This is a genomic window from Faecalibacterium sp. AF10-46, from assembly GCF_003604105.1.
Taxonomy (GTDB): domain Bacteria; phylum Bacillota; class Clostridia; order Oscillospirales; family Ruminococcaceae; genus Faecalibacterium; species Faecalibacterium taiwanense.
The window spans coordinates 98,939-155,993 of sequence record NZ_QVGY01000004.1 but is presented as its reverse complement, the minus strand read 5'-3'; the positions used below and the strand labels follow the sequence as shown (position 1 = coordinate 155,993).

Sequence of the window (57,055 nt, the reverse complement as noted above, 5' to 3'; positions counted from 1 at the left end):
ATGGTACCTCCTGTATGTAAAAAGTGATAAACAGATCGTTACACTTATTATAACAAGCGGCGGCGCGGTGCGCAAGATGTGCGGTCGGCATCAGGGCAGGGCGGTGAAAGGAGTACACGAGCACACACCGACAGCTATGTGAATAAACAAACGAATGTACGAACTTCATAATTTTTTAAGATTTATTTTGTGAAAAAGTCATATTGAAAAACGAAAAGATGATTGATATACTAATACCACAATATCCAGTTGGACATGTTACTGGTAATGCAGGCAGGATCTGATGGAATGACGAATACCTTTTCTTTTGGGTGAATTGTAGCCAGATACTATGATTCCGGGAGAAATTGTACACGGAGTCATTCTGTTGGGTCTTTTTTCTTTTGTCCGCTTCGGCCGGGCGGCAGGGAAATGCCACCACACACAAGATAAAGGAGAACAAAATGAAGAACTACAAGCAGACTGCCTCCGACGTGCTGCGTCTGGTTGGCGGCGAGAAGAACGTTGTGCAGGTCGAGCACTGCTCCACCCGCCTGCGCTTCACTCTGGCAGACACCTCCAAGGTGGATGCTGCAGCCCTGAAAAAGACTGCCGGTGTTATGGGCGTTATTTCCAGCGGCCCGCAGTGTCAGGTGGTCATCGGCAACGATGTCATCGAAGTGTACGATGAGCTGCTCAAGCTGGGCACCTTCAATGCAGGTCAGGCTGCAGCTCCCGCTGCCCCCAAGGGCAAAAAAGAGATCGGCGGCATTATTCTGGACTACATGGTCGGCATCTTCCAGCCGCTGGTCCCCGCCATTGCAGGTGCAGGCGTTCTGAAGGCTCTGATGGTGCTGCTGAGCACTCTGGGCCTGATGAGCAGCGGAGATATCGCCTATAAGGTGTTTGTCGGCGTGGCAGATGCAGCTCTGTACTACCTGCCCGTCATGGTCGCCTTCACCACTGCAACCAAGTTCAACTGCAACAAGCTGGTGTCGGTAGCTCTGGCTGCTGCCATGATCCACCCCAGCGTTTCCGCTCTGCTGGCTACCGAGGGCGGTGCTTACTTCCTCGGCATCAAGCTGCAGAACATCGCTTACGGCGGACAGGTATTCCCGGCTATCCTGACCGTCATTTTCATGTCCTTTATTGAAAAGTGGGCCAACAAGTGGTGCCCCAAGGCCATCCGCGTGTTCTTTGTGCCCATGCTGTGCTTCGGCATCGGCTTTCCTGTGGCACTGGTCGTCCTCGGACCTCTGGGCTACAACATCGGTGCTCTGCTGACCACCGTGATCCTGGCTCTGTACAACACGCTGGGCTGGCTGGCCGTTGCTCTGCTGGCTGCCGTGCTGCCGTTCATGATCTCCATGGGCATGCATAAGGCTCTGGTCCCCTACGCAGTTGCTTCTATTTCTGACCCCGGCTTTGAAATGCTGTACATGCCTGCTTCTCTGGCACACAACATTTCCGAGGGCGGTGCCTGCCTAGGTGTTGCTCTGAAAACTAAGGACGAGAATCTGCGCGCTACCGCGATCTCCGCTGGCATCTCCGGCCTGTTCGGCATCACCGAGCCTGCTCTGTACGGTGTTACCCTGCAGCACAAGAAGGTCATGATGTCCGTTGTGGTCTCCAGCTTCATCGGCGGTCTGTTCGTTGGCCTGATGAAGGTCAAGGCATTCGTTGCCATGGGCCCCGGTCTGGCTGGCATGGCCATGTTCGTTGACCCGGATAACGGCAAGAACATCCTGTGGGCTGCAGTTGGTCTGGTGATCTCTGTTGTGGCCTCCTTCGCACTGTCCTTCTTCCTGTATAAGGACGAGACCCCCGCAGAGGATGAGACCGCTGCACCCGCTCCCGAGACTGCTGCAGACGCAGCAGCTGCGGATTCCACCATCAGCAGCCCCCTGCAGGGCAAGGCCATTGCTCTGGAAGAGGTCAAGGATGAAGTTTTCTCCCAGAAGATCCTGGGCGACGGCATTGCCGTGGTGCCCGAAAAGGGCGAGCTGTATGCCCCTGCAGACGGCGTGATCGAGTCCGTGTTCGGCACCAAGCACGCTGTTTCCATGAAGACCGCTGCCGGTGCCGAGCTGCTCATGCACATCGGCATGGACACCGTCAAGCGCGATGGCAAGGGCTTTGACCCGCAGGTCAAGGACGGCGAGACTGTCAAGAAGGGCCAGCTGCTGATGAAGTTTGACCTTGACGGAATCAAAGCAGACGGTTATGATGTAACTACCCCCATCGTCGTGACCAACGCCGATGAGTTCACCATCAAGACTGTGGCCGAGGGCGCTGTGGTGCCCGGTGCCGCACTGCTGAAACTGGAGGCAAATAAATGAGTTTCCCCAAAGGCTTTTTCTGGGGCGGCGCTGTTGCCGCGAACCAGGTAGAGGGCGCATGGAACGTGGATGGCAAAGGCCCCAGCGTGGCCGATGTTGCCACCTACAAGCCCAACACCGACGTGAAGGATTACAAGTCCCATGTTGCCATGGACGACGCACACATTGCTGCCGCCATGGCCGACCCGGATGATACCTATTATCCCAAGCGCCGCGGCATCGATTTCTACCATCATTACAAAGAAGACCTGAAGCTGTTTGCCGAGATGGGCTTTACCATGCTGCGCGTTTCCATTGCATGGACCCGCATCTTCCCCACCGGCGAGGAAGCAGAGCCGAACGAAAAGGGCCTGCAGTTCTACAGCGACCTGTTCGCTGAGATGCACAAGAACGGCATCGAGCCGCTGGTCACGCTGAGCCACTACGAAATGCCGCTGGCACTGGCCACCAAGTACAATGGCTGGGTGGATCGCCGCGTGATCGACTGCTTTGCAAAGTTCTGCCATGCGTGCTTTGAGCGCTACAAGGATCAGGTCAAGTACTGGCTCACCTTCAACGAGGTGGACAGCGTGATTCGTCACCCCTTCACCACCGCCGGCATCATCCCCAGCCGCGTGCCCGAGGATAAGATGCTGGAGACCTGCTATCAGGCCCTGCACCACCAGCTGGTGGCCAGCGCTATGGTAGTAAAGGACTGCCACGAGATCATCCCCGGCAGCAAGGTGGGCTGCATGCTGACCAAGCTCACCACCTATGCCCGCACCTGCGCACCCGATGATGAGCTGGCTACTCAGGCAAAGAATCTGGAAAACCTGTTCTATGCCGATGTGCATGTCTGGGGCGAGTACCCCCGCCTGATCCTCAAGATGTTCGAGCGCAAGGGCATCCACGTGGAAATGCTGCCCGAGGATGCCGCCACCCTGAAGGCAGGCTGTGTGGACTTTGTTTCCTGCAGCTACTATATGACCATGACCGAGTCTGTGGATCCGAACGCAGAGCGTACCCCCGGCAACACCGTGCTGGGTGTCAAGAACCCGTATCTGCCCTCCACCGACTGGGGCTGGCAGATCGACCCCAAGGGCCTGCGCTACAGCCTGATCGAGCTGTACGACCGTTACCGCAAGCCGCTGATGGTGGTGGAGAACGGCATGGGTGCCAAGGACGTGGTGGAGGCCGACGGCTCCATCCACGACCCCTACCGTGTAGAGTACTTCCGCCAGCACATCAGCGAAATGGGCAAGGCCATCGATGAGGGTGTTGAGATGTGGGGCTACACCACATGGGCACCCATCGACCTGATCTCTGCATCCACCAACCAGATGTCCAAACGCTATGGCTTTATCTATGTGGATCAGGATGATATGGGCAACGGTACTCTGGCCCGCAGCCGTAAGGACAGCTTCTACTGGTACAAGAAGGTCATTGCTTCCAACGGCGAAGATCTGGATTAAGCGGCAGTCTTAAGGTTTCAACGGAAGGAGGAGGGACCGATGCACATTCAGAAGGTGCTGAACAGCAGTGTTGTGCTGGTGCAGGATGACAGCGGCGAGGAATCCATCCTGCTGGGCAAGGGCATCGGCTATGGCCGCAAGGCGGGCGAGCCCATTGAACGGCAGCCCTCAGACCGCGTGTTCCTTCCATTGTCCAACCCGGACGCACAGCCTATGCTGGAGCTGTTTTCCAGCATTCCGGCATCCTATCTGGAACTGACGCAGGACATTGTGGACGACGCAGAGCAGTCGCTGGGAGTCAAGCTTTCGGCGCACATCTATCTGCTGCTGACCGACCACCTGCATTTTGCAGTGGAGCGCCAGCAAAAGGGTCTTGTGGTGACCAACCGTATCTTCTGGGAAATCAAGCATTTTTATCCCAAGGAGTACGCGGTGGGCCAGCGCGGCCTGCAGAAGGTAAAGGCAAAGCTTGGCATCGAGCTGCCGGACGAAGAGGCAGGCAACATCGCCTTCCATATCGTCAACGCCCGGCAGGACCCGCAGGCCGGCTACGATGCCATGCGGGCAGCGCAGCTGATCGGTGAGCTGTCCAACATTGTCACCTACAGTATGCACTGCCCGGTGAGCACCGAGAGCATCCACTATGCGCGGTTCGTGAGCCACCTGCAGTATTTTGCCGAGCGGTTCTTCTCCGGCAAACTGATGGACAGCGAGGACGACTTTTTGTTCCAGCAGATGCAGCAGAATTATCCGGCAGCGGTGACCTGCGCGGAAAAAATACGCACCTTTGTGCTGCGCAAGTACGGCGTGTTTTTGCCCAACGAGGAAACCGCTTATCTGGCGCTGCATGTGGAGCGGCTGACGAGCGGCAAATAAAATCAGAAAAAGGGGAGAGCTGCCTTGCGGAAGGCGGCTCTCCTTTTGGGCTTTTACAACACAAGACGGAAAAGAGGAAGAACAATGCAGATCAGCATTCTTTTGGCCCAGCAAATCGCACAGCTGTTCCTGATCCTGATCATGGGCTATGCTGTGGTCAAAGCAGGGCTGCTGAAGGCCAGCGACAGCCGGGTGCTCTCGGTGGTCATGGTGTATCTGGTCACGCCCTGCGTGATCATCAACGCATTCCAGATCGACGATACGCCGGAGATCCGCAAGGGACTTTTGTACTCCATGGCGATTGCGGCGGCTATCCATGTAGTGCTGCTGGTGCTCAGCGCCCTGTTGAGCCGCCCGCTCAAGCTGGATGCCGTGGAACAGGTGAATGTGATCTACAGCAACGCCGCTGCACTGGTGATCCCGTTGGTCAAGGCTCTGATGGGCGATGCGTATGTCATTTACTCCTGCGCATTCATCATTGTGCAGCTGGTGCTGCTGTGGACCCACGCCAGTTCCCTTTTGCAGGGCAGCAGTGCGCTGGACTGGAAAAAGGTGCTCACCAATATCAACATGATCGCCATTGCAGCCGGTGCACTGCTGTACTGGTTCCGTGTGGTGCTGCCTGCACCGCTGCAGAATACCATGAGCACAGTGGGCAACATGATGGGACCGATGGGCATGCTGCTGGCCGGTATGGCCATTGCAGAAAAGCCGCTGCGGGAGGTGTTCTGCACCCGCCGCAACTATCTGCCCACAGTGCTGCGTCTGGTGGTATGCCCGCTGGTGGTTCTGGTGCTGCTGTGGGTCTGCCATGCATCCAGCTGGGTGGCCGACGGCAAGAACATCCTGATGACGGTCTACCTTGCCGCCATCACCCCTGCCTGTGCTACTGTTACCTCCATGGCTCAGCTCTATGACCGCGATGCGGCGCATTCCAGCGCGCTGTATGTGCTGACCACTCTGCTTTCCATTGTGTCTATGCCGGTAATGATCGGCCTGTTCGATCTGCTGCTGTGATGAGTTGTGCTTATTCCCTCTGCCAAAATACAATAGAAAGGAACCAACCTCAATGAATCAACCCAGAGACAAGGGCCTGAACGGCAACGAAAAGATCGAGCAGGCGGTAGCCGCCCTGCAGCAGGAGCCCACACAGGAACAGCTGGCCCACACCCTTACCGTGATCCGGCGGCGCATAAAGGAGCATGGCCAGCTTGTCGTGGCGGTGGAGCCCAATTTGGGCAGTGAACAGATGCAGCTGCGGGCCATCCGGACGGCCGATGGCGCAAGCTGGTGGTATGCATTCACCAGCTTTGACGAGGAAATGAAGGGAGCCGAGCCGGTGCAGTCCACCTTTCTTGTGGATATGGACAAGCTGTTTGATGCAGCGCTTACGGTAAAGGAGATCAGCGGGGTCATCCTAAACCCGTGGAACCGCACCATCCAGCTGGATAAGACCCTCATCCGCATTATCAAGGGTGCATGAGTGCGCACCGCAAACCTGCGATACATGGAGGAAACAAAAATGTTCAGACCCATGAGAAGAGCCAGCCGCGCCATCCCGGAAGAAGCTGCAAAGCACCTGCTGCAGCAGTCCCGGCGGGGCGTGCTGGCAGTGAACGGTGACGACGGCTATCCCTTTGCGATCCCGGTGAATTATTACTACGATCAGGAGCACGACAAAATCTACTTCCACGGTGCAAAGTCCGGCCAGAAGGTGGACGCGCTGAAACAGAACGATAAGGTATGCTTTACCGTTTACGGCAACGAACACTTTGAGCCGGGCGACTGGGCGCCTTATGTGCAGAGCACCGTGGTGTTTGGCCGCTGCCATCTGATCGACGATGCCGCTGCTACCGAGGCCCGCGTGCGGGAGCTTGGCATGAAGTATTACCCCGGCAAGGAAGAGGTGGAAAAGGAAATTGCGCTGTACATCAAGGCCGTGCAGCTTTACGAGATCACCATTGAGCACCTCACCGGCAAACAGATCCAGGAAAAGTAAAAATAAAACAGGGGACTGTTGCAAAATAAAAATGCGATAGCAACTTGCACAAAGAAATAGCACAAAATCAAAAACCCGGAGCTTTTTTTAAGCCGTTTTGGCTGTGAAAAGGTTCCGGGTTTTGTGCATTGTTTTTTCAGAGAGCTATTTTGCAACAGTCCCGTATAGATCAGTTTGCAGGGAAAGGCCCAACAGTTATCTGTGTTCCGGGCGTTTGGGGGCCGCCTTGGTCAGCATCTGCTGGAACTTGCGGGCTGCCGTGTTCAGCGGGCGGTGATGGTCGTACACAAGGCAGATGGAGCGCTGAGGGATGATCTCCTGCAGATGCAGCTGCACGATCTCACCGCGGGCCAGTGCATCCTGCGCCATGGTCTGGGGCAGGAATGCAATGCCCAGCTCACTTTTGACAAGGGTCAGCATCTGGTCGGTGGTGGCAGCCTCGGTATCCGGCTTCAGCACCGCACCGTGATCCAGAAAGAACTGCCGGTAAAAGGCGCGGGTCATGCTTTCGTCGCTCAGGGAGATCAGCGGATAATTGTTCAGCTCCTTCAGTGAAAGGTTCTGGCTGGCAAGGGCAGTAAAGGTCCTGCCGCCCACAAGCACCTCATAAAAGGGCTTCAACTCCACCATTTTCAGGCCGCTTTCCACTTCGGCAGGGGTGGTGATGACGGCAAAATCCACCTCGCCGTTTTTCACGGCCTGCAAAGCCTGCGGCGTGGAGTGGTTGGAGATGCGCAGGCGGATGCCGGGATAGTCCGTGTGGAAGGCGCGCAGCTTTTCTGCAAGGTAGATGTTCAGCGCAGTTTCGGTAGCGCTGATGCTGATCGCACCGTGTTCCAGCGTGGCGCTGGCGCTCAGCTCTTCTTCTGCATCCTGGATCTGCACCGCCGCAGATGCAATGCGGGAGTAAAGCAGTTCACCCTCCGGGGTAAGGGTAACGCCGCGGTTGGAGCGGATGAACAGTACGCAATTCAGCTGGCTTTCCAGCCGGTTCATCGAGTGGGTGATGTTGGGCTGGTTGTTGCCCAGCACCCGCGCGGCTTTGGTGAAATTCTGATATTTCGCGACATAATAAAAGATTTTGTAATATTCCCAGTCCACATACATAGCGGCGTGCCCTCTTTCATGTCAATTTTGTATCGTGACCATGTGCAGGATACTTTTTACACATTCTCTGCTTGCTAGTATAATAACACCGCAATCAAAAATTGCAAGAGGGAATTCAAAAGTATGAAGTGGTTTGAACGGAGGCTGTTCTTATGTCTGAGATTAAAAAGGTCGTGCTGGCCTATTCCGGCGGTCTGGATACTTCCATTATCATCCCATGGCTGAAAGAGCATTACAACAACTGCGAGGTCATTGCAGTGTGCGGCAATGTGGGCCAGAAGGGCGAGCTGGAAGGTCTGGAAGAGCGCGCCAAGGCAAGCGGTGCTTCCAAGCTGTACGTAGAAGATCTGACCGATGAATTTGTGGAGGATTACGTCATCCCCACCATGCAGGCCGGGGCCGATTACGAGGGCTATCTGCTGGGCACCAGCTTTGCACGGCCCATTCTGGCAAAGCGTGTGGTGGAGATCGCCCGCGCCGAGGGTGCAGATGCCGTGTGCCACGGCAGCACCGGCAAGGGCAACGATCAGGTGCGCTTTGAACTGGCCATCATGCACTTTGCACCGGACCTGAAGATCATCACTCCGTGGCGTGAGTGGGATATCCAGAGCCGTGACGAAGAGATCGACTATGCCGAGGCACATCACATCCCGCTGAAGATCAACCGCGAGACCAACTACTCCAAGGATAAGAACCTGTGGCACCTGAGCCATGAGGGCCTTGACCTTGAGGACCCGGGCAACGAGCCGCAGTATGATAAGCCGGGCTTTTTGGAGCTGGGTGTCAGCCCCAAGACCGCACCGGACAAGTCCGAGTTCGTGGAGCTGGCATTTGAAAAGGGCGTGCCGGTGAGCCTGAACGGCGAAAAGATGAAGCCCGCCGTCCTCATTGCCAAGCTGAATGAGATCGGCGGGCGCAACGGCATCGGCCTGTACGATGTGGTGGAGAACCGTCTGGTGGGCATGAAGAGCCGCGGTGTGTACGAGACTCCCGGTGGTACCATCCTCTATAAGGCTCATGAGGTGCTGGAAACTCTGACGCTGGATAAGCTCACTGCCCACAAAAAGCGCGAGCTGTCCATCACATTTGGTGAACTGGTCTATGACGGCCAGTGGTTCAGCCCCCTGCGCAAAGCTCTGAGCGCCTTCGTCACCTCCACGCAGGAAAACGTTACCGGTAAGGTGCGTCTGGAGTTGTACAAGGGCAACATGATCAACGCCGGTGTCTGGTCTCCGTATTCCCTCTACCGTGAGGACATTGCAACTTTTGCTGCCGGCGGCGACTACAAGCAGAGTGATGCTACCGGTTTTATCAGCATCTATGGTCTGCCCACCAAGGTACAGGCTATTGTAAACAACGAAAAAGAAGGTAAATAAGAAGTTATGCTTACCGCAGTTACTGGTATCAATTGGGGCGATGAGGGCAAGGGCCGCGTCATCGATCTGTTAGCCGAACATGCCGATGTTGTTGCCCGCTATCAGGGCGGCAACAATGCCGGCCACACCGTTGTAACGGAGCAGGGCAAGTTCATCCTGAACCTGCTGCCCTCCGGCATCCTGCACCCGGATGTTGTCTGTGTACTGGGTGCGGGCATGGTGATCGACCTCGACCATCTGGCCGGAGAAATGGATGCCATTGAGGAGCGCGGCGTAAAGGTAGGCCCAGAAAACCTGAAACTTTCAGATAAGGCCACCATCTCCATGCCGTGGCACAAGGTGCAGGACGGCTTGGAAGAGGACCGCCTTGCCCAGAAGGGCGCGGCCTTTGGTTCTACCCGCCGCGGCATTGCCTACGCCTACAGCGACAAATACCGCAAAAAGACCCTGCGTCTGGGCGATCTGCTGCATCTGGACGAAAAGCGCGTGCAGGACCGCCTGCACATGATCCTGGAATCCAAGAATCTGGAGCTGGGTGGCTGCTATCATCAGGAACCCATGAGCTACGATGCTCTGCTGGAATGGTGCCGGATGCAGGCCGGACAGTTTGCACCGTATATCTGTGATGTGGGTGCATTTTTGCAGCAGGCTCACGACAGCGGCAAGTGCATCGTGCTGGAAGCCCAGCTGGGTGCCATGCGCGATATCGATTATGGTATCTTCCCGTTCACTTCCAGCTCCAACACGCTGGCAGCCTATGCGCCGCTGGGCGCAGGCATTCCGAACTGCCGTCTTGACCATGTGGTGGGCGTGCTGAAAGCCTACTCCACCTGCGTGGGTGCAGGCCCCTTTGCCGCCGAGAACGCCATGAGCGAGGACTGGAATGAACAGCTGCGCAAGGCAGGCGGCGAGTATGGTGCGGCCACCGGCCGTCCGCGCCGTGTCGGCCCCTTCGACTGTGTGGCCAGCCGCTACGGCCTTACCTGTCAGGGCGCAGACAAGATCGCCCTGACGAAGCTGGATGTGCTCAGCAGCATGAAAGAGATCCCGGTGATCACCGGTTACACATTGGATGGCGTGCAAGTCCCCAGCTTCGACCCGCTGTCCGACCTTGACCGTGTAAAGCCGGTGGTCACTATGCTGCCCGGCTGGAACAAGGATATCTCCGGCTGCAAGAGCTGGGATGAGCTGCCCAAAGAGGCCAAGGCTTACGTGGAATTTCTGGAAAAGCAGCTGGGCCATGAGATCCAGTTCGTCTCCACCGGAGCCGAGCGCGAGAAGTTCGTGCTGAAAGGAGCATGGCTGTGAGACACTTTATTGAGCCCAACAGCTTTTCTCTGGAAGAGCAGCTGGCCCTTCTGGATCTTGCCGACCGGATGGAGGCCGACCCGGCACCCTATGCCCACCTGTGCGATGGGCGCATTCTGGCCACCCTGTTCTACGAGCCTTCAACCCGCACCCGCCTTTCGTTTGAATCGGCCATGCTGCGGCTGGGCGGCAAGACACTGGGCTTTGCAGGGGCACAGCTTTCTTCCGCCAGCAAGGGCGAGACGGTGGAGGACACCGCCCGCGTGGTGAGCAACTACGCCGATGTGATCGCCATGCGCCACCCCAAAGAGGGCGCACCGCTGCGGGCATCCCTTTCTGCACGTGTGCCGGTGATCAATGCAGGCGACGGTGGGCACGCGCATCCCAGCCAGACCATGATCGACCTCATGACGATCCGCCAGCGCAAGGGGCGGCTGGATCATTTGACGATCGGCTTCTGCGGCGACCTCAAGTTTGGCCGCACGGTCCACTCCCTGACCGCTGCGCTGAGCCAGTTTGAGGGCAACCGGTTCGTGTTCATCTCGCCGGAAGATCTGCGCCTGCCGCAGTATGTGAAGAATGAATCGCTGGAGCCGACCCATCAGATCTATAAGGAAACGGCTGACCTTGAAGCTGAGCTGCCGCATCTGGATGTGCTGTACATGACTCGTATCCAGCAGGAGCGCTTTTTCAACGAGGAAGAATACCTGCGCCTGAAAGGCTGCTACCAGCTGGACGAAGCGCTGCTGCAGAAGGCACCGCAGGATATGCCGGTGCTGCATCCGCTGCCCCGCATCGACGAGATCAAAAAGGATGTGGATGACGACCCGCGTGCCGCCTACTTTGATCAAGTGCACAATGGCGTGTATATCCGCATGGCCATCATTCTGGCGTTGCTTGATATCCCTGATCCAGTTACTGGCAAAAAGGTGCTGGAAGCATGATATAAACCTCTTCCCCGAATCCTAAAAAGAAAGCCGGGCAGACCGCAGTCTGCCCGGCTTTCTGATATTACTTTAATCCACCACCGGAATGTTCAGCCCGAATTCCAGCGGGCGGAAGCGGGGGCAGACGTTCTCGGTGATGCAGATGACCGATGCGGCCAGTCGGCTGCCGATCTCGCAGGACTCGGCCAGCGTTTTGCCATAGGTCAGGCCGATGGTGGTGCCGGCAAAGAAGGCATCGCCTGCGCCGGTGGTGTCGATCACATCCACCTTCTTGGCAGGCACCACGCCGCACTCGCCGTTGGCGCGGGCATATACGGCACCCTGACCGCCCATGGTGATCACCATACTGGGAATGTTGGCGCTGTGCACATTGACGGCCAGAACCCTGCACATTTCGTCCGGAGCCAGATGACCGTAATCATCGGAGAACAGCAGCCCGGCTTCCTGCTGGTTGCACACAAAGCAATCGATCTGCTGCAAGAAATCCCGGCGCTCCATGGCAATACTCATGTTGGAAATGGCCGCAAAAACCTTTTTGTTGTACTTTTTGGCGTAGTGCAGCACCTGTTTTACAGTATCTTTTTCCAGATCCAGCTCCAGCGCAATGGCATCGCAGTCGGCAAAGATCTCGTCGCCCTTTTCCTTTAAAAGGCCGGTGAGGGGAGTGGTGTCCGGCCGCTTGGAAATGGCTGCATGCACATCGCCGTCGTTGTCAAAGATGGCCAGCCAAGTGCCCATACCGTCCGGCACGCGCTGGATGTACTTGGTGTTCACCTTGTGGTTCTCCAGCTTGTTGATCACATCCTGTCCCATGCCGGTGTCGTCCACCAGACTGACAAAGGTAGGGCGCAGCTCTACATTGGCGATATCCTCCACCACGTTGCGGCTCACTCCGCCGTGTACCTGCTCAATGCGGCCGGCATTGCGCCCGCCCGGAATATAGGCGGAAAGGGGATAGCCTTTGATATCCACAAAAACAGCACCGAGCACAACGATTCCCATAGCAAAAAACCTTTCTGAACAAGAAATATTTACGTCTATTATACCGTATTCTGACACAATGCGCCATCCCTTTTGCGCAAAAACTCCGCAAAGGTCAGGCAAGGGCTGTCTGCGCTGTGCGCACCAGATATTCCATGGCCTGCATCGGGTACTGTCCGGCAGCAGTCTCGCCGGTCAGCATGACGCTGGCGGCACCGTCCAATACGGCGTTGTAGATGTCGCTCACCTCGGCCCGGGTGGGCACGGCGCGGGTGCACATGCTGTCCAGCATCTGGGTCACCACCATAAAAGGCACACCGGCAGCCCGGCAGGCGGCGGAAAGCTGCTTCTGGCAGCGGGGCAGCTCCCACAGCGGCATGGAATTGCCAAGGTCGCCCCGGGCAATGACAATCTCATCTACAAGGTGGATGAATTCCGGCAGGGCACGCACACCGGTCATGTTTTCAATTTTGGCAAAGATACGGATATCCGCAGCCCCGGCTTCTTCCAGCGCATGGCGCAGGGCCAGAATATCTGCTTTGCCGCGCACAAAAGGCAGCATCACACCGGTAACACCGCACTGCTTTGCAATTTTCAGGTTCTGCAGGTCTTCCTCCGTCAGGGTAGGCGAGGGCACCGCAAGGCCCAGTGCAGCAATGCTTTTGCGGCTCTGCAGGGTGCCGCCGCGCACCACGGTGCACACAAGGGCTTCCGGCAATGCCTGTGTGACCTGCACCAGAAGCTTGCCGTCGTCCAGCAGAAGCTGCTGTCCGGGCGCAGCCGCCTGTACCAGAGCTGCCGGGCAAGGTACGCCGTCTGCGCCAAGGCGTACAGAGCTGCCCTCAACCAGAGCAACAGGCTCTGCCAGCGTGCCGATGCGCAGTTCCGGCCCCTGCAGGTCGATCAGCAGCTGGCGGATGCCGGCTGCGCGGATCATGGCCAGCCAGTCGGTGTGCGCCGCCAGCGGCCCGTGGGAAAGATTCATGCGGATGCCGGTCATGCCGGCTTCCACCATGTGCTGCAAGATCGCCGGCTGTGCGCAGGCCGGGCCGATGGTACCATAAAAATCCAAGGTTCATTCCCTCGATTCATTTTTTATTTCTAATGTATATTGTAACATGAACTGTCCGGGTTGAAAAGAGCCGGACGCGGGCAGAATAAGGGGATTGAAAAAATGCGGTAGCAGCCTGCGCAGGGAAATTGCGAAAAATCAAAGATCCGGAACCTTTTGGAGCCGTTTTGGCCCTGAAAAAGTTCCGGGTTTCGTACAGTATTTTTTGGATGCTTTTTATCGGCAAAGGCCGAGACGCTTTTTGAAGCCCTCCCACAGGCGCACCACCCGCTCCCGCGGCAGGAAATAGTTCACCAGCAGTGCAATGATCACACCAATGGCGGTGTCCAGAATGGAGCGCGCCCGGCAGCTGAACCTTGTGCCGGGGGATATCTTGTTCCGCAAGGTGTTCTGCTATACCCGCAAGGACGGCGATTGCTGGGTGCACTGTGTGGCATGGGTACCGGTACACCTGCCCGAATAACAAAAGAGGCTGTTGCACATCGTTTTAGCCGAAAGTTCAACAGCCTCTTTTTGTTGTGGGCAATCAGCCCTCCGATGCAAAAAATTCTTTGGTCAGCCTGACCACTGTGCCGGAAAGCAGCAGCAGCGCGAGCAGGTTCGGAATGCTCATCAGGCCGTTGAAGGTGTCGGCGATGCTCCACAGCAGGCCCAGATCCATCGTTGCGCCCAGAATGGACACAAAGGAGTAGACCAGAAAGAAGGGCTTTGCCACCTTATCGCTGCGGCACAGGAATACCAGGAACCGGGAACCATACAGGCCCCAGCCGATGATGGTGGAAAAAGCAAAGCAGCACAGGGCCACGGCGGTAAAGATGGAAGCCCAGCCGCCGTAGGTGGTGGTAAAGCCGCTGATGGTCAGCTCTGCACCGGCTGCGGTGCCGTAGTTCACGGTGGTGCCGCTGCACAGAATGACCATGGCAGTCAGGGTGCAGATGACGATGGTATCAGCAAACACTTCAAAGATGCCGAACATGCCCTGCTTGACCGGCTTTTTGGTGTCGGCGCAGGCGTGGGCAATGGAACCGGTGCCAAGGCCGGCCTCGTTGGAGAAAATGCCGCGGGACACACCCTTCTGCATACTGACGAACAGGCTGCCGATGGTGCCGCCGGTGAACGCTGCCGGGTTGAACGCACCCGCAATGATGGACTCGAACACATAGGGCAGGCGCTCAAAGTTCAGCACCATAACGCCCACGGACAGCACGATGTAGAACAGAGCCATAAAGGGCACCAGCTTTTCGCTCACGCTGCCAATGCGCTTGATGCCGCCCAGCAGCACCATGGCCACCAGCATGGCCACTGCGATGCCAACCACGAGGTTCAGGGTAGAAAGCGCACCGCCGCCCACCACGCCGTACTCCAGCAGAGCGGTATCGATAGCGGCAACGATGGTATTTACCTGTGTGGCATTGCCGGTGCCAAACACGGTCAGCACGCCAAACAGGGAATACAGCACAGCAAGAAACTGCCAATGCTTGCTCAGGCCGTTTTTAATGTAGTACATGGGGCCGCCTACCCATTCGCCCGCCTCGCTGCGCTCACGGTAGTGCACCGCCAGCGTGACCTCGGCAAACTTGGTGCACATGCCCAGCAGGGCAGAACACCACATCCAGAACACGGCACCCGGTCCGCCAATGGCGATCGCGCCTGCCACACCGGCAATGTTGCCGGTGCCCACGGTGCCGGCCAGCGCGGTGCACACCGCCTGAAAGGGGGTCATGGCACCATCGGAAGCATCCTTTTTGCGGAACATGCGTCCGATGGTGGTCTTGATGGCGTAGGGAAATTTGCGGATCTGCAAAAAGCCCGTGCGAACGCTCAGGAGCAGGCCTACGCCGATGATGCACACCATGGCGGGCACGCCCCAGATGAATTGGTTGACCGCCTGATTGACGGCCGTGATCGTCTCGATCATATTTTTCCCACATCCTCTGTTAAATTGCGATTTTCCAGCCGCAATGCCGGAAAATAAACACCTCATTTTACCGCAGTTTTTGCGCACTGTCAAATAAAATGCACAAAAAAGAGGGAGGGCTTTTGGCAAACTCTCCCTCAACTGCTTGAAACTATTTTATTTTACTTGGCCTTCGCCGTCCAGCGCTTTCAAGAAGGCTCAGCACTTTCCAACTGCCTTGCGGTACACCGGGTAAGCCACGATGGCGGACAGCACTTCGGTGATCCAGAATGCATGCCACACACCGTTGGCACCAAGGAAATGGCACAGCACAGCGGCCAGCGGCATGATGAATACGATGTAGCGGCACAGCGAGATGACTAGCGATTCTGCGCCCTTGCCAAGGCCTTCCAGTGCACCGGAAGAGGTGGTGGATACGGCAGAAACCACAAAGCCCAGACAGATGATGCGCAGGGCAGTCTGGCCGATGGCGACGGTTTCGGGGTTGGAGGTGAACAGCTGCATCAGCGGGCGGGAAGCGAACAGGCAGATGACCGTGCCCGCAGCCATGATGACAGCACTCATGATGAGGGTGAGTTCGTAGAGCTTTTTCACGCGGGCGTGCTGCTTGGCACCGTAATTGTAGCCAATGAGCGGGCGCATACCCTGCACGATGCCGTTGGCGGGCAGATACAGGAAGGTCTGCAGCTTGTAGTAAATGCCCAGCACCACCACGTAGCTCTGAGAAAAGCCCGCCAGCAGGCCGTTCAGGAAGGTGACCAGCAGAGAGGGCAGGGCCAGATTGAGGATGGCCGGCACGCCGATGGCATACAGTCTGCCGTCCAGTGCGGCATCCGGGCGCAGGCAGCTGCGGCGCAGTCGGACAGGCAGCTCAGTACGGACGTAAACGAAGAGGTAAACGCACAGGCTCAGCAGCTGGCCGATGCCGGTGGCAAGGGCCGCACCTGCAATGCCCATGGCAGGCACCGGGCCAAGGCCGAAGATCAGGATGGGGTCCAGAAGGATGTTGCACACACAGCCGAAGATCAGCGCCGCCATAGTCACCTTCATGCGGCCCACGGCCTGAAACATCTTTTCAAAGGCCAGTGCCGCCATGTTGATGGTGGCAAACAGGAATACGATGGTGGAGTAGGTGATGCCGGATGCGATCAGGCCTGCGTCGCTGGTGAACCGGCGCAAAAAGCCCGGCATGATGACAATGCTGACAATGGTGATGAGAATGCCGTGCATCAGGCTCAGCGCCATGCCGTGGGTGGCGGCAGTCTCGGCCTTTTTGTGGTCGCCTGCGCCAAGGTACAGTGCGATCATGGCATTGATGCCAATGCCAAAGCCAATGGCAATGGCGTTGGCAAAGTTCTGGATGGGATACACCAGACTGAGGGCAGTCATGGCATCCTCGCTGATACGAGCCACGAACAGGCTGTCCACGATGTTGTACAGGCTGTTCACCAGCATGGAGATAACGTTCGGCAGTGCCATGGATACCAGCAGCGGCAGCACCGATTTTTCTTTCATAAAGGTCTCGTTCATAGTGTTTGCATTGCTCCTGTAGAGAAAAGAAATGAATTACTGCAGCCGCGGAATCGTCAGGGCGAGACTGCTCGAAAACAAACGCAGACGCAAAAAAGCCACACAATGGCTTTTTTGAAGTCATTGTGTGGCGAAAAGTAGCATACTGCTGTAAAAATCCACACGAATTTTATTAACTGTAGGATAACACGGCTTCCGGCAGATGTCAAGAGGTCAAACGGATAAAGTATGACTTTTATAGACTTGACCATTTTTCACCGGGAGGCTAAAATAAAAATAGATACTTTATAAAATAAGGAGAATCCTGCCATGAAATGGATGATCGCATCCGACCTGCACGGGTCGGCGTTTTATTGCAAAAAAATGATCAAAGCGTTTGAGCGGGAGAGAGCAGACCGGCTGCTTTTGCTGGGGGATCTTTTGTATCACGGCCCCCGCAACGACCTGCCGGAGGGCTATGCCCCGAAGGAGGTCATCCCGCTCCTGAACGGGCTGAAGCCGGCGCTTTTGTGCGTGCGGGGCAACTGTGACGCTGAGGTGGATCAGATGGTGCTGGATTTTCCCATTCTGGCCGACTATGCGGTGCTGCCGGTGGGCAGGCGGCTCGTTTACGCTACCCACGGTCATGTGCACAACCTGAAAAACCTGCCGCCGCTGGCTCCGGGGGATGTCCTGCTGCATGGACACACCCACATTCCGGCGTGGACAGAGTTCGGCGAAGGCAATCTCTACCTGAACCCCGGTTCTGTGAGCATCCCGAAGGAGGGGAGTGCACATAGCTATATGACACTGGAAGGGGAGACTTTCCTTTGGAAAACGCTGGAAGGCGAAGTGTACCGGGAGCTGGAGCTGTGATGGGGGCAATGGAGCTGGAAGAGAAAACGGTTCAGATCCGGGATGATTTCGACCCGGACAAAATTCTGGAAAGCGGCCAGTGCTTTCGCCCCCGGAAGCAGGCGGAGGGCTGGTATCGGTTTGTTTCCGGGAGACAGCTGCTTTACCTCAGACCACTGCGCAGCGGAACCTACACGGTGCGGTGTGAGCCGGGCGCATGGGAAACCTTCTGGCACGGTTACTTCGACCTTGGCCGCAGCTATGCCGCCCTGCGCGGAAAGCTGGACAGCCGGGACGACTTTCTGCAGCGTGCCATGGAATATGGCCGGGGCATCCGGGTGCTGCGTCAGGATGAGTGGGAGATGCTGGTCAGCTTCATCATCTCGCAGCGAAAGAGCATCCCGGCTATCCGCAGGGCGGTAGAGCTGCTTTCGGAGCGGTTTGGCGAGCGGCTGGGCAGCGATAGCGAAGGGCCGGTGTATACGTTCCCGACAGCAGAAGCGCTCTGCTGTGCCGGGGAGCAGGCGCTGCAGGAGTGCGGTCTTGGCTACCGCACCCGCTACGTGCTGCATGCGGCGCAGCAGGCGGCAGAGGGCACACTGGACCTGAAGAAGCTGGCTTCCCTGCCCGATGAAGCACTTTTTGCCCGTTTGATGGAACTGGACGGTGTGGGCAAAAAGGTGGCAAACTGCGTGTGTCTGTTCGGCTATGGCCGTGTGGGCCGTGTGCCGGTGGATGTCTGGATCGAACGGCTCATCCGGGACGAGTTTGCCGGGCAGGACCCGTTCCCGCAGTTCGGGCTGGAAGCAGGCATCGTGCAGCAGTACCTGTTCTTTTATAAAAGAAGCGTGGGATAAGAACCGCGGAGCCGCAGGCAGGAGCGTAGGATCATCCGCTAAGCAAAAAAGGCAACGGCTTCCTCTGTTTGAGGAAAACCGCTGCCTTTTTATCATTTTACCGCCTGCTTTAATCGTTCCAGATCTTCTGCATCCGGGTGAGAAAGGGCGTTGTCAAAATTCTCGATCAGCGCATCCAGATTGGGCAGATGGATCGGCTGCTTTTTCATGCCCTCATACCGCTGGCGTACCGAAAGCGGCATCTTGCCCTGACACATATAACGGCCGAAGACTGTGTTGCTCCTGTCCAGCGAACCCTCCACCTTTTTCAGGATCTTGTTGAAATACTCCTCACTGCCGCCAAAGCCGGCGGTGCCAAAAAGGAAGATATTTTTGCCGTGCAGCTGCTTCAAAAAGTCCAAAGTGCTTTCGTCGGCGTTTCCCTTGTCTGTCCAGAAGCCCACATAGAGGGCATCCGCTTCCATGGCAGCAGGGTCCGGGGTGCCAAAATAGCAGCAGTTTTCCTGTGGCAGACAGGCGTGCAGCGTGTCTGCCAATAATTTTGTGTTGCCTGTTTTACTGCTGAATACGATCGCGTAGCTCATAATCTCTCCTTTGGTCGGTAACAACAAAAAACACCACACGTTTCCGTGCGGTGCTTTTCCTTCTGGTGGAGAATACCGGGATCGAACCGGTGACCTCTTGCATGCCATGCAAGCGCTCTCCCAGCTGAGCTAATCCCCCAGACGTTCGTGCCGTGCCTGACGACAGGAGTAATTATACCAGCGCTTTGCCGGATTGTCAACAGCTTTTTGGGATTTTCTGCAAAAAAATTCCCGCCGGGGAAATACCCTTCCCGGCGGGAAAAATGACTGCGAAAAAACTTACGCTCTTGCGTTCTGCGGGTCGAAGATCTGCGGTGCGACACGGATCAGGATCACCACAAGGACCGTGGTCAGAATGGCTTCGGGCAGCATGTAGGTGGCGTTGTACACGGCGCTGTACAGCCAGCACAGACCGTCCACGCTCATGTTGGAGATGCCGGGAAAGCCGATCTCGGTCATCCAGCTGAAAGCGTAGTCGTAGTCCTTCCAGACGATGTAACCGGACAGAAAGCTGCACAAAAAGCGCAGCAGGCACACCACAAAGGCGCTGACACCGACACCCACGGTGCGGCGGCGGAACGGCTTTGCGATCAGGCAGGCAAAGCCCAGCACCGTGAAGGCCAGAAGGTAGTCCAGCAGCACGCAGCCCACCTGTGCCGTGAGGGTCTGGCAGTATGCCAGATTGCCAAGGCCCTGCACAAGCTGGATCAGGCTGTTGACGAACGCAGTCATGATGCCCCACTTTGCGCCGTGGCGGTAGCTCATTACCAGAATGGGCACCATGCTGAACAGGGTGATGGAACCGCCGTGGGGCATGAGCGGGATCTGGATCATGCTCAAAACGGTGGACAGGGCGATCATCAGTGCGCCCTCCACCAGAATGCGGGTCTTGGAATAGGTTTTGGTCATAGGGATTCCTCTTCTCAGAACGATAGTACACAAAAACAAAATGCGCCCGCTTTCCAGCAGGCGCACGGGGTTTGTGAAAGAACGGACAGTTCTGCAAACTCCCACGCCGGCATTGTCCGGTCTGGTAAAAGGGTACTCCGCAAAACGCGGATCTCAGCCTTTCGGCGCCCCTGTTTTTATGTCCAAGCAAAAGTATAGCGCATCCGGCGCAAAAGTCAAGCCCCGGCGGAACATATCTGCCCCGGCCTGTGCATAGGCTGTACTATAAGTTCACAATGGGAGGAGTCTGGATATGAAGGGAGACCCCGAACAGAGGGCGGTACAGCTGGGCGAATATATCGCGGCCAACCGGGCCACAGTGCGTGCGGCGGCAGCGGTGTTCGGGTGCAGCAAGTCCACCGTGCACAAGGATGTTGCGGTGCGGCTGCGGACGCTGCAGCCGGAGCTGTTCCGGCAGGTGCGTGCGGTTCTGGCCTGCAATAAGGCAGAGCGGCATCTGCGCGGCGGTGCGGCCACCCGGCGCAAATACAGCCGCAGATAAAAGACGGCACACTTCCGAACAAAACGGAAGCTGTGCCGCCTTTTTTAAGGTTCAGTCCCGGGTGCGGAACTGGCTCAGTGCGCCTTTTTCCAACCGGCTGACCTGTGCCTGACTGATGCCGATCTCCTGCGCCACCTCCATCTGGGTCTTGCCCTGCAGGTAGCGCAGCTCCATGATCCGCTTTTCCCGCGGGGTCAGCCCGGCCACGGTCTGCCGGAACTGCAGCCCGCTGATCCAGCTGTCCTCGCCGTCCGGGTCCCGCACCTGATCGATCACATACATCGCATCGCCGCCATCGGTGTACACCGGCTCTTCCAGACTGATCGGCTCCATCACCGATTCCAGCGCAGCGGCCACTTCGCGCCGGGCAAGGCCCGCCGCCTGCGCGATCTCGTCCATGGTCGGCTCGCGGCCCAGCTGCTTTTCCAGCGCTTCGCGGCTCTGCATGGCCCGGTAGGCGGTATCCCGCAGGCTGCGGCTCACCCGCAGGGCATTGTTGTCCCGCAGAAAGCGCCGGATCTCCCCAATGATCATGGGCACGCCGTAGGTGGAGAAGCGCACCGGCTGGGCGGGGTCAAAATGATCGATGGCCTTGATAAGCCCGATGCACCCCACCTGAAACAGGTCGTCCAGATTTTCGCCGCGCTGGGCGAACCGCTGCACCACGCTGAGCACCAGCCGCAGGTTGCCTTCCACCATTTGTTCCCGGGCTGTCGCATCACCGGCGTGGGCGCGGGCCAGCAGTTCCCGCTTTTCGGCTTCGGTCAGCACAGGCAGCTTTGCAGTGTTCATGCCGCACAGCTCCACTTTGTTGTACATCCAAACGCCCCCGGTCTGTTTTTGTTCTCACCGGGAGTATGGCCCTGCGTGCAAAGCACTATGCACGGGAAAAACTGGGAGCCGTTATTCGTTTTCCAATTGTACTTTTAAGGTATGGATGATCCGTTTTTCCAGCCGGGAAATGTAGCTTTGGCTGATGCCCAGTGCGTCGGCGGCCTCCTTCTGGGTGCGCTCAATGCCGTCCGCCAGACCAAAGCGCAGCTCCATGATCTGACGTTCCCGCGGGGACAGGCTGTCCACGGCCCGGCGAAGAACGGCGCGCTCCGCATCCTGTTCCAGCCGCTGGCTGATCTGGTTCTCATCACTGCCCAGAATATCAGAAAGCAGCAGCTCGTTGCCGTCGCCATCCACGTTCAGCGGTTCGTCGATGCTGGCTTCCTGACGGCGGTTGGAGCTTTTGCGTAAGTACATCAGAATTTCATTGCCGATGCAGCGGCTGGCGTAAGTGGCCAGCTTGATGCTGCGCTCCGGCGTGAAGGTGTTCACCGCCTTGATCAGCCCGATGGTGCCAATGCTGATCATGTCCTCGGCAGGCACACCGCTGCTTTCGTACTTTTTGGCAAGATACACCACCAGCCGCAGGTTGTGGGTGATCAGGTCGTCCCGGGCGCAGGCGTCCCCCTCTGCCATGCGGGCCAGCAGGGCCTTTTCCTGTTCCGGGGTCAGGGGCGGGGGCAGGCTGGGCGCGCCCGCCAGAAAATGTGCGCCGCCGCAATAGCCCAGCCGTGCAAGGAGCCAACGCCAGAACCGGTGCAGAACATGAAACATGAATACCCCTCCTGTACATCTATAAGTATCGATCGCATCAAGTGCTTCTCAGCGGATGCCCAGCTGTACGGCCAATTCGCTGCCCAGCAGAGCTGTCCATGGCTGCTGTGTTTCCGGGCGGCAGAATGCGGCCAGAATGCCCGCTGCACTGCCTTTGCTGGTGCGCAGGGCCTTGGCCGGAACGGCAGGCAGCACGCAGTGCCCGGCAATGGTGGTGCAGGGCACCAGCCGCACCCGCAACTCCGGCGGCGGTGCTGTGCCGCAGGCAAAATAACTGTCCAGAAATGTGCGCAGCTCCGGCGGCAGGGCACTGCGCACGGCAGGATAACAGACCAGAACCACTGCCTGCCCGGTCAGCGGGTCCTGCACGGAGAAGCCGGTGTCACAGAAAGCCTGTACGGAGAGGACTGAGCCTTCCAGCTCCAGCACAGCGGCAAAGCAGCGGGTGCCTGCACGGCCAAAGCAGAACAGTACGCCGCGCAGCACAGCAAACACTGCACCGCAGCACAGCAGCAGCCGGCCCGGAGACAGCGGCAGATAGACGCAGAGATTTGCGCTTTGCACCCCGGGCAGCAGTACGGCTCCGCACAGCAGCAGGTTCAGCAGCAGATACCACGCACACAGCTGCACAAAATTGCGCAGGCCCGGCACGCCGTAAGCCGCAGCTACAGCAGCACAGCAGGTGAATACCTTATAAAGGAAAGCTGCAGGCCCGGGCAGCTCCGGCAGCAGAATGCCCAGCGAAGCTGCTGACGCTGCCGCACTGCCCGCCATCAGCCGCAGGCCGCTGCACTGCCGCGCGCACAAAAGCCCTGCGCCCAAAAGCAGTGCTGCTGCGGCCAGAAAGTTCGTCAGCAGCAGTTCGTCCAGATAGATCACGGTTTTCATACACGGTCCCTTTCAAATTCCAGTATCTTCCAGTTTTGCAAAAAAACATGTCGCTGTGTGCAAAAAAGCGGCTTCTGTAAGAATTTTGAGACCGGATTTTCACAGTCTATCACATTTTTCACATTTTTTTCAAAAAAGTACTTGAACATTTCTGGAAAGTGTGGTATATTATTGCCATCCTAGTAAGGGACGTAAGCCAAACAAATGGCTTGCAAATATCTTTCTAAATTTGAAGGGAGAAATTCATTATGATGATGCCTGCAAACTTCTCTGCTGTTGCAGAAAACGAAATGACCTATGTTGTCGGCGGTAGCCTGGTTGATGTCCTGGCTCCTGCTATGACCACTGCCAACTGGCAGAACGTCTCTACCAACGTGATCAAGATCGTTGGCAACGCTTTCATCGCTAACAATGCTAGCAAGGCTTTCAACACCCTGTTTGATGGCTACTATGTTCCCGGCGACATTGTTGGCGGCCTGGTCGGCTCTGTAGCATCTGCTTACAAGAAGGGCGCTTCCGCTCTGGCTGGTGAGTGGGCTATGGGCCTGGGCGTTCTGAACGCTGGCATGAGCATCCTGGGCGGCCTGTCCGCTATCTACACCCTGGGCAGCAGCCCCATCGGCCTGGAGACCAAGGGCCAGGGCCTGACCTTCAACAAGTACAAGGCAGACGGCTCTCTCGACGCCTAATTTATCTGAATAAGATAGATAGTTTGATTTGACATAGCGTTTGCTGTGTCAGATAAAAAGAGCTAGAGACCCCGCACAAGACGAGCGATCGTTTTGCGCGGGGTCTTTGTTTGCGCAAAAACTGAGCAGGCTGTGGGAAAACGGCGCAGGGATGGAGCAGGATCGGACAATCTCAAAAAATCTCCATTGGCAGACAAACTGGCGAAAAATTTTTCAAAAAATAGTTGACAACTCCCGGATGTGCTGATATAATAAACCACGTCGTCAGGCACGGCACGAACATCTGGGGGATTAGCTCAGCTGGGAGAGCGCTTGCATGGCATGCAAGAGGTCAGCGGTTCGATCCCGCTATTCTCCACCAAAAAAGCACTGTACTTCGTAGGAAGTATGGTGCTTTTCTTTTTATACAGACGCAGAAAAAGGCGGGAGCTTCCCACAAAAGGGAAAGTCACCGCCTTTGATAATCATCGGATGAGCCAGCCGTAATCCTGTCTGCAATCTACCACATGATCCGCATAAACCGTATGATCTACAATCTGGAAGATAAGCATATAGCGTTTTTCAAACAAGATGAATCGGTAAGCATTTTTAGGAATGTATTCACCTTTGAGCCATGGGCAGCGCTGCGGCATCTGCTCCAAAGACTTTGCAGCCTTTTCAAATTCGACTGTAAGCCGCTCTGCTGCCGCAGGGCTGACATGTGCCAGAAATGCGGCGTGGGACACCAGCATCTGAGCAGCCCGTGCTGACACGATCACGTGGTATTTATTTTGCTGTGCCATGCCCTGTGGCCTCCTTGACCGCACTGCGCATCATGGAAGTGACCTCGTCGATCGAATAGCCCTCGCTTCCACGCATCCGGTCCTCTTCCACGGAAAGCAGCTCTTCACGGAGCTTCAGCATTTTTTCACGGCGGTTGTAGGTTTCGATGTCCATGACGACCAAGTCACCCTCGCCGTTCTTGGTGAGAAAAATCGGCTCGGCGGTTTCTCTGCACAAATCGGCGATTTCGTTGTAGTTCTGACGAATCGCTGCAGATGGACGGATATTCATAAAAGCACCTCCTGCTCCTGAACGATCTATAATAGTAAAATTCTAATTATATTATATCCATATTGTGCAACGAAGTCAATGCGAACAGCTGTCACTTCGTTCTCCAGTTCCACCACTTTGCCAGTATTACGATCATAGCAGCCACGAAAACACACAAAAATTTCTGCCCACTGCCGCAGCCTGCGCGAAACGGGCTGTTTTGTGCGCGAATGGCAGACCACGGAAGGCGGAACTTGTGCTATAATAGAATAAAAAATAGGGAAGCAGAAGGAACGGGGGGTGCAGCGATGAACCTGCGGACGGCGATCGTGGAAGACCGCAAGCCGGATGCCGAACGGTTGGAACAGCTGCTGAAAAAGGCATTTGAAAATGAGAACATATCCTGCAGCTGTTTTGCCAGCGGAGATGAATTTTTGCGGGCCGGCTGGCGCGAAGGGTATCAGGTAGTGTTTCTGGACATCTGCATGGAGGGCACCAATGGCATTGAGACGGCGCGGCGGCTGCGTGCGGCCGACCCGGACCTGCTGATCGTGTTTGTGACATCCTCGCCGGAGTACGTGTGGGATGCCTTTCCGGTACATCCATTCGATTATCTGCTCAAGCCTTATAAGGAAGAAAAGTTTGAGCAGCTGGCAGGGGAGCTGCGGCGGGTGCTGTGCCGCCAGCAGCCAGAGCTGGAGGTGCGCATTGCCCGGCAGATCGTGCGGCTGCCGCTGACCAAGATCTACTATGCTACGGCACAGAACCATTATGTGCGTGTGGTCACGGATGACGGCGAGTGCCGGGCCACGGCAAATTTTGCACAGGTGCAGGAACAGCTTCAGACCCAGCCGGAATTTCTGGTGTGCAACCGCGGCGTGATCATCAACATGTCCAAGGTGCTGCGGTTTGAGGGCGACTGCATTGAAATGCTGGATGGGACCCATCTGCCGGTGCGGCAGAAGGACAAAAACAGCCTGCTCGCCCAATTTACGCAGTACCAGTTCCGTGGGATGCAGCGGGAATTCTGATCTGGAAAGGAGAGCGCTTGTGAATTTTGCATTGTTTGGACGTTTTTTTCTGGAATTTGCAATGATGTATCCGGCAGAATATCTCTGCCTTGCCTCGCTGCAGGAGCACTTGCGTGCACCGCGTAAAACCTATGCCATCGGTGCGTCGGCGATCACACTGATGGGTCTGGCTGGCGCAGCGGTGTGCTGCATGCTGGACATAGAAACGAACTTCCTGCTCATCCCGCTGCTCATCATCAGCTTCTGGCTGCTGCGCTGGCGCACCGACCGGGAAGTATCGATCAGCCAGACCATGTTTCTGTTCTCGGTGTCGGCAGTGATGATGTCTGTGTGCACCCTGCTTGCCGTTGTGCTGAACGCGGAAGCTGAGCTGGACAATGCACAGCCGGTGTTTCTGCCCAGCACCTCGGTCATCTGCCTGACCCTCGCGGTGATACTCAGCACCATCTTCCGCTTTACGGCAGTGCGCTGGAGCCGGTGGCTGCTGCAGGAGTACCACGGAGAAGCCTTCTGGGAGTCGGCATGGCCGCTGCCGGCACTGTACGCGGCGTTTCTGGTGTTCTGTATGCCGAAGGAGATCGGCATCATCCTGATGAACCGCATCCGCATCATCGCGGTGCTGGCAGTGAGCATCTCGCTGCTGGGCATCTTTCTGCTGCTGTACGAGATGTACCGCGTGGCAAAGGAGTATGCCCGCAGCTCCCAGCTGGACCGCGAAAACCAGCTGCTGGCCGTGGAGTCCCGCCGCTATATGGAGCTGCGCAGCTATCTGGAACAGACCCGCCACCTGCGGCACGATTTCCGCCAGCACCTGCATGTGATCTCCGGCCTGACCGAGGCCGGGCAGCTGGATGAACTGAAAAGCTACCTGAGCCAGTACGAGAGCGAACTCAGCGATGCCAGACCCACCCTGTGCGCCAACGCTGCGGTGGATGCGCTTGCCGGCCACTACGACTACGAGGCTCGGAGACAGGGCATCCAGATCGAATGGAAGCTGGAACTGCCCAAGCTCCTGCCCCTGCCGGAGGCCGACCTGTGCACCATTCTTGGCAACCTGCTGGAAAATGCGCTCCATGCCAGCCAGAAGCTGCCGCCGGAAGAACGGCAGATCAAGGTGCTGGCCCGGATGCTCAGCCCGGCCATGATGGGCCTGATGGTGGAGAACCGCTACGATGGCGTGCTGAAAAAGCAGGGCGGCGTTCTGCGCTCCACCAAGCATGACGGACAGGGCATCGGCCTTGTTTCCGTCGAAACTGCCGTGCACAGGTATCACGGCAATCTGACGGTGGAAACGGGCGGCAACGTTTTCCGGGCCAATGTGCTGCTGAACCTGTAAAATATTCCTGCCCCAAGGCACCGGCTTTTTTGCACAAGCCGGTGCCTTTTGGTTGCACTTTTCCCGGGAGATCATTATACTTATTTATAAAAGAAAAGACAGGAGGGGAGCATATGGCAGCAGAAAGCAAAACCGGCTGTTTCTTAAACTTTCCTAAGAAATCTTTTGTAGAAACTAAAACGTTCTGCTGGTATACTAAAATCGAATGACAGTACAAGGGGGAAGTGTGAATATGGCAGAACAGACGATCCTGATCGTGGAGGACGACCCGGATATCCGGGACGGTGTGCGCATCCTGCTGGCAGGCGAGGGCTACCACATTCTGGAGGCAGAGAACGGCCTGCGGGCATTGGAGCTGTTCGACCCGGAGGTGGATCTGGTCATTCTGGATATCATGATGCCGGGCATGAGCGGTCTGCGCGTGTGCGAAGAGCTGCGCAAGACCTCGGCGGTGCCCATTTTGTTCCTTACCGCAAAATCGCAGGAGTCGGACAAGCTGCTGGGCCTGACGGCGGGAGGCGACGACTATCTGGCAAAGCCGTTCTCCTTTGCGGAGCTGAGCGCGCGGGTCAAGGCGCTGCTGCGCCGGTACTGCGTGTATCAGGGCAAGGATCAGGTGCATCACAAGCCGCACAACACCACGCTGGAGCTGCACGGTGTGCGCCTTGCACTGGACTGCAACCGTGTGTGGGTGGACGAGCGGGAAGTGGATCTGACCGAGACGGAATACAAAATTCTGCGGCTGCTCATGCAGAACCCGCAGCGCATCTTTTCCATTCAGGTCATTTATGAGACGGTGTGGAACGAGCCGTACTACTATGTTTCCAACGGCACAGTGATGGTGCATATCCGCAACCTGCGTATGAAGGTGGAGGACGACCCGCAGAAGCCCACCCGCATCTGCACTGTGTGGGGCAAGGGCTACCGCTTTGTTTCCGGAGAGGAAGGCGGTCTATGAAAAAGCAGAACGGCCTTGCAAAGCAGTTTATGGGCATGATCGCACTGGCGGCGCTGGAAAGCGTGCTGCTGCTGACAGTATCGCAGGTGGTGCTTGCCAAGGGACTGCGCTTCTGGTTCAGCCGCACGGAGGTGCAGCAGCATGCCACCCAGAAACAGGTGCAGGAGCTGCAGAGCTATGTGACGGAACATCATCTTGCCAGCACGGATGTAAAGGAACTGACGGATTGGAGCCATAAGCGGCGTTATACCCTGCTGGAACTCTACCGGGGCCAGACGATGATCTACTCTTCGTTTGCACCCAAAGACGGGATGATCTCGTTTTTGCCGCAGAACGGCACATCGGATCAGAACCCGGGGGTCCTGGTGGATAAGACCGGCGTTTACGATTGGCTGCCCTGCTACACGCTCACCTTTGCAGACGGTGAGGTGAGCGCGATGCTCTACTACAACGGCTTCAATACCTATTACGGCACCGGGTGCGAAATTTTGCTTTCCCTGTGCATTTTATGGTGGTTTCCGGGCTTTTTCCTTCTGAACAGCCGTAAGATCGTGCGGTACGTGGTGCAGCTCAGTGAGGAGATCCAGGCCATGGAGGGCGGCGACCTCGACCACCCCATTACCATCCGCGGCAGCGATGAGATCACCACGCTGGCCTCCTGTCTGGACTCCATGCGGGTGACTTTGCGCCAGCAGCAGGAAGAGGAAGCACAGGCCGCTGCCAAGGTAAAGAATCTCATCACCGAGATGTCGCACGATCTGCGCACGCCGCTGACCACTCTGCTGCTGTATACAGAGATCTTGCAGTATCATAAGTACGAGACACCGGAACAGGCCGACAATTACCTGAACAAGATCGACGCGAAGGCCCGGCAGATCAAGCAGCTTTCGGATAACCTGTTTGAATATGCCCTTGTCACGCGGGATACGGTGGCCGTGCTGGACCCGCCGGCACATTTTTCCACTGTGTTTGAAGAGCCACTCACGGAAATGGTGGAAACGCTGCAGCAGCGCGGGTTTGCCTGCGCACTGGAACTGGGCGAGGAGGACGTGCTGCTCTCGGTCAGCGGGCAGTACGTGCGCCGCATTCTGGATAACATCACCTCGAATCTGGTCAAGTATGCCGACCCCTGCAGTGATATCCTTGTGCGCTTTGTGCAGGAAGAAGACAGGGCGGGCCTGTGCTTTGAGAACCGCGTCCTGCCGGTGCCCGCCTCCTCGGAGAGCACCAAGGTGGGACTGCCCAGCATTGAAACAATGATGGAAAAGATGCAGGGCATCTGTCGTATTGAACAGCCTGAAGGCATTTTCCGCATGACACTGCTGTTCCAGACCGTCAAAGAATGAAAAAGCAGAGAAGGCTTCCCGCTGAGGGAGGCTTTCTCTGCTTTTTCACACATTGTTGACTTCTCTTAAGTCATCTTAAGACTTTTTTGCCCAAAATCCTAAGAATCATCCTGTATACTTCCAGATATTGGCGGAGAAGATCCCGCCGCATGCAATACAGGAGGGGCGATACGATGCTGCGAAAGAAAAACAGCGAACCGGCACAGCAGCCGGATGCCCAGCAGGAACTGCTGGACTTTGAGGACCCGGCGGTGCAGCCGGGCAAAAAAGACCCGAAACAGTTTTTGAAGCGCAACTGGAAAAAGATCACTGCGGTGGTCTGCGTGGCGGCGGTGGCCGCTGCGGTGCTGCTGCCCAAAAACAGCAAAAAGGCTGTGCAGGCCAGCACCCAGTACATGGAGACCGCACTGGAACGGCGGGACATCACCAACACCTTCAGCGGTTCCGGAACCATTTCCGCAGCTAACACCTATACGGTCAAGTCGCTGGTGAAGGGCACTGTGCTCACCGCAGATTTTGAGGTGGGCGATACCATCAAGAAAGGTACCGTGCTGTACACCATCGACAGTTCAGACGTTGCCACCAGTGTGGAAAAGGCCCAGCTTGCGCTGGAGCAGGCACAGCGCAGCTACGACGATACAGCCGATGCCCAGTACATCCGCAGCGTCATTGGCGGCACAGTGGCTTCCATCAAAGTCAAGGCCGGTGACTACGTGACCGCCGGGCAGGAGATCGCCACCGTGCGGGACGATTCCAGCCTGCTGCTCACGCTGGAATTCCCGGCAGCGGATGCTTCGGGGTTTGCCGTGGGTCAGGCTGCGGAGGTCATACTCAACGGTACCTTTGAGACCCTTTCCGGCACGGTGCAGGCCGTGGCCGGCACCGATACCATCAGCAGCGGCAATCTGCTGGTGCGCACCGTGACCATTGCCGTGAAGAATAATGGCAGCCTGACCACCGCACAGGCCGCATCCGCCACCATCAACGGTGTCAGCGCGCTGGCTTCGGCCCGGTTCGATTATCAGCACCAGCAGACCGTCACAGCCACCACCAGCGGCACGGTGGCTGCTGTGTGCGTCAAGGAAGGCACTGCCATTGAGGCCAACACGGCCATCGTGCAGCTTTCCGGCACCGAGCTGAGCAGGCAGGTACAGTCCGCTGCCGATAGCCTGCTCAACGCGCAGCTTTCCATGAGCGATACCCAAAAGCAGATGGAAAACTACACCATTACCTCGCCCATCAGCGGCACCGTGATCCAGAAGAATGTCAAGGCTGGTGACACTGTGGGCACCGATACTACAGCCAGCGAGACGCTGTGCACCATCTACGACCTGAGCTATCTGGAAATGACGCTGAATGTGGACGAACTGGAAATCCTCTCCATCAAGGAGGGTCAGACCGTCACCATTACGGCAGATGCCATCCCGGACCGCACCTTTACCGGCGTGGTCACCAGTGTTTCCGCTGCAGGAACCACCACCGGCGGCACCACGACCTACCCGGTGACCATCCGCATCGATGACACCGGCGACCTGCTGCCCGGCATGAACGCCACGGCCGAGATCGAGGTGAGCAGTGCGTCCAACGCCCTTGCCGTTCCCAACGGTTCCGTGGTGCGCGGCAATTATGTGCTGGTCACCAAGGATTCGCCCAGTGCTGCCAATGCCGTGCAGGATATGACCGCACCGGACGGCTATGTGTACGTCAAGATCACCACCGGCACCAGCGATGATGATTACATTGAGGTGGCCAGCGGCCTGCAGGAGGGCGACACCATCGCCTACGATGCCGACGCGGCTGAAAAGCAGAACGCCAGCGACAGTATGGAATTCATGGTGGGCCCGGGCGGCACCATCGCCTACGATGCCGACGCTGCTGAAAAACAGAACGCCAGCGGCAGCGGCGGGCACGGCGGAGGGAACGGAGGCCCCGGCGGCGGAGGCCCGGGAGGTGGCTTCTGATGAGTGCCCTTATTGAATTTGATCATGTGTGCAAGTATTACCAGATGGGCGATACCCTTGTAAAGGCTGCAGATCACATTTCGATGCAGATCAACAAGGGCGAGTTCGTGGCCATCGTGGGCCAGTCCGGTTCCGGCAAGTCTACCTGCATGAACATCATCGGCTGTCTGGATGTGCCTACGGCGGGTACCTATAAACTCAATGGCCGTGACGTGGGCAGGATGAGCCGCGACGAACTGGCCGAGATCCGCAACGAGCTGCTGGGCTTCATCTTTCAGCAGTACAACCTGCTGCCCAAGCTCAGCCTGATCGAAAACGTGGGGGTCCCGCTGGTGTATGCCGGAGTGCCGCGCGGAGAGCGCCGCCGCCGTGCCGCCGCCGCACTGGAGCGGGTGGGCCTTGGCGATAAGCTCCGGAATAAGCCCAACCAGCTTTCCGGCGGTCAGCAGCAGCGTGTTTCCATCGCGCGGGCACTGGCAGGCCGTCCGGCTGTCATTCTGGCCGACGAGCCTACCGGCGCACTGGACAGCCACACCGGCCGTGAAGTGCTGGGCATGCTGCAGGACCTGCACCGGCAGGGCAACACCGTGGTGCTTATCACCCACGACAACTCCATTGCCGTGCAGGCCCAGCGCATCATCCGGCTGGAGGACGGCCATGTGGTGTACGACGGCGATGCCCACGCACCCGAAGCCGTGGTGCAGCCCAATTATGTACCCAAGGCAGAACAGGAGGAGAGTGCATCATGATCTATGAGACCTTCCGTGAAGCCATCCAGAACATCTGGAGCAATAAGTTCCGCACCTTCCTCACCATGCTGGGCATTATCATCGGCGTGACGGCGGTCATCGTTATCGTGGGCCTTGGCAACGGCATGACCCAGAGCATCCAGTCCAGCTTTTCAGATCTCGGCACCAACATCATCAGCGTGCAGGTCATGGGTTACGGTTCCCGCTCTGTGAAAGTGGAGGATGTTTACAGCCTCGTGGATGCCCACCCGGATCTGTTCGAGGCGGTGTCGCCTACGGCCAGCATCAACGGAACCGTGAAGGTGGGTACCACCAGCTACAGCAACACCAGCGTCAAGGGCGTGAGCGAGAGCTATCTTGGAATGAGCGGCTGCACCGTCCGCGTCGGGCGCGGCATCAACTACGTGGATCTGACTGACAACAAGAAGATCTGCGTAGTGGGCGATTACATCAGCCGTGTGGCCTATGGCGGCAATGCCGTGGGCCAGACCATCAAAATCGGAGCGGAGAAGTATACCATTGTGGGCGTACTGGAAGCCAAGGTGACAGACACCTCGAATCAGGAGGGCAGCAGCGATGATATCGTTCTGCTGCCCTACACCACGGCGCTGCGTGTTTCACAAACCGGCACCGCCAGCTCCTACGCCGTCACTGTGACCAGTGAGGACAACATTTCCGAAGCGAAGACCGCACTGGAAAACGGCCTGCAGGAGCTGCTCAGCTCCGATAAGGGCTACATGGTCACCAGCATGAGCGAAATGCTGGATATGATGACCTCCATGGTGAACATGGTCGTCACTATCCTCACAGCTATTGCGGCCATCTCGCTGCTGGTGGGCGGCATCGGCATCATGAACATCATGATGGTGTCCGTCACCGAGCGCACCCGCGAGATCGGCATTCGCAAGGCGCTGGGTGCCAAGGAACGGGTCATTCTGGGCCTGTTCGTCACCGAAGCTGCCACCACCTCGGCGCTGGGCGGCATACTGGGCATCGGTCTTGGCTATCTGCTCTCGGCACTGGCAAACAAGATCCTGCCGCTGGTCATGTCCGATATGGAAATGACCGTGGCACCGTCTCTCAGCTCGGTGGCCGTGGCCTTTGGCATCTCGGTGGGCATCGGCGTGCTGTTCGGCTACCTGCCCGCAAAGCGCGCGGCACGGCTCAACCCCATCGAAGCGCTGCGTTACGATTAAGGAGGCAACTATGAAAAAACGATTCCTCGCACTGCTGCTGTCGGTGTGCATCGGCGTGTCCATGCTGGTGCTGCCCGCATCGGCAGCTGGCGCCAACACGGCGGTGCAGACGGCGGTAACGCTGGGCGCTTTCTCCACCGAGGAAGCTGCCGGGCTGAGCACGCCGCTCACCCGTGGGCAGCTGGCAAAGCTGCTGGTGGCCTTTTCCGCCTACCACGATAACGCCAATACGCAGGGCAGCATCGGCACTCTGTATACTGATGTGAACGGCAGCAGCGCTTATGCGCCCTATATCCGCATTGCAGTGCAGCAGGGCTGGATGAGCGGCTATACCGATGGCTCCTTCCGCCCGAATCAAACCGTGACGCTGGAAGAAGCCTGCACCGCCGCTCTGACCCTGCTGGGCTATGATGTGACGACCCTGACCGGCGGCTTCCCCGCAGCACAGCTGAACAAGGCAAACGCCATCGGACTGCGTGCAAATCTGAGCCGCACCCAGGGTCAGGCCATGACCATGGAAGACGGAGCCATCCTGCTGTACAACGCCCTCACCGCAAACACGGCCAGCGGCAGTGTGTACGGTACCACCCTTGGCTTTACGGTGACGAATGGTCAGGTGGATGTTTCGTCCATCCTGCTCAGCAATCTGGAAGGCCCCTTTGTGGCATCGGAAGGCGAAAGCCTGCCCTTTGAGCCGGAGGCCGTTTACTGCAACGACAGCGTGAGCACCAACGCCCAGCTGTCCGCTTATGATGTGTACTATTATAATGCCAGTGCAAAGACCGTGTGGGTCTACACCCGCAAGGCGGCAGGCCGCATCACGGCGGTGTCGCCCAGCGCCAGCGCACCCACATCTGTTACCGTGGCTGGCACCAGCTACACCATTGCAAGCTCCTCGGCAGCAGCCCAGCTGTCCAGCCTGAACGGCGGCGGCGTGGGTCAGGTAGTCACCCTGCTGCTGGGCATGAACAACGAAGCCGTTGCCGTGCTGACCGGTGATGCCGCAGACGAAGTGTTCTACGGCGTAGTGCAGACGGCCACCCGCAGCCTTGTGGAAGAAAACGGCGCGGACGTGCAGCAGAAGGTGGAAGTGAAGTGCACCGACGGCATCACCCGCACAGTGAGCGTGGCCAAGGACCTGAACTACCCGGCCGGCTGGATGGTGAAAATCACCGTGAACGCCGACGGCGAGCAGGTGGATGCCATTGGTAAAAAGGGCACTTCCGGTACGATCAATGCAGACGGTACCGCTCTGGGCGAAACAGCCCTTGCGGACGGCGTGGAAATTCTGGATACGACTTCGGAGGGTGTGGCTGGGACGGTAAGTCCCAGCCGCCTATCGGGGGTAACACTTTCGGATGCTGATGTGCGCTACTATACCACCAATGAGAACGGTCAGATCGATCGCCTGATCCTGAACGATGTCACGGGTGATCTGTGGACTTACGGCGTGCTGGACGACGTGAAAAACCTCATCAACAATGTCACCTCTTCCAGTAGCACCACATCCACCGGAACGACGACCGGTACCACCACAAGCACCTCTTCCAGCACCGATGCAGCTTCCATCGCAGGCGATGTGGCCGAGATCGTGCTGCCCAGCACCGGCGACCTTTTGTGGGGCCTTGTGGACGGAAGCATCGGCAGCAGTGTGTGGGAAAGCGTGACCGGCAGCACCGACAAGCTGGCAAGCTATCTGCTCAAGTTGGGCGCAGCTAACACCAGCGGCGGTCTGAGCACTGTGCTCAACTATCTGGGAAGCGGTGCAGATTACGTGTGCTACGTGAACGGCAAGCAGACGACCTACAAGACCAGCACCAAGTACCCGGTGCTGGCGGGCGGCATTGCTGTGGGCATCAGCACTTCCGGCAAGGTCAAGTCCATGCGGCAGCTGATGCCTGCCGTGATCGACAAGGTGGGCGCGGCCTCGGTGATGAGCGGCGGCAAGAAGTACGAGACTGCCGACGATATGCAGGTGTATCTGTGGTATAAGGGTACCTACTATCCCACCACCCTTTCGCAGGTGAACGGCGAGGACTACACCCTCATTGGCTGGTTTGATAATGACGGCCGCGCAGCAGGCAGCAAGATCCGCGTGCTGATCGCGGTCAGGAAAAACTGAATCCGGCCCGGCCCTCCCCCGACGGGAGGGCTTTTTGCTGTCCGCACGACGCATACGGTCAAGTTGAAAAATGAATAAAATTTGTACATGGAATGATACGTTTTTAGGCTGAATGAGCAAAGAATCGAAAGAAGCCCCATAATCATATTGACATAATGGGTAATGGGGTGTAAACTACGTGCATCGGGTCGAGCAAATCTGAAAATTGAGATCATTCAGGGAGGAAACGGCTATGATGTGTTGTTGCGCAATGTGTTGTTGTACCGCAAACGCTTCCCGGACCGGCCGCCCTGCAGTATGGTATGCCGTGTGAGCATATCTGCATATTCTGTGTGGGAACACGCAGAAGGATCTGTCGCTGATCGCCTGGGAGCTTACTTGAAGAGGGAGCTTCCGGGCGTTTTGTTTTGACCCGCAAATCAGGATACAAGGGAGGAATCCGGCAATGGACTGGAATGCGATCCAGCAATATTTGCCGCTCTACCAGAAAGCCGCTGTACTTACCGTGCGGCTGGGCGTTGCAGGCATCATTTTTGCCATCATCATTGGCCTTGCCTGCGCAGTGATCCAGTATGACAAGGTGCCCGTTCTGCGGCAGATCGTGGGTGTCTACATCCAGCTGTCCCGCAACACACCGCTGCTGGTGCAGCTGTTCTTCATTTATTATGGCCTGCCCAAGGTGGGCATCCGCACCAATGCCGAGATCTGCGGCATTGCCGGTCTGGCGTTTCTGGGCGGCAGCTACATGGCCGAAGCGTTCCGCAGCGGTCTGGAAGCCATTGAGCCGATTCAGACGGAAAGCGCCTACAGCCTTGGCATGGATCGCTGGCAGACCATGCGCTACATCATTCTGCCGCAGGCCATGTCCACCAGTATGCCGGCTTTCATGGCAAATGTGATCTTCCTGCTCAAGGAGACCAGCGTGTTCAGCGCCATCAGCCTGATGGACCTGATGTTCACGGCCAAGGATCTCATCGGCATGTATTCCAAGACCATCGAATGTCTGTTCCTGCTGGTGGTGTTCTACCTTATCATTCTGCTGCCGGTGTCCATTGTGGGCAGCCTGATCGAAAGGAGGCTGCGCTATGCTGGATTTGGGTCTTGATGTCCTGTTCAAGGGCAAAAACATGGCCCGCCTGCTGGGCGGCCTTGGCGTTGCACTCAAGATCAGTGCCGTCTCGGTGATCATCAGCCTGCCGCTGGGCATCCTGCTGGGCGTGCTCATGACCTCCCGCAACCCCGTTATCAAGGCGGTTCTGCGGCTTTATCTGGAGTTCGTCCGCATCATGCCGCAGATGGTGCTGCTGTTCCTCGTTTACTTCGGCACCACCCGTGCCTTTGGGTGGAACCTTTCCGGCGAGACGGCATCCATCATCGTGTTTGTGCTGTGGGGCACCGCAGAAATGAGCGACCTTGTGCGCGGTGCGCTGATCGCCATTCCGAAGCACCAGTATGAGAGTGCCGAGGCCCTTGGCATGAGCCGTGCGCAGACTTATTGGTACATCATCATTCCGCAGACGGTGCGCCGCCTGATCCCGCTGTCCATCAACCTGATCACCCGCATGATCAAGACCACCAGCCTTGTGCTGATGATCGGTGTTGTGGAAGTGATCAAGGTAGCACAGCAGATCATCGAGGCCAACCGCACCGCCAGCCCCAACGCAGCGTTTGGCATTTATCTCACGGTTTTCGTGTTATATTTCTTCGTATGCTGGCCTATCAGTCTGCTGGCATCCTATCTTGAAAAGAAATGGAAGTGACCGTACATGGCAGAACCTATTTTGACTGTTGAACATCTGATCAAGGCCTATGGCGAGACCCCCGTGCTGGATGATATCAGCTTTGCCGTCAAGTCCGGCGAGGTCATCGTGGTAGTCGGCCCTTCGGGCTGCGGCAAAAGCACCCTGCTGCGCTGCCTGAACGGCCTGGAGCCCACCCAGAGCGGCCGGGTGCGGCTGGGCAATGAGACCGTTGCCTACGGCGGTAAAAATCTGACCCAGCTGCGCCAGCGCATCGGCATGGTGTTCCAGAGCTACGAGCTGTTCCCGCACATGACGGTGCTGGACAATGTGCTTCTGGCACCCACCAAGGTGCAGAAGCGCCCCAAAGCGGAAGTGCAGCAGGAGGCCGAAGCTCTGCTGGACCGCGTGGGACTGCTTGCCAAGAAAAACAGCTACCCGCGTGAGCTTTCCGGCGGACAGAAGCAGCGCGTTGCCATCGTGCGCGCACTGTGTATGCACCCGGAGATCCTTCTGTTTGATGAAGTGACCGCTGCCCTTGATCCGGAAATGGTGCGCGAGGTGCTGGACGTTATGCTGGACCTTGCCAAGCAGGGCAAGACCATGATCATCGTCACCCACGAAATGCAGTTTGCCCGCGCCATTGCCAACCGCGTCATCTTTCTGGATGGCGGCAAAATCGTGGAAGAAGCTGCACCGGCCGAGTTCTTTGACCGGCCCAAGACTGAGCGCGCACAGCGCTTCCTGCGCACCTTCACGTTTGATGCTGTGAAATGAGTCACAGATCAAGATAAAGGCTGCGGGTGTTCCGCAGCCAAATGGGAAAGATTTTGTAAAGGAGAATCCATTATGAAACGGTCTAAAATTTCTCGTCGTTCCTTCCTGCTGGGTCTGGGCGCAGCATCCGCTGCTGCCGTTCTGACCGCATGCGGCGGCTCTTCTTCTGCTTCCACCGCAACTGCAGCATCTGGCAGCGCAGCATCCGGCAGCAGCGTGGTCTACCGCACGCTGGATCAGATCAAGGAGTCCGGCACCATCAACATCGGTGTCTTCTCCGATAAGAACCCGTTCGGCTACGTGGATGAGAACGGCGAGTATCAGGGCTATGATGTCTACTTTGCCCGCCGTCTGGGCGAGGATCTGGGCGTAGAGATCAACTTTGTTTCTACCGAGGCTGCCAACCGTATCGAGTATCTGCAGACCGGCAAGGTGGATGTGATCCTGGCAAACTTCACCGTGACCCCCGAGCGCGCAGAGGAAGTGGATTTCGCTCTGCCGTACATGAACGTTGCACTGGGTGTCATTTCTCCGGACAGCAACGTTATCACCACTCTGGACAACTGGAACGCTGACGACCAGATGATCGTCATTTCCGGCACCACTGCTGAGACCTACCTGACCAAGGAGTACCCCAATATTCCGCTGCAGAAGTACGATTCCTATGCAACGGCCAAGAATGCACTGGAGAACGGCAACGGCGTGGCATGGGCCAACGATAACACCGAGGTCATTGCATTTGCAAAGCAGAACACCGGCTACACGGTCGGCATTCCCTCTCTGGGCAGTCAGGACACCATTGCTCCCGCTGTGAGCCAGGGCAACACCACCGTTCTGGATTGGCTGAACGAGGAGATCAAGGCTCTGGGCGAGGAGAACTTCTTCCACAAGGACTATGAGGAGACTCTGGTGGATACCTACGGCACCGACTTCGAGGACGAGCTGGTGGTCGAGGGCGGCGAGACCGCTGCCAGCGGGGCAGCAGCTTCTGAGGCTGCTGCTTCCGAAGCAGCTTCCAGCGCAGCCGCACAGTAAATAAAAACACCGAGCGGGCAGGAGAGGGCTGAACCTTTCCTGCCCGTTTTTGCATTGCACCATCTGCCGGAACGTGCTATACTGGAACAAAACAACTCCTGTCCGAAAAACTGAAAAAGAGAGGATGTTCCCAATGAAACGTGCCTATACGAACGGGATCCTGCTGGATGGCACCGAGCAGATGCAGCCGGTAGAGCACAAAATCCTGCTGACCGAGGATGATAAGATCACTGCCATTGCCGATGAGGGCGTGGATCTGGATGGCTGTGAGGTCATCGATCTGCACGGCAGCTATATCATGCCGGGTCTGGTCAATTTGCATGTGCATCTGGCGGGCAACGGCAAGCCCAGCGCAAAGCCGCAGGACAATGCTGCGCTGGTGCGCAAAATTCTGAGCAACGGCCTGACCCGTGCAGTGGCCTACAGGCTGGTATGCAGCTACGCGAAGCTGGAACTGCTGGGTGGTGTGACTACCATCCGCACCGTGGGCGGCATTGCAGATTTTGATACCCGCTGCCGTGATGATGCTGCAGCTGGCAAGCTGCTGGCACCGCGCATTCTTGCCGCCAACGAGGGCATTTCGGTGCCCGGGGGACATATGGCAGGCTCGGTGGCAGTTGCGGCCCATAACAATACCGAAGCACTGGCTCAGCTCAAAAAGGCCAGCGGACAGAAGGTGGATCTTGTCAAGCTGATGATCACCGGCGGCGTGCTGGATGCCACCGAAAAGGGAACCCCCGGTGAGCTGAAGATGAAACCGGAAATGGTCAAAGCCGTCTGCGACGAGGCCCACAAGCTGGGCTATACCGTGGCGGCACACACCGAGTCGCCAGAAGGCGTAAAGGTGGCGCTGGAAAACGGCGTGGATTCCATTGAGCACGGCGCAAAGATGGATGATGAGACCATCCGGCTTTACAAGGAGCGGGGAGCCTTTGTGTGCACCACCATCTCCCCGGCGCTGCCCTACGCACTGTTTGATACGGCGGTTTCCGGCGCATCGGAAAAGGACCAGTATAACGGCAAGATCGTGTTTGACGGCGTGGTGGAAAGCGCAAAGACCGCCCTTGCCAACGGCATCCCGGTGGGATTAGGGAATGATGTGGGCTGCCCCTACATCACCCAGTATGATTTCTGGAGGGAGCTGTGCTATTTCCATAAGTATTGCGGTGTGAGCAACCAGTTCGCCCTGTACACGGCCACCCTGCGCAATGCTCAGCTGGCCGGAGTAGGAGACGTGACCGGTTCCATTGAGCCGGGCAAGAGCGCAGATTTTATTGTGACAAAGCACAACCCGCTGGAAGACCTGCGTGCGCTGCAGCATCTGGAACTGGTGGTCTGCCGCGGCCATGTGATCAAAAAGCCGAACCCCAAGCGGAACAAAACGGTGGATGCCCTGCTGGACCCGTACCTCGAATAATACTGAAAAAGCAAGGAGAGACGATCGGTCTTTCCTTGCTTTTTTCGTTCACATGCCTGCCATCACAGCCATGATGCTTTGCCAGCTCTTGTTGCGGGCAGCGGGCACAGTGGTGCGGCGGCGTGCGGGCGCAGAGCCGGAAGAGACCGTATTCATGGCGGTCATCGGCACCGACGGATGAAAGAACACGGCTGTATCACCGGCCAGCCACTGGGCGGCAAGGCGGGCTGCCTGCGGGTCGGCCTGCAGGGTGCGGCGCTCGGCACCGGCCAGATGATCCGCCAGCCAGTAGAGGATGGCACCCAGCGGCAGGCTGGGCAGAACATCCTGGCTCCAGTAAGTCCAGCGGGCACCGGCCCCTACAAAACTCTCCACGGTAATAACGGCACCAGTGCGGGCGTTCTGCGGGATGCTGCCCTGATAATTGATACCGGCGCACTGGCGAAGCTCGGCGGTGATGCGCTGGGTGCGGGGCATATCCAGCCTGTCCTCACGGCAGTAGGCGCGGAAATCGGTCTCGTCGATTAGGCCGTCGGCGCTGGAAGGGAAGCGGCCCACCAGCTGGCCATCGGCGTTGTGGCACAGCTGCCAGCCCTTGCGGAACAGCTGGAAGTTCAGGCAGCGGCGACCCATGGTGGAGTAGCACAGAATGGAGGTGCTCTCACCGGGCAGCTGCTTCAGCTCCAGGCAGGCATCGTTGCCGCAGGTGTCCTGCAGCTTTACCGTTAACAGCAGCTGCGCACCGGGGTGCTGAGCTGACATAGCGTTGTGCATGGCATCAAAATAACGGTTGGCATCCATGATCGGTTCCCTCCTGAAACTATAACACAGCAGTTCGTTGTATAACGGGTGGGCACTGCGCCAAACGACCCGGTGCACAGCAGGCGGCTTACGCAGGAATGTTTTATTGACTGAACATAGTATAGCATACTTTGCAACAAAAAACAACTATAAGTTTGCAGAAAAACAAAATATTTCCGCGCATCCTGCAACAGTGACCCGAAACATGGTTGTTACAAGAGTGAATCAGTTGTGTCCTGTATCAAAAACAGCCCACAGACGGCAAGGCCAAAGCCTCCCATCTGTGGGCTGTTCTGGTAAAATATGGTTCAATCGCCCAGTTCACGAATCTCGTTCTGGATCAGCCGCCCGGCCGCGCGGGCCAGTTGGTCCATGCCGCGGATACGGGCCATGTTTTTGCCGTAGATCTGTGCAGCGGCACCGGCAGAGCTGTCCTCACCCATGAACACAGCCGACACCCGGATGCCCATGCGCTGCAGCGCACGCACCTGCGCGGCAGTGTCAGCCACACCGGCAGCGTCCTCGTAACCGCAGCCCAGCGGGTTTTCTGCACTGGGCGGGATGCGGCGGCTGTCGTTGGGCGAAGCGTCCGTCAGCACGATGAGCAGATGCCGCGGCGCAGGACCGGGCGCAAACCGCAAAAGGTCGCCTGCGGCCCGCAGGGCAAGGCCGTCACGGTTCCAGCCGGAAGCAAAATATCGGTTGATGTTTTGCAGGTTTTTGTCTGCAAAGCCTTTGAGCACCCGCAGTACGGTGTAGCCCCGCAGGCTGCTGAAGCTGGACACCCGCACCGGGATACCGCAGGCCGCAAGGCTCTGGGCCAAAATGGATCCTTGAGCCGCGATCACTTCCTGACAGTGCAGGCGGGAAGCGGATGCGTCCAATAAAAGGTCTACCGTAAAAGAGGGCTGGTTCTCTTCCTCGGCACACAAAAACACCCGGTCATCGTTCAAAAGTGGTGCGCGCCAGATGCGCCCAGCGTTCAGGTTGCCGCTGCGGGCAACACGGGCGTTGGGCTGCTGGTGCACAAGGATGCAGTTGCGGATCTGCTCGGTGAGCCGCAGCACCACACTGCGGTGCAGTTCCCGATTTTTGGCGTAATAAGCGCGGTTGCGGTCAGCCTGAAGTTCAGCCTGTTCGGCCAGATGCTTTGCTTCCGGTGTGGGAGCCTGCTCCGGGCTTGGTACACCGGCACTGAACCACAAATGGCACCCCAGATGGTCGCCCACGCAAAGCTCCTGCTCAGCCTTGCGCAGCCGTTCCGGCGGGTAGAGAGAGCGGCCGAAGCAGCTTTCGATGTAGGCTCTGTCCTGCGCGGCATCCTGCTTCAGGGTGATGTGGGCCCGGCGCTTGTCCACCGCCAGCCCGCCGCCCACAGCATCCACGGAGCTTGAGTGCTCCACGGTCACGCGGTCCGTTTTGATCATCTGGGTGGGCATGGCTTTGGTGGCAAGCTTTGCCAGCAGGCCGTCCAGATGCAGATGCAAAGCTGCTCTCTGGTGCACAGTGCCGTCGAACAGGTTGAATTTTGCGTAGATCAATAAAATTTCGGCTTTCAGCTGTTCCGGCTCCGGCACATGCTCCGGGGCCAGCGCGGCGGCAAGGCCGGACTCGTAAGGGGTCATCACCGGGTCGGCACGGCCCAGCACACGCCGCCAGCGTGCAGCCTGCATGGTGTACACCAGCTGATTTTTTGCCATCCACTCCTGACGGGAGAGCTTGTATTGAATCGCAAAAAAGTAATCTGCATGGGCATGGCGCAGCGCTTCCAGAACCGGGCGGCGGGGCAGCTCCAGCCGATAGGCTGCATTTTCCAGATACAGCCATGTCATGTCGTCCAGCATGGTCTGCCGCAGATCACCGTCCCATGCGTCAAAGACGCTGCGAATCAGCGCGTCACCGTAATATTTGTGGATGAGGCCCACGACCGTGTTCATGTAAAAATCGGTGGTGCCGTCGGTATAGCGGGCCAGAAACAGCGGCTCAAAGCCATAGGCTCCTGCAGCAGCCCAGACCTGATTGGCCGCACGCCGCTCCTGCGCGGTGTAACTCTGGGCGTCCATCAGCCAAAGAGCTTGGCGGCATCCAGCTTGGCCGGAATGCGCGCTGCGATCACATCACGGATCAGGCCCTGCTCGTAGGAGTCAAAGGCCTTGTTGGTGATGCCCATATCCAGTGCCGCGCCTGCCGGGATGCCGCGCCGGATCAGCCGCAGGGCATCCAGCATGCCGCGCAGGTCCAGCGCCTTGGTGGAAATTTCCGCACTGTCGCACTTTTTCTGCAGGTCAAGGAACAACAGTGCAAACTGGCGCACATACTTGGAAGCAAGATCGGGGAACTGCGTACGCAGCAGCTTTTCCAGATCGTCCTGCGTAATGGTGGGCATCTGGATGACCACGAAACGGGAGGTGAGGGCCTCGTTCAGCTCACGGGTGCCGGCATAACCGTAGTTCATGGTGGCAATAAAGCGGGTCTCCTCCGCCAACGGGATGCGGTCGTAGCCGGGCACATCGATGGCACGGCGGAAGTCCAGCACCGCGTGCAGCACGGCCAGCGCTTCGTTTTTGGCCATGTTGATCTCATCCAGCACACCAAAGCCGCCGCACTGGGCGCAGCGGTATACCGGGCCGGGCCGGAACACCACCTGACCGTCCGCAAAAGTGTCCATACCGATGAGGGATGCTGCATCCATGTTCACATGGAAGGAGATGTCCCACGCAGGACGGCCAAAGGCGGCGGCAAGATTCTCGGCCAGCACGTTTTTGCCGGTGGCTTTTCCGCCTGCCAGCAGCAGGTTTTCGCCGCAGAGCAGCGCCGCCAGCGCCTGCTCCCACACATCCTTTCCATAATAAGTAAAGGCAGGGGAGGGAATGCGTGGGCGCAGTGCGTCCGGCAGGGCATGGGCAGCGCGGTACTGTTGGACTGCTTCCAGCAGAGCGGGGTCTACCCCTTCCTGCTGCAGAGTTTCAAGGAGATCAGACATTTGTACAAACACCTCGATTTTGCCGGTTGTCTGGCACAAACCGGCTGTTCAGCTTTATCATAGCACAATCGTGGGGATTTGTGTAGGGGGCGGGTGGCGAAAAAATGGCAAAGAGAGGCGGCCCCAAACAGGGACCGCCTCTCTTCATGAAGAAAGAAGAAATGGAAAAACGCTTAAGTTGTGCCGGAAAACCGCGCTGAATCAGGCGTTATCCAGACCCGCCATCTGCTTGACGGCCTTCATGGCGAAGGTCAGGGTGCGGCCCATGGCTACACCGGCCATCAGGCAGGGGTAGTTGTTGGCAAAGAAGCTGCCGGACATATCACCGGTGATATACAGGCCCTCCATGGGCTGGTTATTGGTGTCCAGCGCCTGACCCTTTTCGTTGATGGCAATGCCCTGCTCGGTGGTCAGCAGAGAGGCACCCAGCCAGCAGCCATAGAAGGGCGCAGTGCGGATGGCACTCAGGCGGTAAGCGGGCTTGCCGAAATCCTCATCGTTCTGCTTGTCGTACAGCTCATTGTAACGTTCCACGGTAGCAAGGAAGGTGTCCTTGGCAGCACCGGTAAAGCCCATCTTGTCAGCCAGCTCGTCCAGCGTATCGCACTTGAACAATGCACCGGCCTCAATAGCCTCGTCCATCTTACCCTGAATGTACTTCTCGCCGCCGTTGCGGGTCTGGGCAGAGCAGCCGATGGTGTGGAAACGTTTTGCGTCCTCCAGAATGTTGGCATCGCAGATCTGTGCGTAGACGCGGCCCGGCTGGTGGGCAGCAGCGTAGACGATATCGTTGTAGGGGCTGCTCTCGTTGGCAAAGCGCTCGCCGTTGCGGTTCACCTTCAGGAAGGGCTGGGTACCGGGGTTGTACTGGCGGATTTTGCCGGGGAAGGCCTTGCCGCCAAAGGCAGTGTCGCTGTCCACATAGCCGCCATCCACGCCGGGAGCCACGATGCCGCGGTCAAACAGCATGGGAGCGGCCTCCTTGTCCAGATTGGCACCGGCCCATACAGCAGCGCGGATGCCGTAGCCCTTGTCGGCGGGGGAGTAGGAGCAGGCGGTGGTTACGCTGGTGCCCAGCGGGTCCAGCTGCTCCATCATGTAGGGGTTGCCGGGGAAACCGCCGCATGCCAGCAGCACGCCCTTGTTGGCGTTGTAGCGGATAAAGTGGTCATCTTCGGTGCTCTGGGCGATGATGCCGGTAATGCGGCCCTCGCTGTTCTTTTCCAGCTTGGCCAGACTGGTCTTGAAGTCTACATCGTAGCCCAGCTCCTGAATGTACTGCAGCAGCAGCTCATTACGAGCCAGACCGGACTCGCGTTCGCTTGCCATGTAGTTGTGCTCCTGCACAGGGAAGAGGTAGTCGGTGTTGTGCTCCGCGTTCTCTGCGGGCCATGCAGCCTCGCTGCCGGAGGTGAAATCGCACACCCAGCCGTACTTGTCCTCCAGAATGCCGCGCATGAAATCGTGCATAGCGGCAGACTCGTTGATCCAGGTCTTGACGACGCGCTGGTCGCACTTGCCGGAGGCATAGCGGGAGATCTCGCTCAGCAGCTTGGCGCGGTCGGCGGGCTGCTCACCGGCAGCCTTGGCAGCAGCGGAGTCGATCGCGCCGTACCAGTGACGGGTGTCCTGTACGTTGGCATTCTGCTCAATAACGCGGAAATTCAGGCCGTTTGCAGCTGCATAGGCGGCAGCAAACATACCGCCGTTGCCTGCACCCACAATGAGAATGTCGGTGTCTACGGTCTCGGTGATGGCAGCCTCATCGATCTCAGGCTCTTTGCCTAGCCAGTCGTTTGCGTCGCCTGTGGGCAGCTGCACGCTGGACACCACAGCCTCACCCTTTGCCTGTGCGTAGCAGCTCTTGGCAGCTTTCATCACGGCGTCGGAGGTGATGGTAGAGCCGGAAACGCCGTCGATCTCGGCAGAACCCGCAGAAAGCAGCTGCTCACGCAGCTCATCGGCAGCGGCAGCGCCGAAGGAAGCGGTCTCGCCGGAGGTGTCCACCACCACATCGGTGACAGCGCTGTCGGAGAAGGTCATGGTGACCTTGACGGTGGAGGAGATGCCCTCGGCGGTGCCCTCGTAGGTGCCGGGGATGTACTGACCGGCAGCACCGGAGGCAGTGGAGCTGGAGGCGGAATTGCAGGCAGCCAGTGCGCCGGCAGTGACACCGCTCATGGCGGCGGCAGCAGCGATCTTCAGAAAGCCCTTGCGGGAAATCTTATTCATAGGTACGCTCTCTTTCTCTTTTCTCTTCTTGTTTTCTTCTCATCACGCAGCAAGGTAAAAACCACTTTGCTGAATCTTTAACAATTGTATCGTAGAGCGGCACACTTTACAATTCAAATTTGTTATATTATAATTTAGCAAACCCTAATGTGAGAAGGTGAGGACGCACAGATGAACCAGAGTGCACTGGAAGGATTTGTGAAGATCGTAGAGATGGACAGCTTTTCGGCAGCGGCAGAGGCGCTGTATCTTTCGCAGTCGGCACTTTCGCAGCAGATCCGCACATTGGAAGGACAGCTGCAATTTGAACTGTTTCAGCATGTGCCGCGTCGGGTGATCCTTACCCCGGCAGGCCGGGACTTTTACCCCAAGGCAAAGCAGTTGACGGCCCTGTATCAGGAGGCAGTGCGCCATGCCCGTGCGGTGCAGCAGCAGGCAAACCCACCGGAAAGGCATCTGCAGATCGCCGGTTGTCACGAGGCGATGCGGATGTTCATGTATGATGTGTTTTCCCTCACCAGTGACCTGTGCCTGCAATACACGCCCATTCTGGGGCAGTGCGCCAACCGCAGCGAAATCTGGCGCAGCCTGAAAAAAGGGGAGATGGATCTTTCCTTTCAGCTGGAAAGCGCAGAGTTCTACGCGCAGGGGCTTACCTTTGTGCCGCTGTTCTATGTGCCGGAGCTTTGCATCCCCATCCACCCGCCTGCCGATATGCCGGTGGGCAGGCTGAGTTTGGAGCAGGCGCTGCAATACCGCTGGCTACCCATCAAGGAGATGTACCAGACTGTCTACGAGACAAGTCTGCTGCAGGAGGGGATGGAACGCGGGGTGGAATTTACGCCGGTGGGCGGCATCCGCAGTGCGCCTTATGGGGACCCGGCGCTCAAGATGGTCCCGGCGGTCTATTACCGCAGACCGGATCTCAGCTTTGTGCGGGTGCTGGACTGGGGCAGGGGACACCGCTTTGGCATCGTGCTGGGGCAAAAACGCGAAGATCCGGTGGTAATGGCCTATGCCCGCGCGTTGCAGCAGCAGCTGCCGCCCCTTGCGGAAAAATTGTTCGGTCTGAAGCTGGAAGCGATTCAGGAATAAAAAAGAAACACCGCCCGGCGGTTCTCAGTTCGGAGAACTGCCGGGCGGTGTTGATAAGGGAATCATTCAAAAAGGGAAAAGTTCTTTACTCCACCACGTCCTCGAACTGGCTGTTGTACAGGTCGGCGTAGAAGCCGCCTGCTTCGATCAGCTGGTCGTGGGTGCCCTGCTCCACAATGTCGCCATCTCGCATCACAAGGATGAGGTCGGCATCCCGGATGGTGGAAAGACGGTGGGCGATCACAAAGCTGGTGCGACCCTCCATCAGGCGGTCCATGGCGGTCTGGATGCGCTGCTCGGTACGGGTATCCACGCTGCTGGTGGCCTCGTCCAAAATCAGGATGCGGTTGTCGGCCAGAATGGTGCGGGCGATGGTGAGCAGCTGCTTCTGGCCCTGACTCACGTTGGAAGCGTCTTCGTTCAGCTCCATCTGGTAGCCGCCGGGCAGGGTGCGGATGAAGTGGTCGGCGTTGGCAGCCTTGGCGGCGGCGATCACTTCTTCGTCGGTGGCATCCAGTCGGCCATAGCGGATGTTCTCCATGATGGTGCCCTTGAACAGCCATGTGTCCTGCAGCACCATGCCGAAGCCCTCGCGCAGAGCGCTGCGGTCAAAGTCACGCACATCGTGGCCATTCAGGGTGATGGAACCGGAATCTACATCATAGAAGCGCATGAGCAGCTTGACCATGGTAGTTTTGCCCGCGCCGGTAGGGCCGACGATAGCCACCTTCTGGCCGGGCTTGACCTCACAGCTGAAATCGTGGATGACGGTCTTGTCCGGGGTGTAGCCGAAGCGGACATGGCTGAATGTCACCTGACCGTTGATGCAGCCGGGGTCGGCCCGGCGGGCCGGGTCTGCCTGCTGATCCTCTTCCGGCTCGTTCAGAAACTCGAACACCCGCTCAGCGGCAGCGGCCATGCTCTGCAGCATGTTGGACACCTGAGAAAGCTGCTGGATGGGCTGGGTGAAGTTCTTGACGTACTGGATGAAGGCCTGAATGTCACCGATGGTAATGGTGCCGTTTGCCGCAAAAATGCTGCCCACGATGGCCACTGCCACATAGCCCAGATTGCCCACAAAGTTCATAATGGGCATCATCAGGCCGGAGAGAAACTGGCTTTTCCACGCAGATTCATACAGCTTGTCGTTGGCGGCGTTGAAGTCGTTCAGCACCACGGCCTCACGGTTGAAGGCTTTGACCACGTTGTGGCCGGAGTAGACTTCTTCCACCTGACCGTTCACAACGCCCAGAATGGCCTGCTGTGCCTTGAAGTATTTCTGGCTGAACTTGACCACGATGAGCACCAGCACCAGCGAGACCGGCAGGATCAGCAGGGCGATCAGGGTCATCTTCGGGCTGATGGACAGCATCATGACCAGCACGCCGATCATGGTGGTCACACTGGTGATGAGCTGGGTGATGCTCTGGTTCAGGCTCTGGCCCAGCGTGTCCACATCGTTGGTGATGCGGGACAGCACCTCGCCCACGGTGCGCTTTTCAAAGTATGCAAGGGGCAGGCGGTTGATCTTTTCGCTGATCTGGCGGCGGAAGTCGTAGCAGACTTTCTGGGAAAGGCCGGTCATGAGCCAGCCCTGAATAAAGCTGAAGGCGCTGCTCAGCAGGTACATGCCCAGCAAAAACAGCAGGATGCGGCCGATATACACAAAGTCGATGCTGCCGGTGCCGCGCAGCTTGGCGATCCAGCCGGTGGCAAGAGCCGTGGTGGCCTTTGCCAGCACCTTGGGGCCTGCAATGTTGAAGATGGTAGAAAGAATGGCAAATACAATGGCGGTAACGAGCGAAAGGCGGTAGCGGCCAAGGGTGCGCACAAGCTGCAGCAGGGTGCCCTTGAAGTCCTTGGCGCGTTCGGTCGTCATGCGTCCGGGTCTTGGCATATCACTCACCCTCCTTTTCGGTATTCAGAGATTCGAGGTCCAGCTCCTTCTGGCTCAGCTGGCTGCGGGCGATCTCCTGATACTCCGGGCAGGAAGCCATCAGCTGGGCATGGGTGCCCTTGCCCACCAGACGGCCTTCGTCCAGCACCAGGATCTGGTTTGCGTGCAGCACAGTGGAGATGCGCTGTGCCACAATGATAACGGTAGCGTTATCGGTCTGGGCTTTCAGTGCACGGCGCAGGGCAACATCGGTCTTAAAGTCGAGGGCAGAAAAGCTGTCGTCGAACAGATAAATTTTGGGGTCCTTGGCAATGGCACGTGCAATGGAAAGGCGCTGCTTCTGGCCGCCGGACACATTGGAGCCGCCCTGTGCAATGGGGCTTTGGTAGCCCTCGGGCTTTGCGTCGATGAACTCGGTGGCCTGCGCAATGGCGGCAGCCTTTTTTACATCGGCATCGGTGATGTGCTCCCCGCCGAACTTCAGGTTCGAGTCGATGGTGCCGCTGAACAGCACGCCCTTCTGGGGCACATAGCCCAGCAGATCGTGCAGCTGTGCCTGCGGCATATTGCGCACATCGATGCCATCCACGGTCACGCTGCCGCCGGTGACATCATAAAAGCGGGGGATGAGGTTGAGCAGGGTGGATTTGCCGCAGCCGGTAGAGCCGATGATGGCGGTGGTCTCGCCGGGCTTTGCGGTAAAGCTGATGTGCTCCAGCGCATCGCTGTCCGCACCCGGGAAGCGGAAGCTCACATCGTGGAACTCTACCTCACCCTGCCAGTTTTCGTGCTCCTGCGCGGGCTTTGCAGCAGCTTCGTCCGGGTCGTTGATGGTGGCCCTGGTGCGGATCACCTCGTCGATGCGCTCCGCAGCCACACCGGCGCGGGGCAGCATGACGGCCACCATGGCCAGCATCAGGAAGGACATGACGATCTGCATGGTGTAGGTGATGAATGCGATCATCTCGCCCACCTGCATGGTGCCGTTGTCCATGGCCTTGCCGCCGAACCAGACGATCAGCAGGCTGGTGCCGTTCATGATGAGGGTCATAAAGGGCATCATGGCAACCATGGCACGGTTGGTGAACAGCTGGGTGCTCATCAGGTCTTTGTTGGCCTTGTCGAAGCGCTCCTCCTCAAACTTTTCACGGCTGAAGGCACGCACCGGCATGATGCCGGTCAGAATATCGCGGCTGACGAGGTTCAACCGGTCCACCAGCTTCTGCATGATCTTGAACTTGGGCATGGCCACACTCATCAGGAAGAGGATGAGCAGCAGCAGAACGGCCACATCCAGCACGATGATCCAGGAAAGGCCGGTGCTGCTGTTCAGCACATGCAGCACGCCGCCAATGCCCAGAATGGGCGCATAGGCCACCATGCGCAGCAGCATGACGCAGACGAACTGCACCTGCTGGATGTCGTTGGTGGTGCGGGTGATGAGAGATGCGGTGGAAAAATTCTCGATCTCTGCATTGGAGAACCCGATGACGCTGGCAAAGGTCTCACGGCGCAGGTCGCGGCCAATGGCGGCGGACACACGGGAGGCGAGGAAGCCCACCGCAATGGACACAGCCACCATCAGCAAAGTCAGGCCCAGCATCTGGCCACCTACGCGGTAAAGGTAGCGCATCTGCACATCGTGGGCAATGCCCTGTGCCTCGTATTCCAGCTGCACCAGCAGCATGGACTGGCTTTTGAGGTTCTCCATCAGGGTATCATCCAGACTGGCAAAAGCACCGGCCAGCTGCTGCTGGACAGCTTTGCGGGTGAAGCCGGGCATCTGGCTCATAGCGGCAAACTGGGCGCATACGGTGTCCAGATCTTCGGCAGTGGGGGTGACGGTCTCGCTATCCGTGGTGGTGCTCTCAGAGGATGCCGCCTGCATGTCAGCAAGGCCGGTCATGCCCATGGTGTCCTGCCCGGCAGGGGCGTTCGCTGCCTGCGCGGCGGCCATATACAGCACGATGTCCGGCGTGGTGACGGCATCCTCCAGCGCGGTGCGCTCGTCATCGGTCAGGTCGGTGCGCAGCTTCAGCACGCCGTCGTCCTGAAGATAATACCCGTAGGCGTTCTGGAGCGCATCGGCGTCCTCTTCGCTCATCAAAAGCGTGAGGGCGTCCAGCGTGCTCTGGCGTATCGTTTCCGGCAGGGGGCTTTCAATGCCGCCCTGCTGGATGCCGGTGTCCACGATCCTGCTGGTGTAGTCCGGCAGCGAAAGATCGCAGTACGCCTGCACGAACAGCAGCGCGAACACCACAAGACAGACGGCCCAGTGCCGGGCCAGCTGCTTGAAAATTTTCGTCATAGTTCGGTTCTCCCTTCGTTGTTTTTTGCTTCACGGGAAGCGTTTTCCGCAAGAATGGCATCCATCAGTGCGCCGCGCAAAACGTTCATCTGCTGCACCTGCTCCGGTGTCAGCCGGGCCATCACGCAGGCAAAATAATCGCTGAGGGCATCTTCACACCGGGCACAGGCGGCGTAGCCCTCCGGTGTGATGAGCACCAGCGTTTTGCGCCGGTCAGCCGGGTCCGCTTCGCGCAGAACAAGGCCGTCCTGTTCCAGCTGGCGCAGGCTGCGGCTGATGGCTGGCAGCGGTTGGTGTGCCTCCCGGGCAAAATCGGAAACATACACCGCTCCGTTCTGCCCGCGGGTACGGATCGTGTGAGCCAGACCCTCCAGCATGGGAAAGTGGCACTTGGGACAGCCCCGCAGAGCCGCCTTCATGCCGGCCCGGGACGCCTTGCTCAGCCGTCCCCAAAAATGGCACAAACCGTGAAAGCTCGCGGCGGCTTCGGTCTCGTTCAACATTCTATCCCTCCTCATTGCAAAATGCTTAACGGCTGTTAACTATTAACGCCTGACAATAATATTCCTCCCGCACCCAGAATGCAAGGGCAGTTTAGGATAATTTTAAAAAAGTTCACAAAAAGGGGAGGGCGGCAGAAAGCCTGAACCGCCCGGCAGCTGCATAAATAGAATAAGAAACATTTCTGCGGGAGGGCGGCGGCAGTGGAACAGAACCTGACAAGAATTTTTACACTTTTTGGCGGCTTGGCACTGTTTTTATACGGCATGGATGCGCTCAGCCACAGTCTGGAAACAGCGGCAGGCAGCCGCCTGAAAAGCCTGCTGGCCGCTGTGACCGGCAGCCCGGTGCGGGGCGTGCTGGCGGGGGCTGCGGTCACGGCGGTGCTGCAAAGCAGCTCGGCAGTCACGGTGATGGTGCTGGGCTTTGTAAGTGCGGGCCTGCTGACCCTGCGGCAGGCGGTCCCGGTGATCTTTGGCTGCAACATCGGAACCACCGTTACCGCACAGCTGCTGGCCTTCCGGCTGGAAGATGTGCGCGGCCTTGTGCTGCTGGCCGGGCTGCTGCTCTGCTTTGCCTGTGCAGGGCAGAAGGGCCGGGCTATTGGCCGGGCGGTGTTCGCCTTTGGCCTGCTGTTCGAGGGCATTGCTGATATGGGCACTGCCATGGAACCGCTGGCGCAAGGCCCGGTGTTTGTGCACTGGCTGAGTCGGGTGCGGCAGCACCCATGGCTGGGGCTGCTGGCGGGGCTTGGCATGACCCTGACAGTGCAGAGCAGCTCGGCTACCATTGCCCTGCTGCAGAACTTCGCAGCCCGCCCCGGGCTGGACGGCAGCAGTCTGTTGGGTCTTGCGGGTGCGCTGCCGGTACTGCTGGGCGATAACATCGGCACCACCATCACGGCAGTGCTGGCATCCTTGAGCGCAAGCCGGGACGCAAAGCGGGTGGCTGTGGCCCATGCAGTGTTCAATCTGACCGGCGCGGCGGTGTTCTGCGCCGGTCTGCCGTTGTATGTGCGGCTGACGGCTGCACTTTCGCCCAAAGGGCCGGAGCTTGCCGTGATCGCCCGGCAGATCGCGAATGCGCACACCTTGTTCAATGTGGTGTGCACGCTGGTGTGGCTGCCGCTGACCCCACTGATGGTGCGGTTTGTGTGCCGCCTTGTGCCGGACCGGGCAGTGCGGTAAGTTTTTACTGGACAAACATACCAATTGCGCATATACTGAAAGGGATGAAACCTACTGCAGAACAAAAAGGAAACATTGCTATGCGACAGAAAATCGGAAGAGTGTGTATGGTGCTGGGCGCGCTGCTGATCCTTGCGGCAGCAGCCCTGCTGGCCTATAACAAGTGGGATGCATCCCGTGCAGACAAGGCCTCGCAGGAGGTGCTGGGCGAGCTGGAGCAGACCCTGAACGCTGCCATTGAGGAAAAAGCAAAATCGGATACCGTGGCGCTGCAGCCGGAGCTGGACCCCACGCAGGAAATGACCGTGACCGAACTGAACGGCTGGGATTACATCGGCTATCTGTCCATTCCGTCCATCGAGCTGGAACTGCCGGTGATGAGCCAGTGGAGCTATGCGGGCCTGAAAATCGCACCGGGCCGTTACTCCGGTTCTACCTATGCGGATAACATGGTGGTCTGCGCCCACAACTATGCAAAGCATTTCAGCCCCATCAAGTGGCTGACCGAGGGCGCGCAGGTCTATTTTACGGATATGGACGGTATGCGCTGGACCTACGAGGTCTCCTATGTGGAAAACCTGCAGCCCACGCAAATTGAGGAAATGACCGAAAAGACGGAGGAGTCCGATGAATGGGATCTGACCCTCTTTACCTGTACCACCGGCGGCAGCGCCCGGTGCGCTGTGCGGTGCGTGCGGACGGGTTACCCGGCGCTCACAACGGAGACCGCAGAATAAGATGCAAAAAATCCCCTGTGCACTGGCACAGGGGATTTTTCATATCCGGTATTCAGTGGACGGTGCCCACCTTCACAGGGGATTACTTGCTCTGGATGTACTCGTCAATGGCCTTTGCAGCAGCCTTGCCTGCGCCCATGGCCTTGATGACGGTGGCTGCGCCGGTCACGGCATCGCCGCCGGCGTACACACCATCGCGGCTGGTTTTGCCGTCGTCGCCGTCGGTAACGATGCAGCCGTGCTTGTTGGTTTCCAGACCCGGGGTGGTGGAGCGGATCAGCGGGTTGGGGCTGGTGCCCAGACTCATGATGACCGTGTCCACATCCAGCTCGAACTCGCTGCCCTTCTTTTCGATGGGGCGGCGGCGGCCGGAAGCATCCGGCTCGCCCAGCTCCATCTCAATGCAGGTGATGGACTTGACAAAGCCCTCGTCGTTGGCGTGGATCTCCACAGGGTTGCACAGGGTCTTGAAGATGATGCCCTCTTCCTCGGCGTGCTCCACCTCTTCCTTACGGGCGGGCAGCTCAGCCATGCCGCGGCGGTAGACGATGTACACGGTCTCGGCACCCAGACGCAGGGCGCTGCGGGCAGCGTCCATAGCCACGTTGCCGCCGCCCACAACGGCGACCTTTTTGCCGGTGCGGATGGGGGTCTTGCTGGTGGGCAGATAAGCCTTCATCAGGTTGGAGCGGGTCAGGAACTCGTTGGCGGAGTACACGCCCTTCAGACTCTCGCCGGGGATGCCCATGAAGCGGGGCAGACCGGCACCGGAGCCTACGAACACGGCCTCGTAGCCGTACTCGTCCATCAGCTCGTCGATGGTGAGCACCTTGCCAATGACCATATTGCACTCAAAATCAACACCCATCTTCTTCAGGCCGTCGATCTCCTGCTGCACGATGGCCTTGGGCAGACGGAACTCAGGGATGCCGTACATCAGCACGCCGCCGGCCACATGCAGGGCCTCGTAAACGGTGACCTTGTAGCCAAGCTTTGCCAGATCGCCTGCGGCGGTCAGGCCGGCAGGGCCTGCGCCGATGATGGCCACCTTGTGGCCGTTCCATTCGGGCACGATGGGGGCGGTGTGCACATTCTCACGGTGCCAGTCAGCAACAAAGCGCTCCAGGCGGCCGATGCCCACCGGCTCGTTCTTGATGCCGCGGGTGCACTTGCCCTCGCACTGGCTCTCCTGCGGGCAGACACGGCCGCAGACGGCAGGCAGGGAAGAGGAACGGTTGATCACCTGATAAGCGGCTTCAAAGTCGCCCTCGGCCACATGGCCGATGAACTCGGGGATATCGATGCCCACAGGGCAGCCGGTCTGGCAGGGTTTGTTCTTGCAGTGCACGCAGCGCTTTGCTTCGTTCACGGCCATTTCTTCGGTGTAGCCAAGTGCAACTTCCTTAAAGTTCTTGTTGCGCACATTGGGGTCCTGCGTGGGCATGGGGCACTTCTTCGGGTCCATATTGAAAGCCATCTTATTTTACCTCCTGATTGAGCAGATTGCATGCCGCTTCACGGGCGTGTGCCTCAAACGGGCGGTACATGGTGCCGCGGGCCATTGCCTCATCAAAATCCACCAGATCGCCGTCAAAGTCGGGGCCGTCCACGCAGGCGAACTTGGTCTCGCCGCCCACGGTCAGGCGGCAGCCGCCGCACATGCCGGTGCCGTCGATCATGATGGGGTTCATGGAAACGATGCTCTTCAGGCCATGCTTCTGGCAGGTCTTGACCACGAACTTCATCATGATCAGCGGGCCGATGGTGATGACCAGATCGTACTGGTTGCCGGCGGCCACCAGCTCGTCCAGTGCAGCGGTAACAACACCCTTGGTGCCATAGCTGCCGTCGTCGGTCATAATGCGCAGCTCATCGCTGCAGGCTTTGAACTCATCCTCAAGGATCAGCAGGTCCTTATTGCGGAAGCCCACCACGCTGTGCACCACACAGCCCTGCTCGTGCAGCTCACGGGCAATGGGCAGAGCGATGGCGCAGCCTACGCCGCCGCCCACGACACATACCTTCTTCAGGCCTTCCACCTCGGTGGCGCGGCCCAGCGGGCCAACGAAGTCGTGGACGCTCTGGCCCACCTGCAGGCTGTTCAGCTCCATCGTGGTACCGCCCACGATCTGGAAAATGATGTCCACAGTGCCCTTTTCGCGGTCGTAACCGGCCACGGTCAGGGGGATGCGCTCGCTGTCCTCAAACGGGCGCACAATGATAAACTGGCCCGGCTTTGCCTTTTTGGCGATCAGCGGGGCTTCAATGACCATCTTCGTCACGGTGGGATTCAGCGCGACTTTTTCAGTGATCTTATACATTGTGTTTGCTCCTTTATGCTGGCTTTTCCTATTTCTGCGCACGAAAACGCGCCTGTATGCCCTCGGCGGCATAACAGACGCAGCTTTTACAGGCGACAAAATGACACGTTCCATTATAACGGTTTACAAAAGGGAAAGCAAATCAATTTTCTTCGTGTATGTTATGACAGACTTGAATAATGACACAGGTGAAGCCCGCAAAAGTGAAGCCTTTTGAACACAGACAGGCGGGTTTCCAACTTTTTTGCAGAAAATGCAAATTTGTGGTTGACAATTGCCGGGCGGTACGGTATAATAATCAGCGTCGCCGGTAAACAACCCGGCACGAACACATGGAATGTGCGGCCGTAGCTCATCTGGTAGAGCGCCACCTTGCCAAGGTGGAGGTAGCGAGTTCGAGCCTCGTCGGCCGCTCCATTTTGTGGAAGTTTAGCTCAGCTGGGAGAGCATCTGCCTTACAAGCAGAGGGTCAGCGGTTCGAGCCCGTTAACTTCCACCATT

51 protein-coding genes, 4 tRNA genes and 1 riboswitch are annotated in these 57,055 nt (G+C 58.0%); of the genes, 32 read left to right on the top strand and 23 right to left on the bottom strand.

Annotation, left to right across the window (positions count from 1 at the left end; translation table 11 throughout):
- The first annotated feature begins 443 nt into the window (after nt 1-443).
- The 6 genes from DWV57_RS06660 (at nt 444) to DWV57_RS06635 (ending at nt 6,644) form a co-directional block, all read left to right on the top strand.
- On the top strand, nt 444-2,318 hold the full coding sequence (locus tag DWV57_RS06660) for a beta-glucoside-specific PTS transporter subunit IIABC (protein ID WP_120020320.1): 1,875 nt from the start codon (nt 444-446) through the stop codon (nt 2,316-2,318).
- On the top strand, nt 2,315-3,769 hold the full coding sequence (locus tag DWV57_RS06655) for a glycoside hydrolase family 1 protein (RefSeq protein ID WP_005945633.1): 1,455 nt from the start codon (nt 2,315-2,317) through the stop codon (nt 3,767-3,769). Before DWV57_RS06660 ends, DWV57_RS06655 begins: the two co-directional genes overlap by 4 nt.
- 39 nt (nt 3,770-3,808) lie before the next feature.
- A complete protein-coding gene (locus DWV57_RS06650) occupies nt 3,809-4,645 on the top strand; it encodes a PRD domain-containing protein (protein ID WP_120020319.1) in 837 nt (278 codons plus the stop codon).
- 84 nt (nt 4,646-4,729) lie between these two features.
- Nucleotides 4,730-5,662, top strand: a complete 933-nt coding sequence (locus tag DWV57_RS06645; RefSeq protein ID WP_118526151.1) for an AEC family transporter — start codon at nt 4,730-4,732, stop codon at nt 5,660-5,662.
- 52 nt (nt 5,663-5,714) lie between these two features.
- The gene (locus tag DWV57_RS06640; protein ID WP_120020318.1) at nt 5,715-6,128 is read left to right on the top strand and encodes an SseB family protein; all 414 of its coding nucleotides are present in this window, start codon (nt 5,715-5,717) and stop codon (nt 6,126-6,128) included.
- A gap of 39 nt (nt 6,129-6,167) precedes the next feature.
- Nucleotides 6,168-6,644: a pyridoxamine 5'-phosphate oxidase family protein gene (locus tag DWV57_RS06635; protein ID WP_118526147.1), complete on the top strand. Its 477-nt coding sequence runs from the start codon at nt 6,168-6,170 to the stop codon at nt 6,642-6,644.
- Between the two features lie 195 nt (nt 6,645-6,839).
- Here DWV57_RS06635 and DWV57_RS06630 read toward each other — a convergent pair whose 3' ends face one another.
- Nucleotides 6,840-7,751 (bottom strand): LysR family transcriptional regulator, encoded by a 912-nt coding sequence (locus tag DWV57_RS06630; RefSeq protein ID WP_118526145.1) that lies wholly within the window; start codon nt 7,749-7,751, stop codon nt 6,840-6,842.
- 152 nt (nt 7,752-7,903) lie between these two features.
- Here DWV57_RS06630 and DWV57_RS06625 point away from each other — a divergent pair, with 152 nt between their 5' ends.
- From DWV57_RS06625 to pyrB, 3 genes are read left to right on the top strand one after another with little or no spacing between them, the layout of a single operon-like run.
- Complete coding sequence (locus tag DWV57_RS06625; RefSeq protein ID WP_097777554.1) at nt 7,904-9,127, top strand: argininosuccinate synthase; 1,224 nt, start codon at nt 7,904-7,906, stop codon at nt 9,125-9,127.
- 6 nt (nt 9,128-9,133) lie between these two features.
- Nucleotides 9,134-10,435, top strand: coding sequence for an adenylosuccinate synthase (locus tag DWV57_RS06620; RefSeq protein ID WP_120020317.1), 1,302 nt, complete (start codon nt 9,134-9,136; stop codon nt 10,433-10,435).
- On the top strand, nt 10,432-11,379 hold the full coding sequence (gene pyrB, locus DWV57_RS06615; RefSeq protein WP_044954226.1) for an aspartate carbamoyltransferase: 948 nt from the start codon (nt 10,432-10,434) through the stop codon (nt 11,377-11,379). The genes DWV57_RS06620 and pyrB overlap by 4 nt, the downstream gene beginning before the upstream one ends.
- A 72-nt stretch (nt 11,380-11,451) precedes the next feature.
- On the opposite strand, the gene DWV57_RS06610 is transcribed toward pyrB, so the two are convergent.
- The 5 genes from DWV57_RS06610 to DWV57_RS06595 form a co-directional block, all read right to left on the bottom strand.
- Nucleotides 11,452-12,384 (bottom strand): carbohydrate kinase family protein, encoded by a 933-nt coding sequence (locus DWV57_RS06610; RefSeq protein ID WP_118526141.1) that lies wholly within the window; start codon nt 12,382-12,384, stop codon nt 11,452-11,454.
- Nucleotides 12,385-12,478: 94 nt separating this feature from the next.
- On the bottom strand, nt 12,479-13,435 hold the full coding sequence (locus DWV57_RS06605) for a pyruvate kinase (RefSeq protein WP_118526139.1): 957 nt from the start codon (nt 13,433-13,435) through the stop codon (nt 12,479-12,481).
- A gap of 216 nt (nt 13,436-13,651) precedes the next feature.
- The gene (locus DWV57_RS14500) at nt 13,652-13,819 is read right to left on the bottom strand and encodes a hypothetical protein (RefSeq protein WP_165853669.1); all 168 of its coding nucleotides are present in this window, start codon (nt 13,817-13,819) and stop codon (nt 13,652-13,654) included.
- A gap of 142 nt (nt 13,820-13,961) precedes the next feature.
- Nucleotides 13,962-15,353: a sodium:alanine symporter family protein gene (locus DWV57_RS06600; protein ID WP_118526137.1), complete on the bottom strand. Its 1,392-nt coding sequence runs from the start codon at nt 15,351-15,353 to the stop codon at nt 13,962-13,964.
- 198 nt (nt 15,354-15,551) lie between these two features.
- Nucleotides 15,552-16,883 (bottom strand): MATE family efflux transporter, encoded by a 1,332-nt coding sequence (locus DWV57_RS06595; RefSeq protein ID WP_118526135.1) that lies wholly within the window; start codon nt 16,881-16,883, stop codon nt 15,552-15,554.
- A gap of 309 nt (nt 16,884-17,192) precedes the next feature.
- Between DWV57_RS06595 and yfcE the strand changes: the two genes are divergently transcribed.
- Nucleotides 17,193-17,738, top strand: coding sequence for a phosphodiesterase (yfcE, locus tag DWV57_RS06590; RefSeq protein ID WP_005945659.1), 546 nt, complete (start codon nt 17,193-17,195; stop codon nt 17,736-17,738).
- A complete protein-coding gene (locus tag DWV57_RS06585; protein ID WP_120020316.1) occupies nt 17,738-18,574 on the top strand; it encodes a DNA glycosylase in 837 nt (278 codons plus the stop codon). Before yfcE ends, DWV57_RS06585 begins: the two co-directional genes overlap by 1 nt.
- Before the next feature lie 92 nt (nt 18,575-18,666).
- On the opposite strand, the gene bilS is transcribed toward DWV57_RS06585, so the two are convergent.
- From bilS to DWV57_RS06570, 3 genes are all read right to left on the bottom strand, one after another.
- Nucleotides 18,667-19,158: a flavodoxin family protein BilS gene (bilS, locus tag DWV57_RS06580; protein ID WP_097777561.1), complete on the bottom strand. Its 492-nt coding sequence runs from the start codon at nt 19,156-19,158 to the stop codon at nt 18,667-18,669.
- A 63-nt stretch (nt 19,159-19,221) separates the two neighbouring features.
- Nucleotides 19,222-19,297, bottom strand: a tRNA-Ala gene (locus DWV57_RS06575).
- A 140-nt stretch (nt 19,298-19,437) separates the two neighbouring features.
- Nucleotides 19,438-20,067, bottom strand: a complete 630-nt coding sequence (locus DWV57_RS06570; RefSeq protein ID WP_118526127.1) for an energy-coupled thiamine transporter ThiT — start codon at nt 20,065-20,067, stop codon at nt 19,438-19,440.
- Nucleotides 20,068-20,149: 82 nt separating this feature from the next.
- Nucleotides 20,150-20,249: riboswitch (TPP riboswitch) on the bottom strand.
- 110 nt (nt 20,250-20,359) lie between these two features.
- On the opposite strand from DWV57_RS06570, the gene DWV57_RS06565 reads away from it, so the two are divergent.
- Complete coding sequence (locus tag DWV57_RS06565) at nt 20,360-20,608, top strand: sporulation transcriptional regulator SpoIIID (RefSeq protein ID WP_005945675.1); 249 nt, start codon at nt 20,360-20,362, stop codon at nt 20,606-20,608.
- Nucleotides 20,609-20,659: 51 nt separating this feature from the next.
- Here DWV57_RS06565 and sigG read toward each other — a convergent pair whose 3' ends face one another.
- From sigG to DWV57_RS06550, 3 genes are all read right to left on the bottom strand, one after another.
- Nucleotides 20,660-21,427: an RNA polymerase sporulation sigma factor SigG gene (sigG, locus tag DWV57_RS06560; RefSeq protein ID WP_120020315.1), complete on the bottom strand. Its 768-nt coding sequence runs from the start codon at nt 21,425-21,427 to the stop codon at nt 20,660-20,662.
- 84 nt (nt 21,428-21,511) lie between these two features.
- Nucleotides 21,512-22,216 (bottom strand): sigma-70 family RNA polymerase sigma factor, encoded by a 705-nt coding sequence (locus tag DWV57_RS06555; RefSeq protein WP_120020314.1) that lies wholly within the window; start codon nt 22,214-22,216, stop codon nt 21,512-21,514.
- A gap of 48 nt (nt 22,217-22,264) precedes the next feature.
- Nucleotides 22,265-23,104, bottom strand: coding sequence for a sigma-E processing peptidase SpoIIGA (locus DWV57_RS06550; RefSeq protein ID WP_120020313.1), 840 nt, complete (start codon nt 23,102-23,104; stop codon nt 22,265-22,267).
- A 248-nt stretch (nt 23,105-23,352) separates the two neighbouring features.
- On the opposite strand from DWV57_RS06550, the gene DWV57_RS06545 reads away from it, so the two are divergent.
- A complete protein-coding gene (locus DWV57_RS06545) occupies nt 23,353-23,793 on the top strand; it encodes a hypothetical protein (RefSeq protein WP_120020312.1) in 441 nt (146 codons plus the stop codon).
- Nucleotides 23,794-24,078: 285 nt separating this feature from the next.
- Nucleotides 24,079-24,154 (top strand) — tRNA-Ala (locus DWV57_RS06540).
- A 103-nt stretch (nt 24,155-24,257) separates the two neighbouring features.
- Here DWV57_RS06540 and DWV57_RS06535 read toward each other — a convergent pair.
- Nucleotides 24,258-24,575: a type II toxin-antitoxin system RelE/ParE family toxin gene (locus DWV57_RS06535; RefSeq protein ID WP_097777566.1), complete on the bottom strand. Its 318-nt coding sequence runs from the start codon at nt 24,573-24,575 to the stop codon at nt 24,258-24,260.
- Nucleotides 24,559-24,846 carry a type II toxin-antitoxin system Phd/YefM family antitoxin gene (locus DWV57_RS06530; protein ID WP_097777567.1) on the bottom strand — a complete coding sequence of 96 codons (288 nt, stop codon included), beginning with the start codon at nt 24,844-24,846 and terminating at the stop codon, nt 24,559-24,561. Before DWV57_RS06530 ends, DWV57_RS06535 begins: the two co-directional genes overlap by 17 nt.
- 287 nt (nt 24,847-25,133) lie before the next feature.
- Between DWV57_RS06530 and DWV57_RS06525 the strand changes: the two genes are divergently transcribed.
- From DWV57_RS06525 to DWV57_RS06465, 13 genes are all read left to right on the top strand, one after another.
- Nucleotides 25,134-25,856 carry a LytTR family DNA-binding domain-containing protein gene (locus DWV57_RS06525; protein WP_165853668.1) on the top strand — a complete coding sequence of 241 codons (723 nt, stop codon included), beginning with the start codon at nt 25,134-25,136 and terminating at the stop codon, nt 25,854-25,856.
- A 19-nt stretch (nt 25,857-25,875) separates the two neighbouring features.
- Complete coding sequence (locus DWV57_RS06520) at nt 25,876-27,192, top strand: GHKL domain-containing protein (RefSeq protein WP_243089002.1); 1,317 nt, start codon at nt 25,876-25,878, stop codon at nt 27,190-27,192.
- Between the two features lie 232 nt (nt 27,193-27,424).
- On the top strand, nt 27,425-28,150 hold the full coding sequence (locus DWV57_RS06515; protein ID WP_097777569.1) for a response regulator transcription factor: 726 nt from the start codon (nt 27,425-27,427) through the stop codon (nt 28,148-28,150).
- Nucleotides 28,147-29,496, top strand: a complete 1,350-nt coding sequence (locus DWV57_RS06510) for a histidine kinase dimerization/phospho-acceptor domain-containing protein (protein ID WP_120020311.1) — start codon at nt 28,147-28,149, stop codon at nt 29,494-29,496. Before DWV57_RS06515 ends, DWV57_RS06510 begins: the two co-directional genes overlap by 4 nt.
- Before the next feature lie 173 nt (nt 29,497-29,669).
- The gene (locus tag DWV57_RS06505; protein ID WP_120020310.1) at nt 29,670-31,457 is read left to right on the top strand and encodes an HlyD family efflux transporter periplasmic adaptor subunit; all 1,788 of its coding nucleotides are present in this window, start codon (nt 29,670-29,672) and stop codon (nt 31,455-31,457) included.
- Nucleotides 31,457-32,206 carry an ABC transporter ATP-binding protein gene (locus DWV57_RS06500; RefSeq protein ID WP_120020309.1) on the top strand — a complete coding sequence of 250 codons (750 nt, stop codon included), beginning with the start codon at nt 31,457-31,459 and terminating at the stop codon, nt 32,204-32,206. The genes DWV57_RS06505 and DWV57_RS06500 overlap by 1 nt, the downstream gene beginning before the upstream one ends.
- A complete protein-coding gene (locus tag DWV57_RS06495) occupies nt 32,203-33,402 on the top strand; it encodes an ABC transporter permease (protein ID WP_120020308.1) in 1,200 nt (399 codons plus the stop codon). The genes DWV57_RS06500 and DWV57_RS06495 overlap by 4 nt, the downstream gene beginning before the upstream one ends.
- 10 nt (nt 33,403-33,412) lie before the next feature.
- Complete coding sequence (locus DWV57_RS06490; RefSeq protein WP_120020307.1) at nt 33,413-35,524, top strand: S-layer homology domain-containing protein; 2,112 nt, start codon at nt 33,413-33,415, stop codon at nt 35,522-35,524.
- Between the two features lie 445 nt (nt 35,525-35,969).
- On the top strand, nt 35,970-36,629 hold the full coding sequence (locus DWV57_RS06485; protein ID WP_118526105.1) for an amino acid ABC transporter permease: 660 nt from the start codon (nt 35,970-35,972) through the stop codon (nt 36,627-36,629).
- Nucleotides 36,610-37,284 carry an amino acid ABC transporter permease gene (locus tag DWV57_RS06480; RefSeq protein WP_005945729.1) on the top strand — a complete coding sequence of 225 codons (675 nt, stop codon included), beginning with the start codon at nt 36,610-36,612 and terminating at the stop codon, nt 37,282-37,284. The genes DWV57_RS06485 and DWV57_RS06480 overlap by 20 nt, the downstream gene beginning before the upstream one ends.
- A 6-nt stretch (nt 37,285-37,290) precedes the next feature.
- Nucleotides 37,291-38,040, top strand: a complete 750-nt coding sequence (locus tag DWV57_RS06475) for an amino acid ABC transporter ATP-binding protein (protein WP_120020306.1) — start codon at nt 37,291-37,293, stop codon at nt 38,038-38,040.
- 72 nt (nt 38,041-38,112) lie between these two features.
- Nucleotides 38,113-39,075, top strand: a complete 963-nt coding sequence (locus DWV57_RS06470; RefSeq protein WP_120020305.1) for a transporter substrate-binding domain-containing protein — start codon at nt 38,113-38,115, stop codon at nt 39,073-39,075.
- Between the two features lie 133 nt (nt 39,076-39,208).
- Nucleotides 39,209-40,492: an amidohydrolase family protein gene (locus DWV57_RS06465; protein ID WP_120020304.1), complete on the top strand. Its 1,284-nt coding sequence runs from the start codon at nt 39,209-39,211 to the stop codon at nt 40,490-40,492.
- Between the two features lie 48 nt (nt 40,493-40,540).
- Here DWV57_RS06465 and DWV57_RS06460 read toward each other — a convergent pair whose 3' ends face one another.
- The 4 genes from DWV57_RS06460 to DWV57_RS06445 all read right to left on the bottom strand — a co-directional run bounded on the left by DWV57_RS06460 (nt 40,541) and on the right by DWV57_RS06445 (nt 46,508).
- A complete protein-coding gene (locus DWV57_RS06460) occupies nt 40,541-41,293 on the bottom strand; it encodes a hypothetical protein (protein WP_120020303.1) in 753 nt (250 codons plus the stop codon).
- A 308-nt stretch (nt 41,294-41,601) separates the two neighbouring features.
- A complete protein-coding gene (locus DWV57_RS06455; RefSeq protein ID WP_120020302.1) occupies nt 41,602-43,356 on the bottom strand; it encodes a hypothetical protein in 1,755 nt (584 codons plus the stop codon).
- Nucleotides 43,356-44,276: a MoxR family ATPase gene (locus DWV57_RS06450; RefSeq protein ID WP_120020301.1), complete on the bottom strand. Its 921-nt coding sequence runs from the start codon at nt 44,274-44,276 to the stop codon at nt 43,356-43,358. The genes DWV57_RS06455 and DWV57_RS06450 overlap by 1 nt, the downstream gene beginning before the upstream one ends.
- 201 nt (nt 44,277-44,477) lie before the next feature.
- Nucleotides 44,478-46,508, bottom strand: a complete 2,031-nt coding sequence (locus DWV57_RS06445; protein WP_120020300.1) for an FAD-binding protein — start codon at nt 46,506-46,508, stop codon at nt 44,478-44,480.
- Nucleotides 46,509-46,679: 171 nt separating this feature from the next.
- Here DWV57_RS06445 and DWV57_RS06440 point away from each other — a divergent pair, with 171 nt between their 5' ends.
- Entirely contained in the window at nt 46,680-47,603 is a 924-nt protein-coding gene (locus DWV57_RS06440; RefSeq protein WP_120020299.1) for a LysR family transcriptional regulator, read from the top strand.
- Nucleotides 47,604-47,688: 85 nt separating this feature from the next.
- On the opposite strand, the gene DWV57_RS06435 is transcribed toward DWV57_RS06440, so the two are convergent.
- From DWV57_RS06435 to DWV57_RS06425, 3 genes are read right to left on the bottom strand one after another with little or no spacing between them, the layout of a single operon-like run.
- Nucleotides 47,689-49,500 (bottom strand): ABC transporter ATP-binding protein, encoded by a 1,812-nt coding sequence (locus tag DWV57_RS06435; protein WP_120020298.1) that lies wholly within the window; start codon nt 49,498-49,500, stop codon nt 47,689-47,691.
- Between the two features lies 1 nt (nt 49,501).
- Nucleotides 49,502-51,808: an ABC transporter ATP-binding protein gene (locus DWV57_RS06430; protein WP_120020297.1), complete on the bottom strand. Its 2,307-nt coding sequence runs from the start codon at nt 51,806-51,808 to the stop codon at nt 49,502-49,504.
- A complete protein-coding gene (locus tag DWV57_RS06425; protein WP_243112315.1) occupies nt 51,805-52,311 on the bottom strand; it encodes a MarR family transcriptional regulator in 507 nt (168 codons plus the stop codon). The genes DWV57_RS06430 and DWV57_RS06425 overlap by 4 nt, the downstream gene beginning before the upstream one ends.
- A 201-nt stretch (nt 52,312-52,512) precedes the next feature.
- Here DWV57_RS06425 and DWV57_RS06420 point away from each other — a divergent pair, with 201 nt between their 5' ends.
- Nucleotides 52,513-53,496 (top strand): Na/Pi symporter, encoded by a 984-nt coding sequence (locus tag DWV57_RS06420; protein WP_120020295.1) that lies wholly within the window; start codon nt 52,513-52,515, stop codon nt 53,494-53,496.
- Nucleotides 53,497-53,576: 80 nt separating this feature from the next.
- On the top strand, nt 53,577-54,233 hold the full coding sequence (locus DWV57_RS06415; RefSeq protein WP_097777587.1) for a sortase: 657 nt from the start codon (nt 53,577-53,579) through the stop codon (nt 54,231-54,233).
- 82 nt (nt 54,234-54,315) lie between these two features.
- On the opposite strand, the gene gltA is transcribed toward DWV57_RS06415, so the two are convergent.
- Both gltA and DWV57_RS06405 read right to left on the bottom strand, forming a co-directional pair.
- Nucleotides 54,316-55,710 carry an NADPH-dependent glutamate synthase gene (gene gltA / locus DWV57_RS06410; protein ID WP_005945766.1) on the bottom strand — a complete coding sequence of 465 codons (1,395 nt, stop codon included), beginning with the start codon at nt 55,708-55,710 and terminating at the stop codon, nt 54,316-54,318.
- A 1-nt stretch (nt 55,711) separates the two neighbouring features.
- Entirely contained in the window at nt 55,712-56,554 is an 843-nt protein-coding gene (locus DWV57_RS06405) for a sulfide/dihydroorotate dehydrogenase-like FAD/NAD-binding protein (protein ID WP_044954207.1), read from the bottom strand.
- 341 nt (nt 56,555-56,895) lie between these two features.
- Between DWV57_RS06405 and DWV57_RS06400 the strand changes: the two genes are divergently transcribed.
- A tRNA-Gly gene (locus DWV57_RS06400) sits at nt 56,896-56,971 on the top strand.
- Nucleotides 56,972-56,977: 6 nt separating this feature from the next.
- A tRNA-Val gene (locus DWV57_RS06395) sits at nt 56,978-57,053 on the top strand.
- The last annotated feature ends 2 nt before the right edge of the window (nt 57,054-57,055 follow it).

Coding starts and splice junctions, on each gene's coding strand:
- DWV57_RS06550 (WP_120020313.1), bottom strand. CDS start 23,104: ATGAAAACCGTGATCTATCTGGACGAACTGCTGCTGACGAACTTTCTG.
- DWV57_RS06435 (WP_120020298.1), bottom strand. CDS start 49,500: ATGCCAAGACCCGGACGCATGACGACCGAACGCGCCAAGGACTTCAAG.
- DWV57_RS06545 (WP_120020312.1), top strand. CDS start 23,353: ATGATGATGCCTGCAAACTTCTCTGCTGTTGCAGAAAACGAAATGACC.
- DWV57_RS06425 (WP_243112315.1), bottom strand. CDS start 52,311: ATGTTGAACGAGACCGAAGCCGCCGCGAGCTTTCACGGTTTGTGCCAT.
- DWV57_RS06470 (WP_120020305.1), top strand. CDS start 38,113: ATGAAACGGTCTAAAATTTCTCGTCGTTCCTTCCTGCTGGGTCTGGGC.
- DWV57_RS06610 (WP_118526141.1), bottom strand. CDS start 12,384: ATGGGAATCGTTGTGCTCGGTGCTGTTTTTGTGGATATCAAAGGCTAT.
- DWV57_RS06650 (WP_120020319.1), top strand. CDS start 3,809: ATGCACATTCAGAAGGTGCTGAACAGCAGTGTTGTGCTGGTGCAGGAT.
- DWV57_RS06625 (WP_097777554.1), top strand. CDS start 7,904: ATGTCTGAGATTAAAAAGGTCGTGCTGGCCTATTCCGGCGGTCTGGAT.
- DWV57_RS06445 (WP_120020300.1), bottom strand. CDS start 46,508: ATGAATAAGATTTCCCGCAAGGGCTTTCTGAAGATCGCTGCTGCCGCC.
- DWV57_RS06450 (WP_120020301.1), bottom strand. CDS start 44,276: ATGTCTGATCTCCTTGAAACTCTGCAGCAGGAAGGGGTAGACCCCGCT.
- DWV57_RS06620 (WP_120020317.1), top strand. CDS start 9,134: ATGCTTACCGCAGTTACTGGTATCAATTGGGGCGATGAGGGCAAGGGC.
- DWV57_RS06595 (WP_118526135.1), bottom strand. CDS start 16,883: ATGAACGAGACCTTTATGAAAGAAAAATCGGTGCTGCCGCTGCTGGTA.
- DWV57_RS06535 (WP_097777566.1), bottom strand. CDS start 24,575: ATGGCACAGCAAAATAAATACCACGTGATCGTGTCAGCACGGGCTGCT.
- DWV57_RS06480 (WP_005945729.1), top strand. CDS start 36,610: ATGCTGGATTTGGGTCTTGATGTCCTGTTCAAGGGCAAAAACATGGCC.
- DWV57_RS06465 (WP_120020304.1), top strand. CDS start 39,209: ATGAAACGTGCCTATACGAACGGGATCCTGCTGGATGGCACCGAGCAG.
- DWV57_RS06515 (WP_097777569.1), top strand. CDS start 27,425: ATGGCAGAACAGACGATCCTGATCGTGGAGGACGACCCGGATATCCGG.
- DWV57_RS06525 (WP_165853668.1), top strand. CDS start 25,134: ATGAACCTGCGGACGGCGATCGTGGAAGACCGCAAGCCGGATGCCGAA.
- DWV57_RS06510 (WP_120020311.1), top strand. CDS start 28,147: ATGAAAAAGCAGAACGGCCTTGCAAAGCAGTTTATGGGCATGATCGCA.
- DWV57_RS06530 (WP_097777567.1), bottom strand. CDS start 24,846: ATGAATATCCGTCCATCTGCAGCGATTCGTCAGAACTACAACGAAATC.
- DWV57_RS06415 (WP_097777587.1), top strand. CDS start 53,577: ATGCGACAGAAAATCGGAAGAGTGTGTATGGTGCTGGGCGCGCTGCTG.
- DWV57_RS06565 (WP_005945675.1), top strand. CDS start 20,360: ATGAAGGGAGACCCCGAACAGAGGGCGGTACAGCTGGGCGAATATATC.
- DWV57_RS06555 (WP_120020314.1), bottom strand. CDS start 22,216: ATGTTTCATGTTCTGCACCGGTTCTGGCGTTGGCTCCTTGCACGGCTG.
- DWV57_RS06585 (WP_120020316.1), top strand. CDS start 17,738: ATGGGGGCAATGGAGCTGGAAGAGAAAACGGTTCAGATCCGGGATGAT.
- DWV57_RS06645 (WP_118526151.1), top strand. CDS start 4,730: ATGCAGATCAGCATTCTTTTGGCCCAGCAAATCGCACAGCTGTTCCTG.
- DWV57_RS06485 (WP_118526105.1), top strand. CDS start 35,970: ATGGACTGGAATGCGATCCAGCAATATTTGCCGCTCTACCAGAAAGCC.
- DWV57_RS06655 (WP_005945633.1), top strand. CDS start 2,315: ATGAGTTTCCCCAAAGGCTTTTTCTGGGGCGGCGCTGTTGCCGCGAAC.
- DWV57_RS06460 (WP_120020303.1), bottom strand. CDS start 41,293: ATGGATGCCAACCGTTATTTTGATGCCATGCACAACGCTATGTCAGCT.
- DWV57_RS06405 (WP_044954207.1), bottom strand. CDS start 56,554: ATGTATAAGATCACTGAAAAAGTCGCGCTGAATCCCACCGTGACGAAG.
- yfcE (WP_005945659.1), top strand. CDS start 17,193: ATGAAATGGATGATCGCATCCGACCTGCACGGGTCGGCGTTTTATTGC.
- gltA (WP_005945766.1), bottom strand. CDS start 55,710: ATGGCTTTCAATATGGACCCGAAGAAGTGCCCCATGCCCACGCAGGAC.
- DWV57_RS06440 (WP_120020299.1), top strand. CDS start 46,680: ATGAACCAGAGTGCACTGGAAGGATTTGTGAAGATCGTAGAGATGGAC.
- DWV57_RS06455 (WP_120020302.1), bottom strand. CDS start 43,356: ATGGACGCCCAGAGTTACACCGCGCAGGAGCGGCGTGCGGCCAATCAG.
- DWV57_RS06495 (WP_120020308.1), top strand. CDS start 32,203: ATGATCTATGAGACCTTCCGTGAAGCCATCCAGAACATCTGGAGCAAT.
- DWV57_RS06490 (WP_120020307.1), top strand. CDS start 33,413: ATGAAAAAACGATTCCTCGCACTGCTGCTGTCGGTGTGCATCGGCGTG.
- bilS (WP_097777561.1), bottom strand. CDS start 19,158: ATGAGCTACGCGATCGTATTCAGCAGTAAAACAGGCAACACAAAATTA.
- DWV57_RS06430 (WP_120020297.1), bottom strand. CDS start 51,808: ATGACGAAAATTTTCAAGCAGCTGGCCCGGCACTGGGCCGTCTGTCTT.
- DWV57_RS06570 (WP_118526127.1), bottom strand. CDS start 20,067: ATGACCAAAACCTATTCCAAGACCCGCATTCTGGTGGAGGGCGCACTG.
- DWV57_RS06660 (WP_120020320.1), top strand. CDS start 444: ATGAAGAACTACAAGCAGACTGCCTCCGACGTGCTGCGTCTGGTTGGC.
- DWV57_RS06640 (WP_120020318.1), top strand. CDS start 5,715: ATGAATCAACCCAGAGACAAGGGCCTGAACGGCAACGAAAAGATCGAG.
- DWV57_RS06630 (WP_118526145.1), bottom strand. CDS start 7,751: ATGTATGTGGACTGGGAATATTACAAAATCTTTTATTATGTCGCGAAA.
- DWV57_RS06475 (WP_120020306.1), top strand. CDS start 37,291: ATGGCAGAACCTATTTTGACTGTTGAACATCTGATCAAGGCCTATGGC.
- DWV57_RS06505 (WP_120020310.1), top strand. CDS start 29,670: ATGCTGCGAAAGAAAAACAGCGAACCGGCACAGCAGCCGGATGCCCAG.
- DWV57_RS06600 (WP_118526137.1), bottom strand. CDS start 15,353: ATGATCGAGACGATCACGGCCGTCAATCAGGCGGTCAACCAATTCATC.
- DWV57_RS06635 (WP_118526147.1), top strand. CDS start 6,168: ATGTTCAGACCCATGAGAAGAGCCAGCCGCGCCATCCCGGAAGAAGCT.
- sigG (WP_120020315.1), bottom strand. CDS start 21,427: ATGTACAACAAAGTGGAGCTGTGCGGCATGAACACTGCAAAGCTGCCT.
- DWV57_RS06500 (WP_120020309.1), top strand. CDS start 31,457: ATGAGTGCCCTTATTGAATTTGATCATGTGTGCAAGTATTACCAGATG.